The organism is Streptomyces colwelliae (assembly GCF_048158785.1).
Taxonomy (GTDB): Bacteria; Actinomycetota; Actinomycetes; order Streptomycetales; family Streptomycetaceae; genus Streptomyces.
In genome coordinates this window covers 1-57,149 of sequence record NZ_JBLTJC010000020.1, presented here as the reverse complement: position 1 = coordinate 57,149, position 57,149 = coordinate 1, and the positions used below count along the sequence as shown (strand labels likewise).

Sequence of the window (57,149 nt, the reverse complement as noted above, 5' to 3'; positions counted from 1 at the left end):
CCGCGTGACGGGGTTGCGCCGAGGGGCGTCCCGATCGATGGGCTCGACTTTATCACTCGCTCAAGTCGAGCGACCCAGTCGTTCAACCGTGATGCACGTCTCCCCTGGAATAACCGCAGCTCAGAGCCACAGTTCAAGCGACAAAACCATTCGACCTTGTCGACCGACAATGTCATGTGTAGGTTGTGCGGCAACCCCTTCAACGCCGTGAGCCAAGGAGTGACCATGCCCAGTACGCACAGCACGCGGGTCGACGTCGTCGTGATCGGCGCCGGGCTGGCCGGACTCACCGCGGCGCGCGAACTCGTCGCCGCGGGCAGGTCCGTGGCCGTCCTGGAGGCCCGTGACCGGGTCGGCGGCCGGCTGCTCAACCACGACCTCGGCGACGGCCAAGTGACCGAGATCGGCGGGCAGTTCGTGGGCCCGACGCAGGACCACATCCTGGCGCTGGCCAAGGAGGTCGGCGTGGCCACGTACGAGGCCGCCGTACCCGGCGAGCGGGTCTACGTCCGCGACGGCAGGGCCAGGCGGTTCGCGGGGCACACTCCCCCGGACCTCCTCGCCCTCCCGGACATGGGCATCGCCCTGGCCCGCATCGGCCAGGCGGCGGGCAAGGTGCCCCCGGCGGCTCCGTGGCGGGCGCCCAACGCCCGTGACCTGGACGGAATGACGTACGAGACCTGGCTGCGCAAGGCCGAAGTCACCGGCGACGCCGTCGACTTGATCAACATCTTCCTCAACTCCGCGTACGGCGGCGAGGCGCGCGACGCGTCGGCGCTGTTCAGCCTCTGGTACGTCTCCACGTTCGGCGACGAGCTCCACCCGGGCACCATGGAGCACGGCACCGGCACCTCCGGCGGTGCGCAGGACAGTCGGTTCGTCGGCGGCTCGCAGCTGGTCACGACCCGGCTGGCCGAGGAACTCGACGGCCGCGTCCGGCTGTTGGCGCCGGTCCGGCGGATCAGCCAGGACACCGACGGAGTCACGGTGGTCTCCGACGCCGGCGACTGGCGGGCCGACCGCGTGATCGTCGCCGTACCGCCGCACCTCGCCTCGCGCATCGTCTGGGACCCGCTGTTGCCGCCGCAGCAGGACCAGCTGTTCCAGCGGCTGCCGTTCGGCACGCTCATGAAGTGCGTGGCCGTCTACGACACCCCGTTCTGGCGGGCCGAGGGCCTGTCCGGGATGGGCCTGCTGCGGGGCGGTTCGCCGATCCGCGAGATGTTCGACAACTCCCCGCCCGACGGCGGACCGGGCGTGCTCATGGGGTTCCTCGGCGGCAAGGAGTGGCGCAAGTGGGCCCACCGCCCGGCGGGCGAGCGCCGGGGCGCGGTGCTGCGCTCCTTCGCCCAGGTCGTCGGGGAACGGGCCTACGACACCGTCGACTACGTCGAGCAGGACTGGACCGCCGAGCAGTGGACGCGGGGCGGCCCGACGTCCGTCGCCGCCCCCGGCGTGCTGACCGAGTACGGGGAGTGGCTGGGCCGGTCGTTCGGGCGCGTGCACTGGGCGGGGTCCGAGTTCTCCCCCTACTGGAACGGCTTCATGGACGGCGCCGTCCGCTCCGGCCGGCACACCGCCACCGAACTCCTGCACCGGAGCTGACCGGGATCAGAAGCCAGAACAACGAGAACAGCGAGAACCGCGAGAAGGAGAACCGCTCATGACCACGTTCCACGTCACCGAATGCGCCGTCGTCGACGCTCCCGTAGAGCGCGTGTGGGACGTCGTCGCCCGCACCGACCGGTACGCCGAGTGGGTCGCCGGCGTCATCGAGGTCACCGACCACCACGGCATCGCCACCCTCGGCAGGACGTACGCCGAACGCAACCGCACGCTCGGCCCATTGCGCACCGACTCGGTGTGGACGGTGGTGGAGATCGATCCCCTGAGGCGCCGTGTCGACACCGGGGTCGGGTTCACCCCGCTGAAGGACGTGACCAGCGTCTTCGAGTTCGAGCCGACCCGGGGTCCGGACGGGAGGGAGGCCACGCGGATGACCTACCGGGTGGAGTACGTCATCGGTCTCGGCCCGATCGGGCTCCTGCTCGACCGGATACAACAGCCGGGCATGCGCGCGAACATGCGTGCCTCGATGGCCGACCTGAACACCTTGATCCGCTCCGAGGCCCTCAACACGCGCGCCTAGCCCTTCAGTACGTCCGAGGTGCGCTCGACGCCCCCTGGGAAGGGGGCGTCGGCATCCGCTGTCCGCATCGGTCGGTCCGGGGTCCGAGGTCAGGTCCCCCAGGTGATGAGCTTCAGCGTGGAGCTCGCCGTCCGGACGGCGGTGAGAAGGTTCTGTCCCTGTGGGTCGACCAGGGCGGGCAGGGCGGCGGCGCCTGCGAGGTCGTCGCTGTCTCCCCACCTGGTCACCGTTCCGGAAGCGTTCACCTGCCAGAGAATGACCTTGAGATTTCCCGTCTCGGTGACGACGGGGGTCGCCAGCCGTCCGCCGGGCGCCGCACCGATGTCGTGGCCGTTGGTGATCCCGGCCAGTTCGCCGCTGTCTCCGAGCCGCTGGATCACGCCGCTGGGCTGGACCCGCCAGGTGATCAGCTTCAGGGTGTCGGACGCGGTCTTGACCGCGGTCACCGCGACTCCGGACGGGTCCATGAAGACCTTGACCAGCCTGCTGTTCCCTGCCTGGTTCCCGCTGTCTCCCAGCCGTTGCACGGACTGGTCGGTGACGCGCCAGAGAATCAGCTTGAGATTGTCGGATCCGTCCCGCACGGCGGTGAGGACCAGCCGAGTGTCGACGACGGCCATGTCCACGTCGCGGACCTCGCCGGCCTGGGTTCCGCTGTCCGCGAGCCGGGTGAAGGAACCGTCGGGCTTCAGGCTCCAGACGATGACCGAAAGGTTGCCGCTGCCGTTGCGACAGGCTGTCGTCCAGAGCAGTGGACTCGCCGGGACGACCCGGATCAGCGTGGCCACGCCCGCCTGGTTCCCGCTCTCCCCGCGCCGCTGTATCGAGGTTCCGTCATCGCTGACGGACCAGCTGATCAGCTTGAGATTCCCCGCACCGGTCCGGCAGGCCGTCACGAACCGGTCGCCGGTGGTGGAGCGGGCGAGGTCGATCGACGTGGCCGCACCGGCCTGCTCGGCACTGTCCGCCGTGCGGCTGACGGAGCCGTTCGCGTCGAGGCGCCATCCGATGAGTTTCAACGTGCCGGCCTGGGTGCGGACGGCTGTCAGGGCGTGGGTGTCGTTGATGCGCGCGGCACTGATCTCACCGACGAATCCCGCCTGTTCGGCACTGTCGCCCCGGCGCTCCAGGGCGGGGTAGAGGCGCCTGATCCCGTCGATGTCGTCCTGGGTCAGGCCGCGGCGGACTCCGCCGTAGCTGGCGAACATGACAGCGCCTGTGACGGCCGAGTGATCGAGGCCGAGCAAGTGGCCGATCTCGTGGAGTGCGACGGTCTCCGCGTCGAAGGTCTGCGCGGTGCCGGTGAGACTCCATGTCTCCGCGTCGTCGTAGTGCAGCGAGCCTGCGTTCGCTCCGCCGCACGGCGGCGGATAGAAGGCGTGCGCCAGCGTGTTGCCGACGCCGTCGAACGCGGAGCCGTCCCCGTGGTCTCCGGCGTGCCAGCCGATCGCGAAGTCCGAGATCGCCGTGCTGACCTGTTGGAAGCGCACGCCACGCAGTACGGCGGCCCAGGTGGCGAAGGCGCGCTGGACGGCCGCGCGTTCATCGTTGCCGTTGATGTCGCCGGTGCCGTTGGTGAACCTGTAGGTGAAGTTCAGTTTGGCGTAACTGCATCCGCGCAGAACGAATTCCGCGCTCGTCCCCCGACGTGCGGCATTGACGGTGGGCAGGTCGGGAACTCCGCAGCGCGGTTGCTCGAGTGCGTCGACGGTGCGTGGATCCAGTTCACCTGTCTCGCTGATTCCGCCGATGTTCTGGAACATCCGAAGTGCGTCACTCGTGGCGTCGTCCAGTACTCCGGGCGTCACGGTGGTGGTCAAGTACCCGTATTTCGTCAGGTACTTCTGTAACTTTCCGACTTCTTGGTGCTCATCGCCGTGGTGCAGTTCTTTCACGTCCAGTGTGAATCGCTGAGCCGTCATGTGACTCATCCCTTTCGTTGCGTGAAGACTCCTCTCATCGATGACGGCGGCATAGAGCCGGGAACGCGTAGAAAAGCCGGACCCCGCAGTGCGGAACGGGGCCCTCGGCACCACGGCCGCTGTAGTGCGCTGTGAACTCGGGTGCCCCACCCTGTCGTCAGCTCACCGGTACCGCCACCAGCTCCAGCCGCCCCCCGGCCATGGCCACCACGGCGGACACGAAGGCCTGGAGACAGGTGCGCTCGGCCTCCTCGTCGGGCAGCGCGAGGTGTTGCAGTGTGAGCCCGTCGAAGCCGGCGAGGAAGAACCGCGCGATCGCCTCGACGGGCTGGGCGAGGGGTTGGCCCGTGCGTTCGGCCGCCTCGGTGATCAGCTTCGCCGTCACCTCGGTCACTCCTCGGTAGTGCGTTTCGAGGGCCTCGCTCAGCGCGGGCGAGCGGAGCGCGAACATGGTGAGTTCCGTGAGGAGTTGATGGCTCGCGGGCTGTTCCCGCACCGTCCGCCACAGCGCGGCCACCAGCGCGCTCGCGGTCTCCTCGAAGCCTCCGTCGGCCGGCGCCGCCTGCTCGACCTGAGCCACCAGATCCTGCGTGAGCTGCTCCATGACCGCGAGGTACAGCCCTTCCTTCGTACCGAAGGTGTAGTGCACCGTGGCCTGGGCGACCCCCAGCTCGGCGGCGATGGCACGCGTGCTGCCGGCCGCGACCCCCTCCCTCGTCATGAAGTCGATGGCCGCTTTGATGAGCTGGGGGCGGCGCTCGGCCGCGGAAACGTGAGCCATACCCCCATCATACCGACTGAGTCTCATGAACAAGTCGTCCGAACAAGTCGGGATGCTCTCAGCCTGACGCCCGTGACCGCGCCACGGCCGCTGAGGTCCGGTCCCTGGCCGCGCGGGTCAGTTCGCGCCGGACGGCGGGTGCATACGTTTCCTGCAACGCCCGTGGGACGGGACGACAGAGGAGGCAGGCTCGTGACGGAAAGCCAGTTGGACACGTGTGTGATCGGGGCGGGGCCTGCCGGGCTGGCCATGGCCAGGGCGCTGGCGGAGCGGAAGCTGCCGTACACGCATCTGGAGCGGCACTCCGGGCTCGGCGGTATCTGGGACATCGAGAACCCGGGCGGCCCGATGTACGAGTCGGCCCACTTCATCTCCAGCAGGACCCTGTCGGGCTTCGGCGGTTTCCCGATGCCCGACCACTTCGCGGACTACCCGCCGCACCGGCAGATCCTGTCGTATCTGCGATCCTTCGCCGACGCCTACGGACTGACCGACCGGATCGAGTTCGGTGTCGGGGTGCGGAGCGTCGAGAAGAACGCGGACGGCACGTGGACGGTCGTCAGGGCCGACGGGCGGGAGAGCCTGCACGGGCAGGTCGTGGTCTGCACCGGCTCGCAGTGGCACCCCAACATCCCTGAGATTCCAGGTGAGTTCAGTGGCGAGATCCGGCACACCGCCGGCTATCGCAGCGCCGAGGAGCTGCGCGGCAAGCGGGTGCTCGTCGTGGGTGCGGGGAACTCCGGCTGCGACATCGCGTGCGACGCGGCCCGGACGGCGGACCACGCGGTGATCAGCATGCGGCGCGGGTACTGGTTCATCCCGAAGCATCTCTTCGGGCGGCCGGTGGACACCATCGCCAACAGCGGGCCGCATCTGCCGATGTGGCTGGCGCAGCGCGTCTTCGGCGGACTGCTGCGGATCGTCAACGGCGACCCGACGCGCCTGGGACTACAGAAGCCGGACCACAAGCTCTTCGAGACGCACCCCGCCATCAACTCGATGCTGATCCACCACCTCCAGCACGGCGACATCACCGCCAGGCCCGGCATCACCCGCGCCGAGGGCAGCACCGTGCACTTCACGGACGGCACGAGCGACGACTTCGATCTCGTCCTGCTGGCGACGGGCTACGTCCACAAAGTGCCGGTCGCGCAGCGGTACTTCGGGGACGAACAGCATCCCGACCTGTATCTGTCGTCGTTCTCGCGCGAGCACCAGGGCCTGTTCGGGATCGGGTTCGTCGAGACCAACTCCGGTGCTTACCAACTCTTCGACAGCCAGGCCCAGTTGATCGCCGGGTATCTGAACGACACGCGTCACGGACTGCCCAACGCCGAGCGGTTCGCGCAGCTGATCCGCGCCGACCGTCCCGACCTGTCCAGCGGGCTGAAGTTCGTCGCCTCGCCCCGCCACACCGGCTACGTCGACAGCGGGGCGTTCGTGAAGTACCTCGGCAAGGTCGCCCGCCGGATGGGCTGGCGCACCGAGGGCCAGGCACCGCCGGCGCGGTCCGCCGCCCGGCGCGTGGAGGCGACGGCATGAGCGGGAGGTTCGACTTCACCGACAAGGTCATGCTGGTCACCGGCGGCGCGGGCGGCATCGGCAGCGCACTGTGCCACCGCTTCGCCGCGGGCGGCGCGCGCTGTGTCGTCGTCGACATCGACGGGGCCCGTGCCGAGAAGGTGGCCGCCGGACTCCCCGGCGCCGGCCACACCGGTATCGGCTGCGATCTGCTCCAACGCCCCGAGCTGGAGCGGCTGTTCGAGCGGGTCGCCGATGACTACGGCCGTCTCGACGTGCTGGTGAACAACGTGGGGATGACCAGCTCGGAGCGCTTCGACGTCCGCAGCGTCGAGAGCATCGAGCAAGAGATCACCCTCAACCTGACCTCCCCGCTGGTCGCGACCCGGATCGCGATCCCCCTACTGAAGGCCTCGCGCGACGCCCGCGTGGTCACCACGGTCTCCCTCGGCGGGATCTTCCCGCTGGGCGAGACCCCGATCTACACGGCGTCCAAGTTCGGGCTGCGCGGCGCGATGCTCGCCATCGGGCTCGACCTGCGGAGCAAGGGGATTCTCGCCGGGTCGGTGCTCCCGTCGGCGACCGACACCAGGATGCTGCGCCAGGAGGCCGTGGACGGCGGCAACTCCATGCAGTTCCAGGACCCGCCGCAACAGCCCGCGCATGTCGTGACGGCCGTCGTGAGCCTCCTCGACAGGCCCCGCCTGGAGGCCTACCCGCGCTCCGGCGAGTCCCGTCTGGTGCGGTTCGCGATGCTCGTACCGAACCTGCTGCCCAGGGTCTTCCCGCTGTTCCGCAGGCGCGGCGACCGCGGCATGGCCCGCTATCTGGAGGAACTCCGCCGCCGCGGACTGGCCCGACAGACCGACGGACGCTGGGAGTTGGTGGAGGAAGCATGACCAGGAACGACACGCTGCACATCGTCGACCCCGCCACCGGCGAACCGATCACCACCCTCCCCGCCGCGAGCGCCGACGACGTCACCAAGGCCGCCGAACAGGCCCGGCGTGTCCACGACTCCGGGGTGTGGTCCCGGCTTCCGGTCCGGGAACGCGGCGCCGTACTGCTGCGCCTGGCCGACCTGATGGAACGCGACGCCGAGCTCCTCGCCCGGCTCGACAGCGAGGACGCGGGCAAGCCCATCACGGAGTGCCGTACGGGGGACGTACCGGGGGCGATCGAGGCGATCCGCTGGTTCGCCGAGGCGGCGGACAAGGTCTTCGGCCGGGTCGCGCCGGGCGGACCCGACGCCCTCGGACTCGTCACCCGCGAACCGGTCGGCGTGGGCGCGGCGATCCTCCCGTGGAACTACCCCCTGGCGATGGCCAGTTGGAAGATCGGCTCCGCCCTCGCCGCGGGCAACTGCCTGCTGGTCAAACCGGCCGAGGCGACCCCGCGTTCGGCCCTGCACCTGGCCGCACTCGCCACCGGAGCCGGCCTGCCCGAGGGCGTGCTCACGGTCCTCCCCGGCTACGGCGAGGAAGCCGGAGCGGCCCTCGCCCGCGACCCCCTCGTCCAGGCCCTCTCCTTCACCGGCTCCACCACGACCGGCCGCCACATCCTCAGGGCCTCCGCCGACAGCAACTTCAAGCGCGTCTCCCTGGAGATGGGCGGCAAGAGCCCACAGGTGCTGATGGCCGACGCGCTCTCCTACGGCGACGAGCTGATCGGCGACATGATCGAGGCCGCGTTCCTGACGATGGGGCAGAACTGCACCGCCGGTTCAAGGGTGTTGGTGCACCACAGCATCGCCGAGGAGGTCGTGGAGCGGTTCACGGCCGCGGCGAGGGCCCTTGTCATCGGCGATCCGGCCGACCCGCGCACGCAGCAGGGGCCGCTCATCAACCGCGCCGCCTTCGACCGGGTCGCCGGTGCCGTGGATGCCGCCCGGGCGGCCGGCGCCCAGATCCACACCGCGGGACTCCCCCACGGGCTGCCCGCGCGCGGCGCCTACTACCCGCCCACCGTGATCACCCGCGCGCCCGCCGAAAGCGCCGTACTCACAAGGGAGTTGTTCGGTCCCGTGGTCACCGTCGAGACCTTCGCCTCGGAGGACGAGGCGGTGCGGATGGCCAACGCCACCGAGTACGGGCTCGCCGCCTCGGTCTGGACCCGCGACCTCGACAGCGCGCTGCGGCTGGCCCGGGGCATCGAGGCGGGCGTGGTCTCCGTGAACGCGTACAGCGAGGGGGACATCACCACTCCCTTCGGCGGCTGGAAGCAGTCCGGGTTCGGCGGCGCGGAGAAGTCGACGAACGCCTTCGACCAGTGGACGCGGGAGAAGACGGTCTGGATCCGCACCCGTTGAGCGAGTCATCCCTACCCGTTGAGCGAGCCAGGGCGTAAAGCGCCCTGGATCCCGACCGGTTGACGGCGTCACGCGCGGTGCGTCGCCGCCCGGAGCAGCTGCTCCCGCAGCTGGACCGGAGAGGTGCCGTGCCAGCGGCGTACCGCGCGGCGCAGGGCGCGTTCGTCGGAGAATCCCGCGCGGCGGGCGATCTCACGGAGCGTCAACTCCGGGCGCAGCAGCAGCTGTTCGACGCGTTCCCGGCGTACGCCCTCGGCCAGTGCCTCGTACGTCGTGCCGCAGTCGGCGAGTCTGCGGCGCAGTGTCCGTTCGCTCGTCGCGTGCCGTCGTGCCTGTTCGCCGAAGGACGGGATCACCGGGAGGCTCTGCGCGACGGACACCTCCAGGACTTCGAGGAGGTCCTGCTGGTCGGTGCGGGAGGCGAGTTGGGCGTCGAGGGTCTCCAGGGTCGAGGCGTAGGTCACCGGGTCACGGCCGGGCATCCGGGCGCCGGCCCAGGCCGGGTCGATGACGATGCGGTCGGCCGGGGCGCGGAAGCGGACCGGACAGCCGAACAGGGCGCCGTAGAGCTCGCGTTGGCGGGGTGGCGGCGAGGAGAACTCGACCACGCGCGGGGCGAAGTCCGGGCCGACGGCGAGCCGGGAGAGGGTGACCACGGAGGCGAAGCCCTCCTCGATGAGGAAGGTCGCCACGCTCGGGTCGATGGCGGGGTCGGGGAGTTGGGCGCGCAGGACGAAGGCGCCGTCCTCGCCGAGTCCCGTGGACCACACGGTCATCGCGCCGGAGAGGTTCTGGTAGTTCACGCCGGTCTCGATGGCGTGCCGCAGGGTGTCGGCGGCCAGCAGCGCGAAGCCGAGCAGGCCCCATGCGGTCAGGTGCTGTGCCGCGCCGACCTTGAGGCCCAGCCGTTCGTCCCCGGTGAGTTCCACCGCGTGCCGGATCACCGCGCTGCCCTGCCGGTACGACACCCGCAGCGCGGCCGAGCGCATGAGGGTGTCGTCCAGGCCGACCTCGCTCAGCAGGGGCCGCAGGTCGACTCCGCGTGCGTCGGCGACGATGACGAGATAGCGCAGGATGTTCGGCTGGATCGTCGCCGACGTGCTGCGGCTGGTCCCGTGCGGGTCCTCCGGGGCCGGGACAGGGAACATCGCACTCACCTCCTCGTGGGCGACCACCGTAAGCATCCGGACATCATCGGTCGTATCCCCTGGCCGCCGAAGTCCCCTCAACGGCCCCCGGCGTCCTCCGTCCGTCCCGCCACGGCTGACTACGGTCTGTGCATGTCAGTCAGCACTCCGGGCCGGGCGCGGGTCGAGCGCCCCGCCGACAGGGCAGGTGCCCGAAGGGCGACGACCCTCGCGTTCGCCGCGCAGGGCATGTCCGTCGCCGCCGTGTACACGACCGTCCCCGCCGTCACCGAACATCTGAGGCTGTCCCCGCTCCTGACCACCGCCACGCTGGTCGGGGTGGCCCTGACGGCGGGGGTCGGCAGCTTCCTCGGACTGGCCGCGGTCCGCGTCGCCGGGCCCGTCGCCACGATGCGCGGGGCGCTGCTCACGGCCGCCGTCGCGCTCACCCTGATCGGCTGGGCTCCCGGCCCGCAGACCGTCATCTGCGCGTACGTCCTGTTCGGCCTCGCGGTGGGCGGCCTCGACGTCGGCATCAACACCCGGGCCGCCGCGATCGAGCGCGCCTACGGCCGTAGCGTCTTCGGGTCGTTCTACACGGCGTGGAGCGTGGGCGGTGTGCTCGCGGCCCTGCTCACCGCCGGGGCGGCCCGGCTGGACCGGCCGGTGGGCGACGGCCTGGCCCTACAGGCGGGCATCCTGTTGGCCGTCGCCGTCTGCCTGCGGACGCACACCCTCCCCTCCGTCCAAGTGCCTTCCGCACAAAGGCCGTTGGGACGCCGTCTGTGGCTGCGGCTCCTCCCCTTCGGGCTGGTCCTCCTCGTCGTCTACGTCGTGGACTCGACCGTCTCCGCCTGGTCGGCGGTGTATCTGCGACAGACTCTCGGCGCGTCCCTCGCGGTGGCTCCGATGGCGTACGCGGCGTACCAGGCCGGCACGGTCGTCGGGCGGGCGACCGTGGACCGGCTGGTGCAGCGGGTCGGTACGGTCGCCGTCGTGCGCACGGCCGCGCTGGTGGTGGCGGGCGCCCTGGTGGGCGTGGCCACGGCCCCGAGCTGGCCGTTCGCCGTGCTCGCGGCGGGAGTTGTGGGGCTGGGGGCGTCAGTGCTGGCCCCGCTGTGCCTGGCCTCCGCCGCGCGGCTGCGGCCCGGCGCCGCGGAGACGGTGCTGGCCCGGCTGAACCTCTTCAACTACGCGGGCGTCGTCACCGGCGGCGCGGTGAGCGGACTCCTCGGTTCCACCGGCGAGTTCCGGCTCGCGTACGCGGCACCGGCCGCGCTGGCGGTGCTCGTGCTGACCGGTGCCCGCCACTTCACTCAGCCGCCGGGGACATCCGGGGCATAGGAAACGAGCCAGGCAATGGGCGGGAAATGGCCAACCCATGGGCAGGCGGCAATCGGTAGTTCAACCGGCGCTGCCAGCGTCGCGCCCATGAACACTCCTCGCATGGGCCTTCCCGACCGGCTCGCCGACACCCTGAGCATGCCCGAGCAACACGAATACCTCCGCCGCGCCTTCTCCCGCCGCGGTCTGCTGCGCGGTGGCGCGGTCGCCGCGGCCGGGGTCACCCTCGCGGGCGGCTCCGCCGGTGTCGCGTCGGCGACGCCCACGCTCGTGCCGGGTTCCACCACGGCCACCGTGCACGGTTCGCTGGTCGCGCCGTTCGGCCGGCACATCGCCTACGGCGCCGATCCGCGGACGCAGATGAGGGTGTCGTGGCAGGTGCCGCTCCCGGTGCGGAAACCCTTCCTCCGGATCGGCAGAAGCCCCCTCGACCTGAGCCACCGCATACCGGCGGAGGTGCGTGACCTGTTCACTCCGGCCGGGATCGGCAAGAGCGCCGACACCGACCAGTACTACGTGCACGCCGCGCTGGACAACCTGAGCCCCGACACCACGTACTACTACGGCGTCGGCCACGACGGCTTCGACCCGGCCGACGCGGGCGCCGCGCACACCATTTACTCCTTCACCACCGCGCCCCGCACGCACAGCACCCGGCCCTTCACGTTCACCGCCTTCGGTGACCAGAACCCGAGTTACACCTCGATCGGCCTCAACGCCCTTGTCCAGGCGCAGAATCCGGCGTTCCATCTGCACGCGGGCGACATCTGCTACGCGGAGGAGACCGGGCACGGGCTGCCCGGGGACGCGAGCAACTACGATGCCCGCCAATGGGATTCGTTCCTCGCGCAGATAGAACCGCTGTCGAGCCGGGTGCCGTGGATGGTGGCGTTCGGCAACCACGACATGGAGTCCTGGTACTCCCCCAACGGCTACGGCGGCAACGAGGCCCGGTTCACCCTCCCCGGCAACGGTTTTGACGCCACGTCAGCTCCCGGCGTCTACTCCTTCGTCCACGGCAACGTGGGGGTGGTCTCGGTCGACGCGAACGACGTGTCGTACGAGATCCCCGCCAACAAGGGCTACACCGGCGGCAAGCAGACCGCCTGGCTCGACAAGCGGCTCACCGAGCTCCGGGCCCGTACGGACGTCGACTTCGTCGTCGTGTTCCACCACCACTGCGCCTTCTCGACCACCAGCTCGCACGCGTCCGAGGGCGGGGTGCGCGAGCAGTGGGTGCCGCTGTACGAGAAGCACCAGGTGGACCTGGTGGTCAACGGCCACAACCACGTCTACGAGCGCACCGACCCGGTCGTCCAGGACAAGGCCGTACGGACCCTGCCGATCGGCGGAACCCACGAGCCGGCCCGTGGCGGTGTGGTGTACGTGACGGCGGGCGCGGGCGGCGAGAGCGTGTACAACTTCCCGGTCGCCGACAGCTACGAGGGTCACGAGGACGCGATCGACTCGGTGCCGACGTACTGGACGGGCAAGGACGGCCAGGTCACCGAGAACGTCGACTGGTCCCGGGTCCGCTACACCGGCTACTCGTTCATCCGCGTCGACGTCGAACCCGCCACGCCTGGCCGCACGACGACCCTCACGGTACGGGCGCTGGCCGCGACCGGCGCCGAGGTCGACCGCTTCACGGTCTCCCGCAAGGTCAAGAAGGCCGGGCACGGCTACTAGCGGAACGTGGAGCGGTGGCCACCGACGCCGTGTCACGGTCCGCACCGAACGGTGACCGGACCAGCCCAGGATCAAGCGCGGGTCGCACCCCGGACCAAGCACCTCGTCGACGCCACCGGTCCGCAACACCCGTCCCGCCCCGTCGAGTTGGTACTTCGGCAACGGAATGCGGGCCGCTTCATCGACCTCCGCGAGAGCGTCTTTCACGGCCCACGAGCCCCGCCTCGCCGATCCAGCGCCGCAGGTCGTCCGGGGTGCCCAGCAGTTCCGTTCCGAAAAAGCGCACTCAAGGACCATCCTCCGCTGGTCACAGGCTCGCGGACCCCGCCGCCCGTCACCCCACTGACAGGTGCCCCCAAGAACTCGGCTCCAGCCCCGGGAAAAGGGAAAATACCGGTTCCGAACCGTTGGTATGCCATTCCCGAAGCGGTCTTCCCCAGCATGGGAAAGGTCAGCGGATCTCGCTGACATCACCCGAAACCACTGAAACGGGAGACCGTCATGGCCAAGAACATCGAGTCCGCCGACGCGGAGTTCGTCCTGTCCCTCCAGGGCATGGAGATCGAGACCCCCACCAGCTCCATCGTCTTCAGCTGCAGCTCCTGCGCCATCACCAGCTGCTGACCCGTACGCACACACGGCGGTCCCGGGCGGCCTCGCCCGGGACCGCCGACACGGTCGAAGACACGGACGCGGGACACAGACGGACGCGGGACACAAGGGGAGCGGGTCGACATGCAACTGCCATGGGAGAACGTGCTGTCGTACATGAACCACGATCCGCGGTGGTTCGAGGACTTCAGCCGGCGCGCGCCGAGCGGTGAGCATCTGCGCGAGTACCAGGCGGTCGTGCCCGACGCCTGGCGCACCTGGCGCCGCGGCTACTGGGTCATCGCCGAACCGCCGGGCGCGGCCGTCGTCGGCGAGGGCTGGAAGCTGCACGTCTCGGCGACCTCGCGCACCAGCGCCGAGACACTCCGCCGGTCCTTGCCGGTGCTGCGCGACGCGGGGGTGCGCTTCAAGTTCCTGATGGATCCGATGGCGGTGCGCGAGGCCAACGGGAAGTCGTTCCCGCGTGCTTCGAGCGGGAAGTTCATCACCGTCTACCCCGACGACGACACGCAGTTCCATGCCATCACGTCCGAACTCACCGACGTACTAAAGGAGTTGGACGGGCCGTACATCCTCTCCGACCGGCGCTGTCCGGGTTCGAAGGTCGTGTCCTACCGCTACGGCGGGTTCATCAGCCGCTTCGAACTCAAACCGCTGGGACTGCGGGACCTGATGATCCAGGCACCGGACGGCTCACTCGTCCCGGATGTGCGTACCCCCTTCTGGTTCGCCCCGAGTTGGGCACGGGACCCGTACGCCGACACGGAGGGTGCGGCGGCCAAGACCAAGGCCACCACCAAAGGCAGCACCTCGGGCGGAGGCCAGGGCCTGCTCCACGGCCGCTTCAAGGTCGAGAGCGCACTGGCGTTCAGCAACCGCGGCGGCATCTACCGGGGCGTGGACACCGAGACGGGCGCGGACGTCGTCCTGCGCGAGGCCAGGCCCGGTGTCGAGGTGGGCCCCGAGGGCATCGACGCCGTCGAACTCCTGCGCCACGAGTACGAGTTGCTGACCGAACTGGCCGACACCGGCCTCTTCGTACGCCCGGTCACGTTCTTCGAGCAGTGGGAGCACGCGTTCATCGCCGAGGACCACATCGACGGCAGTCACCTCGGCCACCTCAGCGTCGCCAACAACCCGCTCTACGGCCTGGACCTCACGCCGGCCGCACTCACCGACTACTACGACCGGTTCAGGCTGCTGTGGCTCCAGGTCGCGGACGCCATCGCCGCCTGCCACGAACGCGGCATCGTCCTGGGCGACTTGTCGCCGACGAACATCATGGTCACCGCCGACGACCGCATCCGTGTCATCGACCTGGAGTCCGCCTTCCACGAGGACCGCGCCGGCGGTGCGGGCCTGGGCACCCCGGGGACGGTCACCCGGCGCGCGGTGGCCGCCGGCCGCGGTGACCGGCGCTCCGACTACTACGCGCTCGGCGGCATCATGCTGTGCTGCGTGCTGACCTGCCAGCAGAACGACCTGGTCGACCACGCCGTACCCCTGCGACTCCTCGACGCGGTGGCCGCCGATCTCGCCCTGCCCGGCGAACTGGTCACGCTGATCAGGGATCTCTACGACGAGGACGCACGCCTGCCCGACCCGGCGGCCCTGCGCAGGCGCCTGGCCGACCTGCCGTTCACCACCGCCTGGCAGCAACTCCCGCCGCTGGCACACCGCGTGACACCCGACCCGAAGTCGTCGGCCGACCTGCACCGGCGGATCGCGACCACGCTCGACGGCGTCGCGACGTACCTGCGCGACACCGCCGACCCGCAACGCGAGGACCGGCTGTTCCCGGCGGACATGCTGGTCTTCGAGACCAACCCGCTATCCGTCGCGCACGGCGCCTACGGCTGCCTCTACGCGCTGCACACCACGGGCGACGCGGTGCCCGACACCTTCCTGGCCTGGGCGCTGCGCAAGCCGACCGGCCACAAGTCCCTGCCGCCCGGCCTGTATTACGGCTCCGCGGGTGTCGCCTGGGTGCTGTCGGCGCTCGGCCATCGCGACATCGCCGCCCGCGTCCTGCGCGACGCCTCCGAACACCCCCTGCTGTACACCGAGCCGGGCGTGCTGACCGGCGCCGCCGGACACGGCATGGCCTGCCTGCGGCTGTGGCGCGACACCGGTCTCACCGAGTTCCTCGACCGCGCCCGCGAGATCGGCGCACACCTCGCGCGCGACGCCCGGCACGACGACGGCCGCGCCCACTGGCCCGGTTCCGGCAAGCACATCCCCGTCGGCTACGGCGAGGGCGCGTCCGGTGTCGCCATGTTCCTCCTCGCGCTGCACGCGGCGACCGGTGACCCGGCCGTGCTCGAACTGGGCCGCGCGGGGCTGGAGTTCGACCTCTCCTGCGGTACGTACTCACCCACCGGCCTGCTCTCCTTCCCGGCCGTCGCGGCCACCGACGAACCGACCGCCGTGCTGCGCCACTACTGGGACGAGGGCACCGCGGGCGTCCTGACGACCCTGCTGCGCTACCACCACGTGACCGGCGACGAGTCCCTCGGCAAGCACATCGAGGAACTGCTGCCGGACGTACGGCGCAAGTACACGACGTTCCCGCAGCTGTTCCACGGGATCAGCGGCCTCGGCAACGTCCTGCTGGACGCGTACGAGTTCCTGGGCGACCCGGAGTTGCTGGGCGACGCGGAGCGGGCGGCCGAGGCGGTGCTGTGCAGCGCGGTGCGGCGGCCGGAGGGCGTGGTGTTCCCGGGTGAGCAGACGGTGCGGGAGAGCTGCGACCTGGCCACCGGTTCGGCCGGTGTCGCGCTCTTCCTGGACCGGTTCCGCAGGACCGGCCCCGGCGCGCGCACCAACACCAACTTCCTTCTGGACGACCTGCTCACGCCGCCCGGGACCGACACATGACCGCCACCGCACCCCTCGACACGGTCGACACGCCCCGGCTGAGCCGTAATCGCGAGTTCCGGCTGCTGTGGATCGGCCAGGCGCTGTCGGACTTCGGGTCGTCGATGACGTTCATCGTGCTGCCGCTGGTGCTGCTCGCGGCGGGCTACTCCGCCACGGTCGCCGCGACCATCGGCACGGCCTCCCTGGTCGTCGCCCTGGTGACCCGCCTGCCGGCGGGCTACCTCAGCGACCGCTACGACCAGCGCACGCTGATGCTCCTCTGCGACCTGATCCGGATGGTCGCCGTGGGGTCGGTGGCGCTCTATGTGCTGCTACGTCCCGTGCCGATCGCGCTGGCCCTGGCGACGGTGATCGTGTCGGACGCGGCCCTTGAGGTGTTCCGCCCGGCCCAGAACAAGGTGGTCCGGCGGATCGTCCCGACCGAACAGCTGGGCGCGGCACTGTCGTTGAACCAGGCGCGGGCCTACGGCGCCGACATCGCCGCACCGGCGGCGGCCGGGCTGCTGCTGTCGCTCTCCCCCTCCGTACCGTTCACGGTGGACGCGCTGACCTTCGGGGCCTCCGCGCTGTGCGTGGCCGCGGCGGTCCGGTCGAGGCGCTCGCCCGAACCGCACGTGAGCACGACGGGCCCACGACCCGAGCGCGCCCGTTTCCGGACCGAATTCACCGCGGGCTGGCGGTACTTGATCAGGGACCGGTTCATGCGCTGCTCCGCCGCGTACTTCGCCGGTCTCAACGTGGCGTTCTCCGCCCTGGCGTTCGCCCTGATCCTCGGCGTGGGCCGGCTGCCCGACGGCGCGGTCATGGTGGGAACGGCCATGAGCGCGGCGGCAGTTGTCGGCCTCGCGGGCTCCCTCCTCACGCCTCTCTTCCAGCGGCACGTCTCCCTCAAGGTGACCCTGGCGTCCGCGCCCGCGATCGCCGCCGCGCTGCTGGCCCTCGCCTGGTCCAGTGGCAGCACCGTCGCGTTCGTCGCCGGCTTCTGCGCGCTGTGCCTGCTGACCCCGGTGAGTGCGGCGACGTTCGCCACGATCATGGCGGTCGCGGTACCCGAGGAGATCTACGGCCGGGTCAGCACCACCAGCAGTCTGCTCGCCCAACTCCTCCAGCCCTTCGGGCCGTTGGCGGCCGGGCTGCTGCTGGCCCACCTCTCGCTGCCCTCGACCGCCGCGCTCTTCGCGGTGGCACTCGCCCTGCTGGCCGGTGTCCCCCTCGTCCTGCCCGCGCCGTCCCAGCCCAACGCCCCAGCACAGGACAGGAGTTCCTCGTGAGCACACCACAGCTCCACCTCCACGCCGACAGCGCAAGCCCCTCCGTCCTCCTCTCCGTGCTGGAAGTGGGCGCGACGGACGGCCGGCTGCCGCCCACTCAGGTCGTCCAGGAGATCGCCGACGTCGCCCGGGCCGGCGATGAGTGCGGCTTCCACCGCTTCTGGGTCGCCGAGCACCACGGCTCGCCCGATGTCGTCAGCAGCGCACCGGCGGTCCTCATCGCCCACATCGCCGCCGTCACCCGCCGCATCCGGGTCGGCTCGGGCGGGGTGATGCTCCCCAACCACGCCCCCTACGTCGTCGCCGAACAGTTCGCCACCCTGGCCGCCCTGCACCCAGGCCGCATCGACCTGGGCGTAGGCCGCTCCTCGAACACGGCAGGAACCGCGGCCTATCGCGCCGCGCTGGAGACAGCACTACGACGCGACGCCAGGGCGACGATCGAGTTCCCCGCCCTGATCGACGAACTCACCGGCTTCATCGACCCGTTGAGGCAGAACCCACCGGACGACCCGGCCCTGTTCCTGTCCCCACGGGTCACCACACCCGCCGAGGTCTACGTCCTGGGAGCCGGCGAGGGTTCGGCCCGCACCGCCGCCGAGCGTTCACTGCCGTTCGTCTACGGCCATCACCTGGGGCGCTCCAAGTGCCGCCCGGCGGCGGTGGACCGCTACCGGTCGGCCTTCGTCCCCGGCCCGCGCCAGGCCCGCCCGTACGTCATCGCCTCGCTCAACGTGCTGTGCGCGGGCAGCGACGACGAGGCCGGGCGACTGGCGGTGCGGGCCGCGCGTCAGGCCGTACGGCAGCGCACGGGGGCCGCACCGGAGGCGTCCTTGCCGCCGGCGCGGGAGGAGTTCCTCGCGCACAGGTTCCTGGAGGACCAGCAGGTGGTGCACGGCGGCCGGGAGACGGTGGCCAAGGCCATCGACCATGTGGCGGGCGCGCTGGACGCCGACGAGATCATGCTCGTCCCCTTCGACCTCACGGGCACGGAACGCGCCCGGACCCTGCGGACGCTCACGGGGCGACGGGCGCCGGCCTCGCCGCCCGCCCGGGTCGGCTGATCAGGCCCTCGCCACCGGTCAGCATCGACCGGTACAGGGCTTCCAGCACCGGGCTGGGATCCAGGCCGAACTCCCCTGCCAGGAGCTGCCGGTACTCGTCGTAGACCGCGAACGCCTCGGTCTGCCGCCCCAGTTGGAACAGCGTGTTCATGTGCGCGGCCCGCAGGCGCTCGCGGTGCGGATGCAGCACCGTCAGCCCGCCGATGGTGGCGACGACCGCCCGGGCGTTGCCCAGCGACAACTCCGCCTCCGCCCAGTCCTCGTAGACCTGGAGGTACTGCTTGTCGAGGTGGCCGGCCTCGTCGGACAGGGGCCGCGAACATCGGAGTTCCGGCAGCGCGGGCCCGCTCCACAGGTGCAGCGCACGGTTCAACAGCCGGGCCGCGAGGGCGAGTTCGCCTCTGTCCGCCGCCTCGCGTCCGGCGGCGGCGAGGCTCCGGAACCGTAGCGAGTCCAGCTCACCGTCACCCACCGACAGCAGATAGCCGCCCGCGCCACGGACCAGCCGTCCGCCCGCGCCGCTGTCGTCGAGGAGTCTTCGCAGCGCCCATACGTACACCTGGACGTTCTTCCGCGCCGTCCTGGGCGGTCCGCCGTCCCACAGGGCATCCGTCAACACGTCCACGGAGACCAGGGTGTTGGGACGGCACAGCAGCATGGCGAGAAGCATGCGCTGCTTGAGCGGCCCGAGCGGCAGCGGCCCGTCGTCCTCGCCGCCGTCGGTGACGGACAGCGGACCCAATACGGAGAACCGAACCTGGCCGGGCCGCTGATCGGCCGCCCCTGCACGCATCTGTACCCCCAGCTGTCGGACCACAGGACGAAAGAGTGATCCCCGGAACCGCACCTGTCGCGTCCGGTTCCGTTGAACGGAACCGGACGACCGGTCTGCCGCCCCGCTCCTTCCTTGCCAGGCATCCGCCCACCCCGGCTACAGTGCACACCGTGTGGGCGGACAACCAGGAGCGCGAGCCGCGCGTCGACCGGACGCCGCGAGCCGACGGGATCCGGCGGCGAGCCACGATCCACGACGTCGCGCAGCTGGCCGGGGTGTCCCGGCAGACGGTGTCCAGAGCGGTCAACGACAAGGGCGAGATCGACCCCGCCACCAAGGAGCGCGTCCTGGAGGTCGCGCGGCTGCTGGACTACCGGCCGAGCCGGTTCGCGCGGGGACTCGTCCGCAAGGGCGCGGTGACGGCGGGTCTGGTGATACCGGATCTGATGAACCCGTTCTTCCCCGAGGTGGCCGCCGGTGTGCTGGAGGCGGCCGAGGAGCGGGGCTGGCAGGTCGTGGTGTGGGACTCGCGCACCGACGAGAACCGGGAGCTCCAGGCGCTGGACAAGTTCTCCCACCAGGCGGACGCGGTCGTCGGCTACTTCAAGAACCCGGACGACGTACTCGCCCGGCACCTGGGCGGTGTGCCGACCGTGGTGCTCGAACGCGGGCCGCACCAGACCCGGTTCGGAGCCGTCGGCATCGACGCCGCCGCCGGTGTCGCGCAGGGCATCACCCATCTGGTGCGTGCGGGGCACCGCAGGATCGGCATGCTCGACGGCGACCGGAGCGACGCCCCCGGCCCTCGCAGAGAGGCCTTTCTGTCCGCCGTACGGCAGCACGGTCTGCCCGTCGACGAGAGTTGGGTCGTGCCGAGCCGTGAGCACAGCGTCGCCGGCGGTGAGGCGGCCATGGTTCAACTGCTCGGCGCGCGGCCCGAGTTGACCGCAGTCTTCGGGTTCAACGACCTGATCGCCGTCGGCGCGATGCGTGCGGCCCGGCGCCGTGGGTTGCGGGTGCCCGACGACCTGGCCGTACTGGGCTTCGACGGGCTGTCCCTGGGTGAGCTGGTGGAGCCGGCGCTCAGCACCCTGCACATCGACAAGCGGCGCCTGGGCCGGCTGGCCATCGAGCAGGTCGCCCGACTGAGCGCGGGGCAGGAGCCGTTGAGCGGCGCCGACGCCTGGGTGATTCCCCAACTGGTGGTGCGGGCCTCGGCGTAGCGCCGCCGCGGGTGTGCTGCCGCCTGCTTCGGCCGCCGTCTCCCGCCATCCGTAGAAAGCGCCAACACAACTACCGTGCACGTCCCTTGACACTGGTTTTCGGCCGCCTCGATACTCGACGGCAACGTTCACGTGAACGTTCACGTCCCCCACGTAACCGCCCGGTTTCGCGCCGCCCGATGTCGGACCACCCCCACCTCACCGACCGTCGTCGACGTCCTCGCCCCTCCCCCCTGCTCCCCGGCCGTGGCATGTCCGGAAAGTGAGTGCGCGCCCATGGAAATCCGAACGATGTCCCGCAGACGACTACTCGGGGCCTCCCTCGGTGGCGCGGGTGCCGCCCTGTTGGGCCTGTCGGGGTGCGGGAGCTCCGACGGCTCCGTCTCCGCGGGCACCGACCACCTGAGCATCTGGTACTGGAACGGCGCGCTGAGCGACAAGCTCCTCGCCGTCTCCGCGCGCGGCGTGCCCGGCGTACCGGGGCTGAAGGTGAAGGGTTCGCCGATCGCCGGCGACTACAAGTCGAAGCTGCGGACCAGCATGGCGGCGCGGGCGTACGTGCCGGACCTGGCCTGCGCGAACTCCGACGTCTCGGTGTTCTTCCCCGACGAGGAGGAGTTCCTCGACCTGAGGAAGCTCGGCGCCGACGCCCTGGAGGACCAGTACCTGGACTGGAAGTGGAAGAGCGGCATCAGCCCGACCGGGCGGATGGTCGGCTTCCCGCTCGACGCCGGTCCGACCGCGCTCTACTACCGCCGGGACCTGTTCGAGAAGGCGGGGCTGCCCACCGAACCGGCGGACGTCGCCGCGGAGTCCGCCACCTGGGACAAGTACCTCGCGCTCGGCCGGACGCTCAAGTCCAGGGCGCCCGGCAAGCCGTTCCTGGTCTCCCAGATCAGCTACGTCTTCCGGATGGCCCTGTACCAGAGCCCGAAGCAGTTCGTGGACGCCGACAACCGCTTCATCGGCGACCGGCAACACGTCAGGCGTGCCTGGGACTTGGCGGTGGAGACCTACCGACAGGGGCTCAGCGCCCGGGTGTTGGACAGCACGCCCGACTACAACGCGGCCATGGGCCGCGGCAGGGTCGCCTCGATGATCACGGCGGTGTGGGCCATCGGCGGACTCAAGGACGTGGCACCGAAGACCTCCGGGGCCTGGCGGCTGACGGCGCTGCCCGGCGGTCCGACGAACTACGGCGGGTCGTACGTGACCATCACCCGCTACTGCCGTGACCCCGAGGGCGCCTTCGCCTATCTGAAGTGGCTGCTCGGGCCGGAGAACCAGCTGAAGGCCTATCAGGAGATGGCCCTGTTCCCCACCACCCCGGCCGCGTACAGCAAGCCGGCGATGCGCAGGCCCGACCCCTTCTTCGGCGGTCAGATACCCGTCGACGTCTTCGGCCCGGCCGCGGAGAAGGCCCCGGTCATCTTCTTCAGCCCCTACGAGGACATCTGTAGCACCCCCGTCTTCCAGGAGCTGACCAACGTGGAGACCCTCGGCAAGAACCCCGACAAGGCCTGGCGGGACGCCATGAACGCCTGTGAGCGGACGCTGTCCCAGCAGGGGGTGAGCTGAGTTGGCGACCGTCGCCGGAGCGGACCGGGCGCCCGCGGCCGGAAGCGACGCCGGGACGGCCCGTGGCGCCAACACCGGTGCCCCGCGCGGCCGTTGGCGGCGGCATGTGCCGCCGTATCTCGCCATCTCGCCGTACTACGTGCTGTTCGCGGTCTTCGGCGCGTTCCCGGTGGGGTTCTCGCTGTATCTGTCCTTCCAGGACTGGGACGGCATCGGTGACATGCGGTTCGTCGGACTCCAGCAGTACCGCTGGCTGCTGCACGACACGGTGTTCTGGCACTCGATCCTGAACACCTTCGAGATCTGGTTCATGTCGACGGTGCCGATGCTCTTCCTGGCCCTGGTCATCGCGTTCCTGCTGAACGCGCAGGTGCGCCACGCCACCGCCTACCGGGTCGCGTACTTCATCCCGAACGTGACCTCGATGGTCGCCATGACCATCGTCTTCGGCTCGGTCTTCGCCCAAGCAGGCCTGGCCAACTCGCTGTTGAAGGCGATCGGGGTGGACGGGATCAACTGGCTGACGTCCTCCCTCGGCATCAAGTCGGCGATCTCCATCATGATCATCTGGCGCTGGGTCGGCTACAACGCGCTGATCTTCCTGGCGGGCCTCCAGGCCATCCCCACCGAGCTGTTCGAGGCGGCGCGGGTGGACGGGGCGAGCAGCCGGCAGACCCTCTTCCGGGTCCTGGTACCGCAGTTGAGGCCGGTGATCCTCTTCGCGGTCATCACGTCCACCATCAACGGCCTACAGATCTTCACCGAGTCGCAGGTGCTCTTCTACTCGGACGACCCCGGCACCACCGGCGGACCGGGCCAGGAAGGTCTGACCATCGTGCTCTATCTCTGGCAGAAGGCGTTCAACGACCACCAGTTCGGCTACGGCGCGGCGATCGGCTGGTCCCTGTTCGCTCTGATCGCGCTGTTCGCGATCATCAACTGGCGGCTGGTGTCCGGCTCCGAGCGCGACGACCGTCCCCGTATCGCCTGGCGCAAGGGAGCCCGCAATGGCCGCTGACCGGACGACCGCCGTCGGCGCGGGACTCGCCATCGGTTCCGGCAGCAGACGCTCCCGAGTCGGTGTCCGGGTGCTGCTGCTGTTCGGTGTACTGGTCTCACTGTTCCCCTTCTACTGGCTCGTGGTGATGGCCTCGATCACCACCCAGGAGATCCTCCGGTTCCCGCCCCGGCTGGTGCCGGGCACCCATCTCCTGGAGAACATGCGGGAGGTGATCCACCGGATCGATTTCTTCGGTTCGCTGTTCAACACCGTCGTCGTCTCGGTGGCGGGCACGGTGCTGGTGCTGTTCTTCGACTCCCTTGCCGCGTTCGCCTTCGCCAAGTACGAGTTCCCGGCGCGGAAGCTGCTGTTCGGCATCCTGTTGGCGACGTACATGATTCCCGGCCAACTCTCGCTCGTGCCCCAGTTCGTCACCATGGCCGACTTCGGCTGGGCCGGTTCCCTCAAGGCCCTCGTGATACCCGGTGCGGCCAACGCGTTCGGAATCTTCTGGATGCGGCAGTATGCCCAGAACTCACTGCCCGACGAACTCCTGGACGCCGGCCGGATCGACGGGGCCGGTTTCTTCCGCCTGTACCGGCAGGTGGCCCTGCCGCTGTTCCGGCCGGCGCTCGCCTTCCTCGGAATCTTCACGTTCATCCAGCTCTGGAACGACTACATCTGGCCCCTGGTCGTGCTGGTCAACCCCGACCGGCTCACCCTCCAGGTCGCCCTGGCCAACCTCAACGTGGCCTACAACACCGACTACGCGGTGGTGATGGCCGGCGCCCTGATGAGCGTGATCCCGCTGATCGTGGTGTTCCTCGTCGGCGCCCGGCACTTCCTGCGGGACCTCGCGGCGGGCGCCACGAAGATGTGACCCGAAGGCGCGATCCGAAGAGGTGACGGGAAATGCCGTGATTGCTCGCCTCCCCGTGCCCTATTTGCGACAAAGCGGCTTTCTTTCCGCCTTCTGCCTTCCAGGTACGGGGAGGTGCGGCGTACGCCCTGAGGGGATGTCCGCACCGGATATGCCAAATCTCAATTGACTGCGCTATATTTCACGCCTCAACTCCCCTTGCCCATAGGGGCTTTCCCCCTCTCCCCGCCTCCTGCGAATTCTTTTCGCCCCTGGTCGGTACCAACCGTTTCCCCCTCCGTGATACGCCTCACCGAAAGCTTTCCATTCCGTGGCCATCACTCTGCACGAGGACCGGCCGCCGGCCGGTCGCCATGCAGCCGTTCCGTCCGGCAGCCTGTTCCGACGGATCTACGCACCGCGCACCAGCGACGCCCTGGCGTTCTCCATGTCGACGTACGCCATGCCGCTGCTGGTCCTGGCGATCACCCGGTCCTCGTCACTGACGGGCCTGGCGTTCGCCCTGGAGTGGACGCCGCGGATCGCCGCGTTCGTGCTGGCGGGCAATGTGGTGGACCGGCGCGGCGCGGCGATCGTGTGTTTCCTCGCCTCGTTCCTGCGGGCCCTGGTGCTGGCGGGGGCGGCCGTGGCGCTGGTGATGCTGCCGCGCGGCACCGCGGAGACGGTGACCGTGCTGGTGCTGGCCGCGGTGACCGGCACCCTCACCCAGTTCAGCTTCGTCGCGAACGAGGCCGTGGGCGCGATCGTCACCCGGCGGGCGGAGAACCGGCCCCACGGAGTGCAGTCGGTCCTCATCGGCATCGACCAGACCGCGATGCTCGTCGGCCCCCTGCTCGCGGGCTTCCTGCTGCTGGTCGGTCCCGGCTGGATGCTCGGCTGCCTGACCGGGCTGTCCCTGCTGGCGGCCGTGCTCGGACTCCAGACCCCGCCCACCCCGCTGCGTTCCGCACGGCCGGACGGCGAACGCACACCCGGCGGTCTGCGGACCGGGCTGCGCCAGCTGCACCGACTGCCCGCGCTGCGCTGGCTGGTGGCGGGCCTGGCCTGTTCCAATCTCGCCCTCGGCCTGCTCCAGTCGGCCAGCCCCATCATCGTGGTGGAGAACTTCGGCCGCTCCTCCGCCGACGTCGGCACCCTGTGGTCCGTCGCCGCTGCCGCGACCCTGTTGGCGATCACGTGCTGCCGGCTCGCGCTGAGCCGCATCGACCTGTGGGGTGTGGGGGTGGTGTGCGCGACGTTCGCCTCCGCGGCCTGCCTCGCCCTCCCCCAGGCCCCGTCCTACGCCGCCTACGTGGTCCTCATCGCGCTGTTCATGGCGGGCGACGGCGGCCTCACCGTCGTCCTGCGCACCCTCCGTTCGCTGGTCATCCCCGCGACGGCCTTCGGCACCACGCTCTCCCTGACCATGCTGCTCCTGCTGCTGCCCTTCCCGGTGGCCGGCATCCTCGTAGCCGTCACCCCGCCGACCCACCTCGACACGGTCGTCCTGTGCTGCGCCGCCGTACAGGCGGTCGCCCTGCTCATCACGTTCATCCACCTGCGCACCGAGCCGACGCTGCGCGCGTCCGCCAACCCTCCGCCGCACGCCATGCTCCCCAACGAGCCGTCGACCAGGCCGCGTTGAGGGGAGGCGCGGCGCGCTGGGTGGCCGTCAGATGCCGTGGGCGGCGAAGGCGACGATCTGGGTCACCTGGCGGGCGGCGAAGTTGTTGTCGGAGACCAGGACGACGGTTCGGCGGCCGTCGGGGAGGCGCGGGCCGAGGGTGATGCCCTCGACGTTGTCGACCCGGGACAGCCCGGGGACGTCGGACAGGTCCGTCACGAGCGTCTTGCGGACGGGCTTGATCGCGCGCCCCGACGCGGCGGCGAGCGAGTCACGGCCGAGCACGTCGGTCGCGCCATGGAGGTCGACCAGGTAGATGCGGTCCTTCCAGTTGTTGTCGCTGTAGATCGAGGCGCGCTCCAGGACCAGGAAGCGGTCGTGGCCGAGGGACACGATGTCGCTGACGCCGTTGGTGTCGGTGCTGCCCGCCGTCGGTGTGGCGAACAGCGGTTCCAGGGGGTAGGCGTACTGCGCCAGGGGCAGCCCGGTGTCCGCGTCGTGGACGGTGATGCGGGTCAGGGCACCATGCTCCGGGGTGGGGTCGGCGCCGTCCTGGTAGAGGGGGTCCTCCATGGCGGTGACGATCCGCCGGCCGTCCGGGGTGAAGGTGACTCCTTCCAGGGTCTGGTTCTGGCGGGGGCCGAACTCCTGGGAGTTCATGTGCAGTTGCGGGGGCAGGGGGAGCTGCCCGGTGTAGGCGCCCGTGGTGGTGGCACGGCGGATCCATGGATCGCCGAGGAGAGCCGGCCCGTCGGACGGGACGATCCGCTCGCCCTCACTCGTCCAGACCAGGCCGCCCCTGCGCGGGTCCACGGCGATGCCCTCCGGGTCGGGCGCCACGGTGGAGGTGGCGGTCGAGGTGGGCGGAAAGGTACCGCCGTCCGGGCGCAACCACGGGTGGGTGCCGGTGAGTTCGACCCTCGTGAGGGCGCCCTGGGCAAAGTCGACGCGTGCGGTGTAGAAGCGGGCGGGCCCGGTCTGTGACCGGTCGTCACTGATCAGGTAGTACGTGCCCGTCTTCGCGTCGTAGCTGATGGCGGACAGCCCGCCGACGGTCGTTCCCTGGAAGGACATCGCGTACGGCAGCTCCCGCTCACCGAGGAAGTCCAGCCGTACGCGGCTGTCCTGGGCGGCGGCCGGGGTGCCGACGAGGGCGGGCAGGGAGGCGAGGGCAACGGCGGTGGCGATGATCCGGGCGCGGGCGGTGCGAGCGGACATGGAGGCTCCGTGAGGTGTTGAGTGGGCCGGGAGGGCCGGGTGTGTGTTGTGCGGTTCCGTGGGCAACTCGGGTGCGACGGACTGGTGTTGGGCTCTGCGTCGCCCGTCTCGGTCACGCTCGGGTGGGCGGGCGCGCATCGGCATGGAGGCCGCGCGAGGTGCCGGATGGTCCGGGAGGACCGGGTGTGTGTTGTGCGGTTCCGTCGGCAACTCGGATGCGGCAGACGGGTGTTGGGCGCCGCATCGCCCACCTCGGACACACTCGGGTGGGCGGGCGCGCATCGGCATGGAGGCCCCGCAAGGTGCCTGGTGGCGCAGGAGGCCGGACGCGGGATCAGGGGTTCCGTGAGCAACTCCGGGGCGGCGGACGGGTGTTACGTCCCGCGCCGACCGCCTCGGTCACGTTCGCGCGGGCGGCCGTACTTCGTCATGGGGACTCCAGGACGGGCGGGCCGGTGAGTGGTGCGGGAGCGGCGTCGGTGCGTGACGCGCGGCGGCGGCGCCAGGCGAAGAACGCGAGGGCCAGCAGGGTGAAGACGTAGGGAATCGCGGACACCAGCTGACCCGGGACATCGAGGTTGCCGAGTTGGACGGCGAGGGCCTCGGCGGTACCGAAGCCGAGGGCGGCCAGGAAGACGCCCCAGGGGCGGAGCGCGCCGAGGAACACGGCAGCCAGGGCGATGTAACCGCGGCCCGCTGTCATGCCGGTGACGAAGAAGGAAACGGCGCCCATGCTCAGGAACACACCGGCCGCCCCGGCCAGCGCACCGCTCAGCGCGAGGGCGCGGAACTGGACCCGGTGGACGTGGATGCCGACCGAGCGGGCCGCCTCCGGGTGCTCCCCGACCGCGCGCAGATGGAAGCCGAACCGGGTCCGGTACAGCAGCCAGGCGACCACCGGGGTGGCGGCGAGGGCTGCCCAAGTGAGCACGTTCTGCCCGCTGAGCACCGCGCCGACTCCCGGGATGTCCTCGATCAGCGGCAGTCGGACGGAGGGCAGCGCGCCGCTGTGCAGTCTGCTGGTGCCGCCCTTGTCACCGAGGAGCGCGAACACGGTGTACGAAGTCGCCCCCGCCGCAAGGAGGTTGAGGCCGATGCCCGCGATGATGGCGTCGGCGCCGAGGTACAGGTGCAGCACGCCGAGCAGCAGCGCGAGCAGCGCGCCGGCCGCGATCCCGCAGACGGCTCCGGCCCACACCGAGCCGCTGTACCCGGCGACCAGCGCGCCCGCGCAGGCGGCGCTCAGCATCGAGCCCTCCAGCGCGATGTTGGGCACCCCGGCCCGCTCGGCGAGCAGCCCGCCGAGGGCGGCGAGGACGTACGGCGTGGACACCCCGAGGATCGCCGCGAGGAATGCCGTGCTGAGCACGACGTCGAGGACGGAGCCCATCAGCGGGCCTCCCTTCGGACACGACCCAGGTACCGCTTGACGAGTTCGGGCAGCGCCCGCGCGGTCACGAGCAGCACGATGACCGCCTGGATGATGGTCACGGCGTCGGAGCCGACGTCGGTCTGCTGCTCCATGACGTCACCGCCGACCCGCAGATACGAGTAGAGGAGCGCGGCGGCGACCACGCCGACCGGATTGTTGCGGCCCAGCAGGGCGACGACGATGCCCTCGAAGGCCAGGCCGCCGGCCATGTCGGGCTGGAGGCCGCCGTAGATCCCGAGCGCGAGGTGGGCTCCGGCGAGGCCGGCCAGCGCGCCGCCGATGACGAAGCTCCACTCGATGGTGCGGGGCACGTCGAGACCGCCGTAGCGGGCGAAGTCCGGGTTGGAGCCGGTGACGCGGATGCGGTAGCCGAGCGGGGTTCTGGCGAGCAGGAACCAGACGGCCGCGGCGACCGCGAGCATGCCGAACAGGCCGATGTTCGCCTGGTCCAGGGGGACTTCGAAGAAGTTCGAGAGGAGGGGCAGCGCCGAGTCGGGGCGCACCGGGGCGGACTGTACGGCGCTGCTGCCGGGGGCCTTGAGGTGGTCGGTGAGGAGGTAGTCGAAGACGCGCACCACGACGGCGTTCAGCATCAGCGTGGCGACGATCTCGTTGGCGCCGAGGCGGGCCTTCATCACTCCGGGTACGGCGCCCAGCGCTCCCCCGGCGAGGGCGGCGGCGCCGAGCGGCACCAACACGGCGGCTACGGGCGGGAGATGGAGGTTGATCGCCACCAGGGCGCTCGCCAGGGCACCGGCGTACACCTGGCCCTCCGCGCCGAGGCTGATCTGCCGGGCCCGGAAGGGGATGGCGACGGACAGGCCGAGCAGCGAGAGCGTGGTGGCGTCGGCGAGCCAGCGGCCGATCCTCGGGGTGCGCTCCAACGGGCCGGTGAGCAGGGCGTCCAGCGCTCCGTCGGCGTCCTTGCCGGTGGCCAGGACCACCAGGAAGGCGATGAGGACGGCAACGGCGACGGTCAGTACGGTCATCGTCAACTCGACGGCCACCGTACGGCGTCGGGTGGCCAGGAACTCCCGGCGCTCCCGCGTCTCGGGCAACTCCTGCTGTTCCGCCGCCGGTTCCATGGTCGAGGTCATCGGACACCTGCCGTGATCCGCTCGTCCGGATGCCGTTCGACACCGAGCATGTACAAACCGGTGGTCTCCTCGGTGAGTTCGGCCGGGTCGTCGAAGCGGGCGACGAGACGGCCGTCCTTGATGACCAGCAACCGGTCGGAGAGCGCGAGGAGTTCACCGAGGTCGGCGGAGACCAGCAGCACCGCCGCGCCCGCGTCACGGGCCTCGACGAGCCGCTCGTACATGAAGTGCATGGCGCCGATGTCGACGCCGCGGGTCAGCTGTGCGGCGAGCAACAGGCGTGGCTCGGCGGAGAGTTCGCGGGCGACGACGACTTTTTGCAGGTTGCCGCCGGACAGGGCGCCGGCCGCCGCGTCGGGGTGCGGGGCGCGGATCGCGTAGCGGCTGATGAGGTCCTCGGCGAGTTCTCGTATGCGGCGGGTGCGCAGAATGCCTCGGCGGGCGGCGGGGGGCCGGTCGTGGCGGTCGACGATCAGGTTGTCGGCGATGGAGCGGTCCAGGGCGGCCCCGTTGGTCAGCCGGTCCTCGGGTACGTGGGCGACGCCGGCCCTGCGGTGGCCTGCCGCGTCGAGGTGGGTGACGTCGGTGTCGTCCACGGTGACTGTTCCGCCGGTGGGGCGGCGGAGTCCGGCGAGGAGTTCGACGAGTTCGGTCTGGCCGTTCCCTTCGACACCCGCGAGGCCGACGACCTCCCCGGCCGCGATGTCGAGGGAGACGCCGTGCACGGCGGGACCCGAAAGTCCGCGCACCCGGAGGGTGTTGGCCCCGGGGCGGGCCGGGTGCTTCGACACGTCGAGGGACATCTCCCGGCCGACCATCATGGACGCGAGTTGCGCGGGCGTCGCCTCCTCTGTGCGTACGGTGCCGATCACCGAACCGGCGCGCATGACGGTGACCCGGTCACTGATCTCCCGTACCTCCTTGAGCTTGTGCGAGATGAACAGCACGGTCATGCCCGCGTCGCGCAGTCGGCGGATCGCCGTGAAGAGGTCGGTGGTCTCCTGGGGCGTGAGGACGGCGGTGGGCTCGTCGAGGATCAGGATGCGGGCGCCGCGGTGCAGGGCCTTGAGGATCTCGGTGCGTTGGCGCATCCCGACGGACACCGTGTCGACCCTGGCCTCCGGGTCGACGGCGAGTCCCGACTCCTCGGCCAGCGCCGCGGTGCGTTCGACGGCTGCCGCGCGGTCGACGCGGCCCGCCCGGCCCGGTTCCACGCCCAGGACGACGTTCTCGGCGACGGTGAACGACGGGACCAGCATGAGGTTCTGGTGGACCATGCCCACGCCGAGGGCGATGGCGTCCTGCGGCCCGGCGAACCTGACCCGCCGCCCGTGCACGCTCAGTTGGCCGGCCGAGGGCTGTTCGAGTCCGTACAGCAGCTTCATCAGCGTGGACTTGCCGGCGCCGTTCTGGCCGACGATCGCCCTGATCTCACCTCGGGGTACGGACAGGTCGACGCCGCTGACGGCGCGGGTGCCGTTGGGGTAGGTCTTGCCCAGGCCCACGGCCTCCAGGGCGGGAGGGGCTCCGGCGAGGGTTTCGTCGGCTTCCTGAATGGGTTCCACCAGTGTTCCTCGGAGGTCAGAAGGCCGAAGGGACCTTGACGGCACCGGACTTGACCTTCGCGGCCTGCGCTTCGAGCTCGGTGCGCACGGCGGCGGGGACGAGCTTGTCGAAGTTGGCGTTGTCGACGTAACCGACGCCGTTGTCGGCCAGACCCACGGCGGCCGGCTTGCCGTAGGCGAGCGTGCCGGCCTTGTTCGCCTCGGCCGCCAGGTAGAGGGCGTTGCCGGCGTTCTTCAGGATGGAGGTGACGACGGTCTGCCGCTGGGACGCGTCGGTGAGCGTCTTGAACTGGTCGGAGTCGACGCCGAAGGTGTACCGCTTGGCGGCGACGGCCGATTCGAAGGCTCCGAGGCCGGAGGATCCGGCGACGGGCCACACCAGTTCGGCGCCCTGCCCGTACATCGCCGAGGCGATCTGCTTGCCCTTGGCCGGGTCGCCGAACGGGTTGTCGCCGCCGACGTACTGCACGAGAACCCCGGAGGACGGATTTCCGCCCGCCGCCTTGAAGCCTGCCTTGAAACCGATGACGAAGTCCTCGATGACCGGTATCTGAACTCCGCCGATCACTCCCACCTTCCCGTTTCCGCCACTTCCGGGAAGGGCCTTGGCGGCGACGAGTTTGTCGGCGAGGAATCCGGCCAGATAGGCGGCCTCATTCTGTTTGAAGGTGACGGAGTAGACGTTCGCGCACTTGTTGGAACAGCCGCTCTTGCCCGTGTAGTCGACGGATCCGTCGAAGAGCCAGAACTTCTTGTCCGGGTACTCGGGGGCCAGCTTGGAGATGAAGCCGACGGTGTCGACCGTGCCCGCGGCGAGTACGTCGTAGTCGTCACCGGAGGCCGCGTCCTCGAAGCCGGAGGACCACTTGGTGCGGTCGCTGCCCAGCTCGACGACCTTCAGGCTGTACCCGAGGTCCTTCTCCGTCTTCTTCAGGCCCGCGTACGCCGAGTCGAAGAAGGAACGGTCGCCGAGGTTTCCGTTGATGACGAACTTGATGCGCAGCTTTCCGGATTTCCCGGCCTGAGAGGATTCCGAGTCCGTCGAGGCGCCGCATGCGGCGAGGGTGAGCGAGAGCGCCGCCACAGCCCCCAGAATTCTGATCTTGTTCATCGCTTGGATTCTCTTTCTCTAGCGGCGGCAGTCCTTCGCCATTGGTCGAAAGGTATGCAAGGCAAAACGTTTTGGCTACGGGTCTTTTTGGTCTCTCGTGTTAGGAGATTGTTTCCGTGATCAGTGCGCCGGCCGCGATGGTGACGGCTCGGTCGAAGTCGCTCTCGCGCTCGGCCGGTGTGAGCGCCTCCGCGTGGCGCACGTGATCGCTGACCGTCAGGACGGCGAGCGCGTGACCGCCCTCGGCGGCGGCTGTCGCGTACAGACCCGCTGCCTCCATCTCCACGGCGAGGGTGCCGTGCGCCTCCAACTGCTCGAACAGCAAAGGCCGTTCGAGATAGAAGTGGTCGGTGGTGAACACGGGCCCGACGTGGATGTGCGGTCCGGTCCCGGCAGCCTGTACGGCGGCCGCGGCCAGCCCGAAGGAGGCGGAATGGCTCAGGTGCACTCCGTCGATACGACGGCTGCTCATCGCCGAGTCGGTGTGCGCGGCGGTGGCCACGACGACGTCACGGAGACCCACCGAGGCGGGGATGCCGCCTGCGGTGCCCACCCGCACGATGCGGCGCACGCCGTAGAAACGGAACAGTTCGGTGGCGTAGATCGTGACCGACGGCATCCCCATCCCGGAGGCCAGCACGGACAGCGGCGCGCCTTTGTACGTTCCGGTGTATCCCTCGATGCCGCGCACGTCGGTGACCAGCCGGGCGTCCTGAAGGACCGTTTCGGCGATCCGGCGTGCCCGGCGTGGGTCGCCGGGCATCAGCACGTCCGGCGCGAAGTCGCCGGCAGCGGCGGAGATGTGGGGCGTGACCATCAGGCCTCCTCCCCCACCGGAGTTCGGGCGAGCCAGCGGACCAGGCGGTCCCACAGCTCGGGGTAGCCCTTCCAGTCAAGAAAGGCAGGCGGGGCCCAGTGCGGCGCGAGGTCGGAGGTGAAGGCCGCGGATCTTCCCGCGCCGTAGCCGCCCACGGCCAGGAGTGGATGGCCCGCGCACTCGACGAGGAGGTCCGAACCGTCCTTTACCGTCACCTCGTTGAGGCCGAGCAGGTCCGGCCAGGTCGCGTCCAGCCCGTCGACCACCGGGTGCCGGGCGACGACTCGCGGCGCGGCCCCGGCGGGCAACTCCACCCGGTCGTCCCGGTCGTGCAGGGCGACCGGCAGCGCAGGGGCCAGCGGTGTGCGGCCCCAGCGGGCCTTGGCGTCGATGCCGGTGAAGGTGAGATAGCCGCCCACCATCAGCAGGCCGCCGCCCAACTCGACGTAGGCGCGCAGCAGTTCGGTTCGGTCCGGTGAGGGCACGGAGCGGGTGAAGGTCTCCGGCGTGAGCTGGAAACTGTTGGCCCCGACGTCGCTGATCACGACGACGTCGTACGGCTGAAGGCCCTCGGCCGTGGTGGGCAGTCTGCTCGGGATCTCGTGGGCCGGGACGTACGTCACCGTGTGGCCGCGTTCGCGGAGCGCGTCGAGGAAGACGTGTGCGCCCTCGACGTACTCGGAGGTGAAGAAGGAGTCGAAGCCCTTCTGGTGGACGGAGTGGGTGAACCAGGACTCACCCACGACGAGGACATGGGGCATCGCGGCACGGCCTTCCTGTGATGTGTGCGGTGGTCTGTGTGCGAGGTGGTCAGCGGGCCGGGCGCACGGGAGCTGTGCTGGCGCGCACCTTCAGCCGGACCGGCAGGATGTGCCGGGAGGCGGGGGGCACCTCGTCCCGGTGGACGTAGCTGAGGAGTTGGGCGCCGGCCGTGCGGCCGACGTCGTAGGCGGGCTGGTGGACGGTGGTGAGGCGGGGGTGGACGCGGGAGGCGAGCATGATGTCGTCGAAGCCCGCCACCGAGACGTCGTCGGGGACGCGCAGGCCGGCGTCCTCCAGGGCGGCGATCGCGCCGAGTGCCATCAGGTCGTTGGCGGCGAACACCACGGTGAAGCGGCGCCGGCCGCCCTGCTCCAGGGCTGTGGCGACCAGGTCGTAGCCGGACCGTTCGACGAAGGCGCCCTCGACCTCGGTGACTCCGGTGTCGCCGAACGCCTCCCGGAAACCGGCGATCCGCTCCAGGCTGCTGACCAGGTCCACCGGGCCGCTGATCGCGAGGACCCGGCGGTGGCCCAGCTCCCGCAGGTGCTGCCCGATCAGGCGGCCGCCCGCGCGGTGGTCGGCGGTGACCAGGATGGTCTGCTCAAGCAGTCCGGGAACGACCTCGTCCGCGAGGGCGATGGGGAACCGGCCCAGCAGCGACGCCAGTCGGCCGCGCGAGGGCGGCGAACCGGAGGCGTACACCATGCCGTCGATGAAACGGCCGCGCAGCATCTCCAGATAGCGGTCCTCGCGGTCGGGGTCGAACTCGGTGTTGCACAGGATGACCCCGTAGCCCAGGTCGTGGGCGGCGTCGTCGACGCCCTTGGCGAGTTCGGCGAAGAACTGGTTGGTGATGTCGGGCACCAGCAGACCGATGACGTTGGTCGAACCTGCCTGGAGATTGCGGGCAGTTGAGGCCGGGACGTAGCCGAGTCGACTGACGACGGCGCGGACGCGTTCGGCGGTCTCCTCGGCGACCGGCCGGTTGCCGCTCAGCACGTGCGACACCGTGGTCGGACTGACCCGGGCGGCGGCCGCCACGTCCTTGATCGACGCGGGCCGCCGCACCCGGCGGCTGCGCTCGTCCGGCTCACGGGTCATAGTGCTGCACCGCTCTGCCGTGCGAGGTGTCCAGGAGCGCGGGCACGCGTGCCTCGATCTCGGCCAGCAGTTCCGGCAGGTCCAGGGTCAGCAGCCGACCGTCCCGGACCACGACCCGGCCGTCCACCACGACCGTGCGCACATCGCTCGCCCGGACGCTGTAGACCAGGGCCGCCACCGGGTCGTGCAGCGGTCGGCAGTGCGCTCCGCCCAGGTCGACCAGGACGATGTCACCGGCCCGGCCCGGTTCGAGCGCGCCGATCCGGTCGCCGAGTCCGAGCGCCCGGGCCCCACCGCGCGTGGCCAGCCGGACCGTGTCGGAGACCGTCATCCAGGTGGCGTCCCGCTCCGCCTGTTTCTGGGTCAGCGCGACCAGCCGCATCGCCTCCCACACGTCCAGCGTGTTGTGCCCGGCCGCCCCGTCCGTCCCCGCCCCGACGGCAACTCCCGCGCCCAGCAAGCTCCTTACCGGAGTGAGCGGGGACAGGGCGTGCTTCAGATAGACCTTCGGACAGCAGGCCACGCCGGTACGGTCCCGGTGCGCCGCCAGTGTCGGCAGGTCTTCGGGGACGATGCCGCAGCCGTGCGCGATCAGCGCGCCCGCGTCCAGCACACCGGTCCGCTCCAGCACGGTGATGGGGGTGATGCCGCGCCGGGCGAGGCTCGACTCGGTCTGCTCCAGGTGCTCGGCGGCGTGGATGTGGATGCGCAGGCCCGTCTCCTTGGCCAGTTCCGCGAGCCGGACCAGGTCCGCGTCCTCGACGGTGTAAGGCGCGTGCGGGCCCAGCGACGCGGTGATCCGTCCGTCGCCGGTGCCGTGCAGGGCGGCGGCGGTCTCGGCGCTCTCCTCCAGCGCGGCCCGGCCCCGGCTGCTGAAGTACGTCGGCGCGATGTCGGCCCGGATTCCGGTGCGTACGACGGCCTCGGCGATCCGCTCGGCGTGGAAGTAGTGGTCGGCGAAGGTGGTCACCCCGCTGAGCAGCATCTCCGCGCAGGCCAGCGCCGCGCCGAGGCCGATGTCGGCGGGGGTGAGGTTGACCTCCATGGGCCACACCCGCTCGTTGAACCATGCCTCCACGCTCACGTCCTCGGCGGCCCCGCGCATCAGCGTCATCGGGCCGTGCGTGTGGGCGTTCACCAGCCCCGGTACGGCGACCAGTCCCGTACCGTCCACGCTCTCCGCGCCGGCGTGGTCCGGCCCGGAGCCCGCCGGACCGAGCCAGGCGATGATGCCGTCCTCGACCAGGATGTCCTGGTCCGTCTCCACTCGGCAGGGGCCCCGCTCGGGCACGACGAGCACCGAGCAGGAGGTCACCATGAGTCGGCGCATGATGCGGATCCTTCCGTTCGAACCGGACGTTAAGGATCCAAAACGTTTTGCACAACCCCTGTGGTGACCTGCTCCCTGGTCGGAGCCGGTCCCGTCACCAGCGCGGGAGTCTCAGTTCGTAGTCGGGTTGGACGCGCCGCATGTAGGCGGTGTCGTCCCGGCCGCGCACACCCGAGTCGAGGTAGAGCCGGTGCAGCCGGTCGAGGGCGTCGTGGTCGAGTTCCACGCCGAGGCCGGGGCCGGTGGGCACCTTGACCGCGCCGTCGCGCAGTTCCAGCACCCCGGGGACGATGACGTCGTCGGCCGAGTTCCACGGGTAGTGCGTGTCGCAGGAGTGGTCGAGGTTGGGGATGGCGGCGGCGACATGGGTCATGGCGGCGAGGCTGATGCCCAGGTGCGAGTTGGAGTGCATGGACAGCCCGAGCCCGAACACCTCGCAGACGACGGCCAGTTCACGGGTCCGGCGCAGCCCGCCCCAGTAGTGGTGGTCGGTGAGGAGGACCTGGATCGCGCGCTGCTCGATCGCGGGCCGCAGATGCTCCCAGGCGACCACGCACATGTTGGTGGCGAGCGGGAGCGGCGACTCCTTCGCGACCCGCGCCATGCCGTCGATGGTGGCGGTCGGGTCCTCCAAGTACTCCAGTACGCCGTCCAGTTGGCGGGCCACGTAGGTCGAGGTCTCCGCCGTCCAGGCCGTGTTGGGGTCCAGCCGCAGCGGCTGCCCCGGGAAGGCCTCGGCCAGCGCCCTGATCGCGGCGATCTCCTCGTCGGGCGGGAAGACACCGCCCTTGAGCTTGAACGACCGGAAGCCGTACCGCTGTTGCATGAGCCGGGCCTGCGCGACGATCCCGGCGGGGTCCAGCGCCTCGCCCCAGTCGTCGCCGACCGCGGGCCCGCCGTCGAGGGCGGGATGCTCGGCCCACTTGTAGAAGAGGTACGCGGCGAAGGGCACGGCGTCGCGGACCTTGCCGCCGAGCAGGTCGCTGACCGGGCGTCCGAGCAGCTTGCCCTGTGCGTCGAGGCAGGCCACCTCCACCGCCGAGGAGGTCCAGCCGCGTTCGTGGGAGCTGGGGACGGTCGGCAGCAGGGCGGTGTCGATCGCGGCGACGAGTGCCGTCGTGTCGAAGACGTCCAGCCCCACGACGACCTTCGCGGCCGCCTCAAGTCGCTCCAGCCGGACCGCGCCGCCGGTGGACTCGCCGAGGCCCACGGTGCCGTCCTCCAGCACGAGTTGGAGGACGCATCGCAGGGCGAGTGGTTCGTGGACGCCGTTCGAGTTGAGGAGGGGCGGGTCGCGGAAGGCGATCGGGGTGACGATCAGTTCGCGGATCCGTGTTCCTGCCGTGCTGCTCATGCGCCCAGCGCCTCCAGGCCATGGTCGATCACTTTCGCAGGCATCCTGCCCCGTTCCGGCGAACCCCAGTCACGGCTCAGGCCCAGGCCGTCACGGGCACGAACGAACTGTCCGTCCGGAAGAGGGCCGTACCGTCCGTCGGGTCCACCCGCAGTTGGTAGTTGTAGTGGCGCAGGTAGTGGCCGGGGTAGTTGTACGACTCGAAGCGCAGCGCGCCGGTGGTGGCGCCCGTGCGGGCGTAGAACGTGGCGTCCCCGGCGAAGGTCGCGGTGCCGTCGTTGGCGTCGAACCGGCCCCGGAAGTCGTAGTGGCGCAGGTAGTTGCCGGCCGAGTCCCGGAAGGAGAAGCCGGTCGCGTCGGCGAGGCCGGCGACGACGGTGAACGTGGACGCCTGCTTCAGCGCGGTGGTGCTGGAGCTGGTCACCACCGGCAGGTTGAGCAGGGAGGACACCTCCTGCCAGTAGCGGGTGGTGTAGTTGGCGGACTGGAAGGAGCGGGTGACACCGGTCGCGAGGCTCGGGCCGCCGGACACCGTCTCCTTGATGACCGTGAAGTGCCGTGCCGTACCGGAGAGCGTGGTGAGCGCGGTCGGCGCGGACCAGGTGGCGAAGGTGTCGTAGCTGTCGCTGTAATAGTAGGTGCCGTCGCCGTAGCCGTCGAAGAAGATCCGCCAGCCGCCGTTGTCGAGCCGCACCACCGAGGGGCCCTCGCGGTAGCTGCCCCAGCCGGCCCAGTCGCCGGTCTTCGAGATCGTGTAGGGGCCGGTGAGGCTGGTCGCGGTGCCGTACTCGATGTACTTCGCCGTCTCGTTCTTGGTGAACGCGTGGTAGGTCGAGCCGATCCGCACGATGTACGTGTCGATGTGGTTCGAGCCGATGCCGGACAGGGCGACCGGTGAACTCCACGCCGTCAGCGCGGAGTTGGACGCCTTCAGCCGGTACGGCGTGAAGATCCACTCGTCGTCGGTGGTCGAGCAGGACACGATGACGTTGACACTGCCGTCGCTGTCCACGAACCACTCGGGCGCCCAGGCACGCGACAGGTTGGTGATCGGGACCGTGTAGTCGTACAGGAACGTCCAGTTGACCCGGTCGGCGCTGCGCGCGAAGCCGATGGTGGTGCTGACGTCCTCCCAGGTGTGGGTGGTGTACGTCAGGTAGTAGGAGCCGTCGGTGTGCTTGAACACGCTCGCGTCGCGGATGCGGTTGCTCGGCGGGGTGTAGGCCGAGGCCTGGACGAGACGGAAGTCGGTGGCGTCGTCGGACTGGTAGACGTTGACGGTGCCGTCGTCGCTGTTGAGGAACGGGACGATCGTGTAGCGGGTGGCGTAGCCGCTCGCCGGGGCGGCGGCCAGCGCCGTGCCGAGCAGTCCGGGCGCCTCACCCAGGACGAGTGCCGAGGCGGGCAGGACGGCCAGCGCGCGCAGCAGGGTACGGCGGGACGGCGTGGGGGGACGTGTGGTCACGGGCGGCTCTCCCGGAGACTCGGTGTTCGTCATATCGAACCCAGTTCGTGAATTCGGTCAGAAGGTAGGGGTGGGTCAGGGGCACGTCAATGGTTTGCGCAATGCTGGACGATCTCTGTGGGACGCCTGTGGTCAGGGCCGAACCACCCATGCCCGGGCGGAAGTTGCCGCATCCGCGGCACACCGGGCGCCCGGACGTTACCGTTCGGTAGACCAAGCGCTTCCGGAGGTGCCGCATGACGCCCGACCGTTCCGCAGGCCTGGCCGAGTCCGCCCGTGCGCTGGCCGCCGGGGAGGTGACCGCACGGGCACTGACCGAGGAGGCCCTGGCCCGGATCGAGGCAACTCAGCCTTCCCTGAACGCCTTTCGGGTCGTACGAAGGGAAGCGGCGCTCGCCGAGGCCGAAGCCGCGGACAAGGAACTGGCCGCCGGGGTGCGCAAGCCGCTGCTCGGGGTGCCGGTCGCCGTCAAGGACGACACCGACGTGGCGGGCGAACCGACCGCGTTCGGCTGCCGGGGCGAGTTCCCTCCGGTGGCCGAGGACGGGGAGGCGGTACGGCGGCTGCGGGCGGCCGGGGCCGTCATCGTCGGGAAGACGAACACCTGCGAGTTCGGGCAGTGGCCGTTCACCGAGGGGCCCGCGTTCGGGGAGACCCGCAATCCGTGGAACTCCCGTCATACGCCCGGGGGTTCGTCGGGTGGTTCGGCGGCCGCGGTCGCCGCGGGGCTGGTCCCGGCCGCGCTCGGTTCGGACGGCGCCGGTTCGGTGCGCATTCCCGCGTCCTGGACCCACCTCATCGGCGTCAAGCCGCAGCGCGGCCGCATCTCGACCTGGCCGCGCGGCGAGTCGTTCCAGGGCATCACGGTCAACGGCACCCTCGCCCGTACGGTCGCCGACGCGGCCCTGCTCCTGGACGCGGCGAGCGGCAACCACGCACGGGACCCGCACCAGCCGCCCGCGCTCACCCTGTCGGAGGCGGTGGGCCGCGACCCCGGCCGCCTGCGCATCGCCCTCTCCCTGAAACCGCCGTTCACCGCGCTGCCCGCCCGGCTGCGACCGGACGTACGGGCTCGGGTCCTCGAACTCGCCGAGAAACTGGCCCAGTTGGGCCACACGGTCGTGGAGGACGATCCGCCGTACGGGCAGATCGGGTTGACCTTCCTCCCCCGCGCCACCGTCGGCCTCGCCGAGCGGGTCCGCGAGGCGCCGCATCCCGAACTCCTCGACCGCCGCACTCTGGAGGCCGCCCGGCTCGGCCGCCTGCTCGGCGGGGCCCCGCTGCGGGCGGCGCGGCGCGCGGAGGCGACCCTGCACGACCGGTTCGGCGCGTTCTTCGGGATGTACGACCTGGTCCTCGCGCCGACAACTGCCGCTCCCCCGCCCCCTGTCGGCGCGATGCTCGACCTCGACGGCCTGGCCACCGACCGCGCGATGGTCGCCGCCTGTCCCTATGCCTGGCCGTGGAATATCCTCGGCTGGCCCGGCGTCAACATCCCCGCGGGCTTCGTGGGCGACGGACTCCCGGTCGGCGCCCAGCTGTTGGGCCCGTCGAACAGCGAGCCCCTGTTGCTGTCGCTCGCCGCGCAGGTGGAGGCGGACCTGCGCTGGCACGAGAAGTGGCCGGCGGCGGTCGCCGCGGATTCCCCGGCGGCGTAGTCCTGTTCGGCCCGTACTCTGTGACCATGGACGATGCGCCGATGGTCGGGCTGATGGGGCGGGTCACCGGAACGGTCGGGCCCGGGCTCGTCGGTGAGGTGATCGTCCGGGTGCGCGGGGGCGCCGAGCACTTCCTCGCGTACGCCGCCACCGGCACGGGCCGGATCGAACAGGGGACCGTGGTGATGGTGGTGGAATACCTACCTCCACGCACCGTCTACGTAACAGAGGCGTACGACAGTTGAGCTTGCTTACCAGCAGGTGAGTGCCGTTTCAAGGCTGATCGCGTCAACCTTGCAACAAGGATCCGTCAACGTCTGTACCCCGGTGTCGCGCAGGCGCACACTCCCTTCGTTCGGTGCCGTAAGGGCACCATCACAAGGGGGCGAATGCCGATGGTTGTCGGCGTCGTAGCGGGACTGGCGGTTGCCGCCGTTCTCGTACTGATCGGTCTGTTCAAGTCGATGTGGCGGGTCGCGGAGCCGAACGAGGCCCTCATCATCTCGGGCTCCAAACACCGTACCGAAGGCCTTGAGCCGGGCATGGGATTCCGTATCGTCACGGGGCGCGGCACGCTGGTGCTGCCCGGCGTGCAGGCGGTGCGCAAGCTCTCCCTCGACCTGAACGAGACCGAACTGCATGTGGACTGCGTGACCACCCAGGGCATTCCGCTCAAGGTGCGGGGCGTGGTCATCTTCAAGGTCGGCGACGACTTCGTGTCGATCGCCAACGCGGGCCGTCGTTTCCTCGACCAGCAGAAGTTGATGTCGGAGCGGGTGCACAACGTCTTCGCCGGTCATGTCCGGTCCATTGTGGGCGGGTTGACGGTCGAGGACATGATCCGCGACCGGGACAAGCTCACGGGCCAGACCCGGGCCGCCTGCGGCTCGGAGATGGAGAAGCTGGGCCTGATCGTGGACTCGCTGCAGATCCACGAGATCGAGGACCCGACGGGGTACATCAAGAACCTGGCGATGCCGCACGCGGCGGCAGTGCAGCGCGATGCGCGGATCGCGCAGGCGGAGGCGAACCGGCACGCCACCGAGGCGGAGCAGGCCTCGTTCGCGCGGATGGCGGAGGCCACCCGGGACAGCGAGATCCTCCAGGCCGGCTACCAGGCCGAGCGGGACAAGGCGGCGGCGGAGGCGCAGCAGGCCGGTCCGCTCGCGGACGCGGCGGCCCGGCAGGAGGTCGTGGTCCAGGAGACCCGGGTCGCCGAACTGGAGGCGCAGCGGCGGGAACAGCAACTCCAGGTGGACGTCCGCAAGCCGGCGGACGCGCAGGCCTACGAGAAGCGCACCCTCGCGGAGGGCGAGCGCGACGCTCTGATCTCCGGAGCGCAGGCCAGGGCCAGGGAGACCGAGTTGGCGGCCGCCGCCGAGGCGACCCGGGTCAGGGCGACCGGTGAGGCCGAGGCCGCCGCCGTACAGGCGAAGGGTCTCGCGGCGGCCGAGGCGACCAGGGCCAAGGGGCTCGCGGAGGCGGAGGCCATCAAGGCGAGGGCCGCGGCGCTCGCCGAGAACCAGGAGGCCGTGGTCGCGCAGCAACTCGCCGAGAACTGGCCGGAGATCGTCAAGGCCGGCGCGTCCGCGTTCGGCAGCGTCGACAACATGGTGGTCCTCAACGGCGCCGACGGCATGGCGGAGATGCTGGCCAAGGCGCTCACGATGGGCGGCGCGGGTCTCGGTCTGGCCCGCCAGCTGCTCTCCTCGATGAACGAGAACGGCCAGGCCCCGAACGGGACTTCGGCCCTCAACGGAAGTGTGCCACCGCCGTCACAGAAGGTGCCGGTGGAGACGGACGAGAAGTGACCGCACAGGGAGGCTGACGTACGGCTCACGGGGGACACCGTTTAGGGTGCCCCCCGTGACCGCCTTTACCGATGAGAACGTCCCGGGCCGCTTCGGCCCCACCGCCACGACCGAGGCCGACGCCCGTGAGGTCGGCAAGGTCCGTACCGAGTACTCCCCCGCGCACGACGGCGATCCGGACCCCGGTGAGATCGTCTGGACCTGGGTGCCCTTTGAGGAGAACGACGGCCGGGGCAAGGACCGCCCGGTACTCGTCGTGGCCCGTGAGCACGGCGGGACCCTGCTCGCCGTCCAGCTGTCCAGCAAGCGCCACGACGGCGACCGCGAGTGGGTGGCGATCGGCAGCGGCCCGTGGGACAAGTCCGGGCGCGACTCGTGGGTCGACGTGGACCGCGTCCTGCGCCTGCACGAGGACGGCATGCGCCGGGAGGCGTGCGCGATCGACCAGATGCGCTTCAACCTCGTCCGGCACCGGCTGCACGAACGCTACGGCTGGACCTGAGCGGCCGGCGCTGCTCGACCTGAGGGGCTAGCTCTGGAGCTGACGCTCCGGAAACGCCCGTACGAAGGCGTCCAGGACCGTGGCACCCGGCGTGCGGTCCAGGACACCGAACACCACCTGCTCGAAGGCTGCGGCGAACCGTCCGCCCGGCCCTAGCAGCGTGCGGAAGGCCCCCGCGACCTGCGCCGGGTCGTTCTGGAACACCCCGCAGCCCCAGGCGCCCAGGACCAGCCGCCGGTAGCCGTGCGCCACGGCCGTCTCCAGCACCCGCTCCGCCCGTACGGCGATGGCGTGCGGCAGTTCGGCCGCGCGCTCCGGTGCCGTGCGCAGCACGACACCGGCGTTCGGCGCGGCGGCGGTCAGGAATCCGGCGGTGTACGGCTCGTCCAGGAGCCGGCCCTTGTCGTCGCGGAAGACGGGGACGGCCGGTGAGTGGATGACCCGGTCCGTGTAGAACGGGTCGCGGTGGGCGCGGTGATGGTCGTAGAAACCGCGGGCTTCGAGCAGGCACGTGTACAGCGCGGAGGCGCGGCACAGGGCCTCTTCCTGGGCCTGCGCGCCCTTGAGGAAACCGCCGCCCGGGTTGCGGGCCGAGGCGAAGTTCAGGACGGCGACCGGGCCGGTGAGCCGGCGCGCGGCCTCCAGGCTGCTCTCGCCGGTGACCTCGAAGAGCGTCTCCGCGGGCGAGAACGGTGGTGTCCGCACCGGTTCCGGCCCGTGCAGGCGTGTACCTGCGCGGGCCGCCTCGGTCTGCGCGGCGATGGACACCTCGCGCCCGTCCGCCGCGCGGTACCCCCCGGCCGCCACGATCTGCTCGGTCTGCTGCGCGATGCCGCGCAGGCGCGCGCTCATGGCATAACCCCCGTGTACGCCATGACCGCGCGCCCCGCGATCTCCCCCGCGTTCTCCCCCGTCGTGCTCATACCTGCATCCTGAGCGATGCTGGTCGTGCGGTGCAACGGAGTTTCCGGGCTCCGCGAACAGCCGGAGAACCGGAGATTACCGATCCCGAACGTGCCGATACGCACCCTTGTGCGACGCGGCACGAGGGTCTTGGGTGGTACGAGTGTGCCGACCCGGGCCCAACCGAAACCGGGCCGGTGGCATGGTGGAATCTCAGGAGGATCCCGACATGTCCGATACGGCAAGTGACTGTAGCGACTGTACGGAGCCCCGTACCGCGGTCACCGAACCCGAGGTGGAAGCCCTGGTCAGGGGCATCTGCTTCAAGACCGGTCCGCCCCGAACGCTCGGGGTCGAAGTGGAATGGCTCGTCCACGAGCTGCGCATGCCGCAGCTCCCCGTGACACCCGAACGACTCGAAGCGGCCTACGCCGCGTTGAGGACCGTGCCTCTGAGGTCGGCGCTCACCGTCGAGCCCGGCGGCCAGCTGGAACTCAGCTCGTCGCCCGCCGCCTCCCTGATGGAGTGCATCGGTTCCGTCTCCCAGGATCTCGACACCGTCCGCGCCGTCCTGCGCCGCGACAACCTGGGGCTGGTCGGCGTAGGCCACGATCCCTGGCACCCGCCGCGCCGGTTCCTGCACGAGCCGCGCTACGACGCCATGGAGCGCTGCCTCGACCGCACCGGCGGCGCGGGCCGCCGCATGATGTGCTCCTCGGCGTCCGTGCAGGTGTGCCTGGACGCCGGCTACGAGGAGCCGGGCCCGCTCGGCCTCGGGCGGCGCTGGTGGCTGGCGCACCAGCTGGGCGCGGTCCTGGTGGCCGCGTTCGCCAACTCCCCGCTGGTCGGCCGCAGCCCCACCGGCTGGCGCTCCACCCGGCAGCTGATCTGGATGGAGATCGGCCCCGGCCGAGCGGGCGGTCCGACCCTGGACGCGCAGCCGCGTGACGCCTGGACCGATCACGTCCTGGACTCGCCGGTGATGTGCATACGGCAGGACAGCGGCCCGTGGGAGGTCCCGGAGGAGCTGACGTTCCGGGAGTGGATCAGGTCGGGGGCGCCCAGGCCGCCGACCCGTGAGGATCTCGACTACCACGTCTCGACGCTGTTCCCGCCGGTCAGACCGCGCGGCCATCTCGAACTGCGCATGATCGACGCGCAGCCCGGCGACGACGGCTGGATCGTGCCGCTGGCCGTCACGACGGCGCTGTTCGACGACCCGGAGGCCGCCGAGACCGCCTACCGGGCCGTGAAGCCGCTGGCCGAAAGGTCCCAGGGGCTTCCCGCGCCGCACAATCCGCTGTGGATCGACGCGGCCCGCTACGGGCTGTCCGACCCGGAGCTGCACGAGGTCGCCCTCGTCTGTTTCGCGGCGGCCCTGGAGGCCCTGCCCCGCCTCGGCGCGACCGCCGAGGTCACGGACGCCGTCCGCGCGTACTTCGACCGCTATGTCGTCCGGGGCCGCTGCCCCGCCGACGATCTGCTCGACCGCGTGCGCGGCACGGACAGCCGCCCGCACGGGAAGGACATCCGCACATGACCGACGCCTACATCGCCGCCGACACCGGCGCCGACACCACTGCTGACATCGATATCGAGGCGCTCAGGCAACGGGCGTTGACCACCCTGACCACGGCCCGTGACCGCACCACGCTCCTCACGAGCTGCGTGGACGAGCCCGAACTCACCGCCCAGGTCTCGCCGTTGATGTCCCCGCTGGTCTGGGACCTCGCGCACATCGGCAACCAGGAAGAGCTGTGGCTGCTGCGGGCCGTCGGCGGCCGGGACGCGATGCGGCCCGACATCGACGGCCTCTACGACGCGTTCGAGCACCCGCGTTCCGAACGCCCCTCGCTGCCCCTGCTGCCGCCCGCGGAGGCCCGGCAGTACGCGGCCGAGGTGCGCGGCCGGGTGACGGACGTACTGGAGAGCCACGCCTTCCGCGGGACGCGGCTCACCGAGCTGGGCTTCGCCTTCGGGATGGTCGCCCAGCACGAACAGCAGCACGACGAAACGATGTTGATCACCCATCAACTCCGCACGGGCCCACAGGCGTTGACTGCCCCGGACCCGGAACCGGTCCCGCTGTTCACCGGTCCGGCCGAAGTCCTGGTCCCCGGCGGCCCGTTCACGATGGGCACCTCCACCGAGCCATGGGCGCTGGACAACGAACGGCCCGCGCACCGGCGGGAGGTGGCCCCGTTCTACATCGACACGACCCCGGTGACGAACGGCGCGTATCTGGCGTTCATCGAGGACGGCGGCTACGACGACCCGCGCTGGTGGACGAAGGAGGGCTGGGCGCACGTCCGCCGCAGCTCCCTCACGGCGCCGGAGTTCTGGCGTCGGGAGGCGGGCCAGTGGCTGCGGCGCCGGTTCGGCGTCACGGAGGCCGTACCGCTGAACGAGCCGGTGGTGCACGTCTGTTGGTACGAGGCGGACGCCTACGCCCGCTGGGCCGGGCGCCGGCTGCCCACCGAGGCCGAGTGGGAGAAGGCGGCCCGCCACGACCCGACGTCCGACCGCTCGATGCGCTACCCGTGGGGCGACGCCGACCCGGCACCCGAGCACGCCAACCTCGGCCAACGCCACCTGCGCCCGGCACCCGCGGGCAGCTATCCGGCGGGCGAATCACCGCTCGGCGTACGCCAGTTGATAGGTGACGTGTGGGAATGGACGTCGAGCGACTTCCTGCCCTACCCCGGCTTCAAGGCGTTCCCGTACAAGGAGTACTCGGAGGTGTTCTTCGGCCCGGAGTACAAGGTGCTGCGGGGCGGTTCGTTCGCGGTGGACGAGGTGGCCTGCCGGGGTACGTTCCGCAACTGGGACTATCCGATCCGGCGGCAGATCTTCTCCGGCTTCCGCACCGCCCGCTCGGGGGCCGTCTGATGTGCCGTCATCTGGCGTACCTGGGACCCGAGGAGCCGCTGGGCCGGCTCCTCGTGGACCCGGAGCACAGCCTCTACCGGCAGTCCTGGGAGCCCCGGCGCCAGCGGCACGGGACGGTCAACGCCGATGGTTTCGGGGTCGGTTGGTACGCCGAGGGCGATCCGGTGCCGGGCCGCTACCGGCGGGCCGTGCCCATCTGGGGCGACCAGTCCTTCGCCGACCTGGCCCGCGTGGTCCGCTCGGGGGCGCTGCTGGCCGCCGTACGGGACGCGACATTCGCGGGTGCGGACGGGGAGGCCGCGGCGGCGCCGTTCGCCACCGGACCCTGGCTGTTCAGCCACAACGGCGCGGTCACCGGCTGGCCGCGGACGATGGCGGCCCTGGCCCAACGCCTGCCGCCGGTGGACCTGTTGTCCCTGGAGGCCCGCTGCGACTCGGCGTTCATCTGGGCGCTGGTCCTGAGCCGGCTGCGGGCCGGAGACGAGGAGGGCCAGGCACTGGCCGACACGGTGACGGAGGTCGCTCACGCGGCCCCCGGCTCCCGCCTCAACCTCCTTCTCACCAACGGCGAGACGATCGCCGCCACCGCCTGGGGCGACACCCTCTGGTACCTCTCGGAGCCCGGCCGCCGCACGGTCGTGGCCTCCGAGCCCTACGACGACGACCCGCACTGGCAGGAGGCCCCCGACCGCACTCTGCTCACCGCGACCCGCACCGAGGTCCTCCTCACCCCCCTCAAAGATCTGGCACCCGCACCGTCGAAGGAGCCCCGCACGTGAGCCCGTTCCTTCTCACCCGCACCCTCCCCGAGGACGCCACCGACGCGGCCCTGCGCACAGACGTCCTGCAAGGCCTCACCAGCACCCCGAAGACACTCCCACCGAAGTGGTTCTACGACGCCCACGGCAGCGAACTCTTCGAGCAGATCACCGAGTTGCCCGAGTACTACCCCACGCGCGCCGAGCGGGAGATCCTCGTCGACCGCGCGGCCGAGATCGCCGCCGCGACCGGCGCCCGCACGCTCGTCGAGCTGGGCTCCGGCTCCTCGGACAAGACGCGGCACCTCCTCGACGCGCTCACCGGCCTGGCCGTGTACGTCCCCGTCGACGTCAGCGAGAGCGCGCTCACGCAGGCCGGGCACGCCCTCATCGAGGAGCGGCCGGGTCTCGACGTGCACGCCCTGATCGCCGACTTCACCGGCGACCTCACCCTGCCGGAGACACCGGGCCCGCGCCTGCTGGCGTTCCTCGGCGGCACGATCGGCAACCTGCTCCCGGCGGAGCGCGCCACGTTCTTCGCCGGCCTCCGCTCGCTCCTCTCCCCCGGTGACGCGCTGCTGCTCGGCACGGACCTGGTCAAGGACGAAGAGGTCCTGGTCAGGGCGTACGACGACGCGGCCGGGGTGACGGCCGCGTTCAACAAGAACGTCCTGACCGTCGTCGACCGCGAGCTGGGCGCCGACTTCGACGCCGACGCCTTCGACCACGTGGCCCTCTGGGACAGCGACAACGAGTGGATCGAGATGCGGCTGCGGTCCCGCACGGACCAGACCGTGAAGATCCCGGCGCTCGATCTCGCCGTCGACTTCACGGCCGGCGAGGAACTCCGCACCGAGATCTCGGCGAAGTTCCGCAAGGAGGGCGTGCGCGGCGAACTGGCGGCGACCGGGCTGGAGTTGGCCCACTGGTGGACCGACCGGGAAGGACGCTTCGCGCTCTCACTGAGCGTGGTGCGCTGACGACGGGTGACGGGCCGTCTCGCGCGCCGCCGCGCTGTGGGGCACGGTGGAGTGACGCGTGACGCGCCCGTCACGGCCGAGAGGAGTACCCGCATGTCCAACCACACGTACCGGGTCACCGAGATCGTCGGGACCTCTCACGAGGGCATCGACCAGGCCATCCGCAACGGCGTCGCCCGCGCCGCGCAGACCCTGCGCAGCCTGGACTGGTTCGAGGTGACCCAGGTCAGGGGCCAGATCGAGAACGGGCAGATCGAACACTTCCAGGTCGGCCTGAAGGTCGGCTTCCGCATCGAGGACGAGGACTGACGGCCGTAGCGGCCACAGCTCTCAGGTCCGGCCCTCCCCCTCCTGTGCCGCCTCCAGCGCGGCGGAGGGGGCGGTCCAGCGGGCCCGTACGACCCTGAACCCGGCCCGTTCGGCGTCGTCGCAGACCAGCTCGTCATCGTCCACGAGGATCCGGATGTCGCGGTCGCGTGCGAGCCGCTTGAGGATCTCCAGCTTGGTGCGCCGGGCGGGCCTGCGGTCGTCGTTGCGCCGCATGAGGACCCGCCCCTCGGGCAGCCCCTGCGCGGCGAGCCAGGCGAGCGTGTCGCGCCGGCAGCGTTCGGGCCGCCCGGTCAGATAGACGACCTCGCACTCCTCGGCGCACTCAAGGGCGAGCGCGATGCCTTCCGCGAGCGGCGGGTCCTGCGGCGCGGCGCCGAAGAAGCCGTCCCAGTCGCGCGGCTTGTTCTCCAGGAACCGCTGCCGGTGCGCCGTGTCGGCGAGGGTGTTGTCGAGGTCGAACACGGCAAGCGGGCGCTTGTTGTCGGCAGTCACCCGCCCACCCTAGACAGCCGGACCCTTCACCCCGGCAACGGCCCGCGGGAGGCCTGGCCTCATGCTTCTTGCATGTCTGCCGCCACTCCCGCTCCCCGTACGTTCCTGATCGGCGCCGCCCGAGACCGGCCCTGCACCCTGGTCGTCTGCCGGGGCTGCTGCTGCGGCGACCCGCACAAACACCCGGGCACGGACCATGCCTGGCAGCTGGAACGGCTGCGGTCCGGCGCCGCCGAGCACGGTTTCGCCGTCCGTACGACGGACTGTCTGGGCCCCTGCGACCAGGCCAACGTGATCGTGGTCCAGCCGTCGGCCGCGGGGCGGCGGGCCGGTGGGCGGCCGACCTGGGTCGGGTTCGCGATGGACGACGACTGCACGGAGGAAGTGCTGGAGTGGGCGGCCGCGGGCGGGCCGGGGATCGCCGAGCCGCCCGTCACGCTGGAGCTTCAGTTCATCGCCCCGCCCCGGGACGCACGCGTCCGGTCCCGGCGGTGAGGGCCGCACCCGGAACCTCCAATTGCTAATGGGATCCATTTTCATATAGCGTCCTCGGTGCCCGCCAGCCCACCGAGGAGGAATCCCCATGGCCGTCCCCAAACGGAAGATGTCCCGCAGCAACACCCGCCACCGCCGCGCCCAGTGGAAGGCCACGACGCCCACTCTCGTACCCGTCACGATCGACGGCGTACGCCACCTCGTCCCGCAGCGGCTGGCGAAGGCGTACGAGCGCGGGCTGCTGCGCCCCGGGGACTGACCTGGGCGACCGCGGGAATGCCGTAGCCTCCCCGGCGTTGAACCTGACGTGAGCTCCGTGATCGCCTCGACCCCCTTCTCCGTCCTCGACCGGTCCCGCACCCGCGAGGGGCACCCGCCCGCCGAGGCGCTGCGCGACACCGTGCGGCTGGCGCGGGAGGTCGAGGAGCTGGGCTATCACCGGTTCTGGGTGTCGGAGCACCACGGCGTGCCCGGGGTCGCCGGTTCCGCGCCGACCGTGCTGGCCGCCGCCGTCGCCTCGGCCACCCGGAGCATCCGGGTCGGGACGGGCGGGGTGATGCTGCCCAATCACCAACCCCTGGTCGTGGCCGAGCAGTTCGGGGTCCTGGAGTCGCTGTTCCCGGGCCGGATCGACATGGGACTCGGCCGCTCGGTCGGCTTCACCGACGGCGTGCGCAAGGCGCTGGGCCGCGACAAGGACGACGCCGACGACTTCGCCGGACAACTCGACGAACTCCTCGACTGGTTCCGGGGCACGTCACCCACCGGCGCGCACGCACGACCGTCCGAGGGCCTGAGCGTGCCGCCCTTCGTGCTCGCGATGGGCGAGGGCGCCGACATCGCGGCCCGGGCCGGCCTGCCGATGGTCATCGGCGACCTCCGCAACCGCGACAAGATGCGGCGCGGAATCGACCACTACCGCGACAGCTTCCGGCCCTCCCCGTGGGCCCCGGAACCGTACGTCGTCATCTCCGGCACGATCGCCGTGGCCGCCACCCCCGAGGCGGCCCGACGACTCCTCGTCCCGGAGGCCTGGTCGATGGCGTACTCGCGCACCCACGGCACGTTCCCCCCGCTCCCGCCCGCCGAGCGCGTGGAGCAACTGCCCATGACCGACAAGGAGTTCGGCTTCTACGAGGCCGGGCTCACCGGACAGCTCGCGGGCACCGGGGAACAGGTGGCCCACGAGCTGGAGACGGTGCTGAAGGAGACGGCGGCCGACGAGGTCCTCGTCACCACCAGCACCTACGACCGCGAAGCCCTGCTGGACTCCTACCGGCGGCTCGCCTCCCTCATGGCGTGAGCACCATCCGGAAGCGTGCCGCCCCGGACAGCATCCGCTCGTAGGCCTCGCCCGCCTGGTCCAGGGGTACGGTCTCCACCATCGGGCGGATGTTGTGCAGGGCGCTGAAGGCCAGCGTGTCCTGCACATCCTGCGCGGTGCCGGACGGGTGGCCCCGAACGACCTTGGCACTCATGAGGAGTTGGAGCGGGCTGATCCCCAACGGCGCGGTGTCCGCCCCGATGACGACCAGCTCGCCGCGGTGCCGCAGCCCCTCCACGGTCGCCGTGGCGGCATCGGCGTTGCCCGCCGTGGCCAGGACGACCTTGGCGCCGCCGAGTGCCTTCAGCGCGTCCGCGACATCGGTGTCCGCCGTGCTGTCGACGTAGTGGTGCGCGCCCAACTGCTTGGCGAAGTCGGCCTTTTCGGGACCTCGCGCGATCGCCACGGTCTCGAATCCCATGGCGGCCGCGTACTGCACGCCCAGGTGGCCGAGGCCGCCGAGTCCGAGCACGGCGACCAGGTCGCCCGGCTTCGCGGAGCTGCGCCGCAGCCCGTTGAACGTGGTCACGCCCGCGCACCCCATGGGCGCGGCGGCACTGGCCGACAGGCCGTCGGGGATCCGGGCGAGCGCGTCGACCGGCGCCACGGTCATCTCCGCGAAGCCTCCGTCGTAGGCCCAGCCGGGTACCTTCAGGTTCTCGCAGACGATGAAGTCGCCCTGCCTGCACGGGGTGCAGTGGCCGCAGCTGCCGCCGAACCAGCCGACGGCCACCCGGTCGCCGATCCGCCAGCCGCTGTCCGAGGATCCCTCGCCGAGCGCGTCGATGTGCCCGGCGATCTCGTGCCCGGTGACCAGCGGGAACTGCACGCCCGGCACTCCGGCGTTCACGAAGAAGGTGTCGCTGTGGCAGATCCCGCAGGCTTCCACGGCGATCCGCACATGACCGGGACCGGGCTGCGGCACGGCCCGCTCGACGATCGTGAACTCGCCGCCGGCCGCGCCCACTTGCGCGACTCGATATCTGCTCATACCTGTCTCCCAGAGGGGTGCGAATGCGGACCGGCTAGTGCGCGGCCGCCTGGCGTGCCTTGATCTCGATCGTGCCGTCGCTCGCGTCGACCAACGCCTGGTCGCCCGCGTCGAGTTCACCGGTGAGCAGCATGTCGGCGAGCCGGTCGTCGACCTCGCGCTGGATGGTGCGGCGCAACGGACGGGCGCCGAAGTCGGGTTGATAGCCGAGGTTCGCGAGCAAGTCGGCCGCCGCGTCGCTGACCTCCAGGGTGACGTCCTGGGCGTGCAGCCTGCGCCGGGTGTGTTCCAGCAACAGGTCGACGATGTCCCGGAGTTGGGCGCGTTCCAGACCGCGGAAGACGATGATCTCGTCGATGCGGTTGAGGAACTCGGGGCGGAAGTGCTGGTTCAGGACCGGCATCACCGTCTCGCGGACCTTGGCGTAGTCGTCGACGCCCGCCGCGAGGATGCGGTCGGCGCCGATGTTCGACGTCATGATCACGACGGTGTTCTTGAAGTCGACCGTGCGGCCCTGCGAGTCGGTGAGCCGTCCGTCGTCGAGGAGTTGCAGCAGGGTGTTGAAGACGTCGGGGTGCGCCTTCTCCACCTCGTCGAGCAGCAGCACGGCGTAAGGCTGCCTGCGGACGGCCTCGGTGAGCTGGCCGGCCTCGTCGTGACCGACGTATCCGGGAGGCGCGCCGACCAGACGGGAGACGGTGTGCCGCTCCTGGAACTCGCTCATGTCGAGGCGGATCATGCGGCTCTCGTCGCCGAAGAGGGCGGCGGCGAGCGCGCGGGCCAGTTCCGTCTTGCCGACGCCGGTGGGGCCGAGGAAGAGGAAACTGCCGATGGGCCGGTTCGGGTCGCTCATGCCGGCGCGGGCGCGGCGTACGGCCCGGGAGACAGCGGTGATGGCCTCGTCCTGGCCGACGACCCGCTCGTGGAGGTGCTCCTCCAGCTTCATCAGCCGGGCGCGTTCCTCCTCGGTGAGCTGGGCGACGGGGATGCCGGTGGTGCGGGAGACGACCTCGGCGATGTCCTCGGCGGTGACCTTGGGCACCTGCTCCTCGGCGGAGCCACCCGCTGTCAGTTCGGCCTCGGTGTCCTTGATCCGGTCGCGGAGTTCCTTGGCCCGCTCGTACTCCTCGTCGGCGACGGCCTGGTCCTTCTCCCGGTTGAGGGCGGCGAGCCGGTCCTCGGCCTCGCGCGTGTCGGAGAGCGGGGTCCTGGCGCGCAGCCGGACCCGTGCCGCCGCCTGGTCCATCAGGTCGATGGCCTTGTCGGGCAGGAAGCGAGCGGTGATGTAGCGGTCGGAGAGTTCGGCGGCCGCGACGACGGCCTCGTCGGTGATACGGACCTGGTGGTGGGCCTCGTAGCGGTCGCGCAGGCCGCGCAGGATCTCGATGGTGTCGTCGACGGTCGGTTCGCCGACCAGGATGGGCGCGAAGCGGCGCTCCAGCGCGGAGTCCTTCTCGATGTACTTGCGGTACTCGTCGACGGTGGTGGCACCGATGAGGTGCAACTGCCCACGAGCCAGGGCGGGTTTGAGCATGTTCCCGGCGTCGAGAGCACCGTCCCCGCCGCCGCCCGCGCCGACGACGGTGTGCAACTCGTCGAGGAACAGCACCAGTTCGTCGCCGTGCTCGCTCACCTCGTCGAGGAGGTTCTTCAACCGCTCCTCGAACTCGCCCCGGTACTTGGTGCCGGCGACCATCCCGGCCAGATCCAGCGTGACGAGCCGCTTGTCCGCCAGGGTCTTCGGCACGTCACCGGCGACGATGCGCTGGGCGATGCCCTCGACGACGGCGGTCTTGCCGACGCCGGGGTCGCCGATGAGGACGGGGTTGTTCTTGCTGCGCCGGGACAGCACCTCGATGGTCTGCTCGACCTCGTCGTCCCGCCCGATCACCGGGTCGAGCCGCCCGGCCCGGGCGTCCTCCGTGAGGTCACGGCCGTACTCGTCGACGGTGGGTGTGCTGCTGGGCCGCGTGCGCTCGGGCTCGGCACCGGTGGGCACCCGGCCGCTCTCCCAGCCGCTGCCCGTGAGGGCCTGTCCGGCGGCCGACTCGGGGTGGGCGGCGAGCGCCCGCAGCAGGTGTTCGGGGCCGATGTACGAGGAGTCCTCGGCGCGGGAGATCCGATAGGCGTCGAGCAGGGCCCGCTTGGCGGCCGGGGTGAGCGTGGCGGGTTCGGTCTTCGGGCCGCCGTCCGCGCCGGCGGCCAGCCGCTCCCGGATCCGGTCGGGGTCCGCGCCCGCCTCGGCGAGCAGCCGCCGGGTCGACTCCTGTTCGGTGGCGGCGGCGAGCAGATGCCGGGCGTCGAGTTCCTCGCTGCCCTCGACGGCGGCGATGTCCCGGGCCTGGGCCACCAGCTCACGGGCCCGTTCGGAGAGCAGGCCGCCGATGTCGACGCGCTGCGCCCGGCGCGCCGGCGCCGCCGGGCCCGAGCTGCCGAAATACCGGGACATCAGCTCGTCGAATTCCTCGAAGGGGCTGCGTCCGAAACCGAATCCGGGAGTGCTCATGACCACGGACCTTCCGTGCGGCGACTGGGCGGCGACTGGCATCCGTGTCTTCCAACCTGGCACAGCGCAGGCACCCGCGCACCCCCGCAGGTCACCGGGCGGCACAGGGCGTGGTCGCCTAGACTCGCGGGGTCATGCGCAGCCCCCACACTCCCCACGTCCCCGACTCCTACGTCCATGTCCGCGGCGCCCGCGAGCACAACCTCCAGGGCGTCGACGTCGACATCCCACGGGACGTGTTGACCGTGTTCACAGGCGTCTCCGGCTCCGGAAAGTCGTCCCTCGCCTTCGGCACGATCTACGCGGAGGCCCAGCGCCGCTACTTCGAGTCGGTCGCGCCGTACGCCCGCAGACTGATCCACCAGGTAGGAGCCCCGAAGGTCGGCGAGATCACCGGCCTCCCCCCGGCCGTCTCCCTCCAGCAACGCCGCTCGACCCCCACCTCCCGCTCCTCGGTGGGCACGGTCACCAACCTGTCGAACTCCCTCCGGATGCTGTTCTCCCGCGCCGGCGACTACCCGCCCGGCGCGGAACACCTCGACTCCGACGCCTTCTCCCCCAACACGGCGGCGGGCGCGTGCCCGGAGTGCCACGGCCTGGGTCGGGTCCACCGCACAACCGAGGCGTCCCTCGTCCCCGACCCCTCCCTGTCGATCCGCGAGGGCGCGATCGCCGCGTGGCCGGGCGCCTGGCAGGGCAAGAACCTGCGCGACATCCTCGACACACTCGGCTACGACGTGGACGTGCCGTGGCGCGAACTCCCCGCCGAACAGCGGGAGTGGATCCTGTTCACGGACGAGCAACCGGTGGTGACGGTCCACCCGGTCCGGGACGCGGACCGCATCCAACGCCCGTACCAGGGCACGTACATGAGCGCCCGCCGCTACGTCATGAAGACATTCTCGGACACGAAGAGCCCCACCCTCCGCACCAAGGCGGAACGCTTCCTGATCAGCACCCCCTGCCCGGTCTGTGGAGGCAGCAGGTTGCGCGCCGAGTCCCTGGCGGTGACCGTCGCGGGCCGCACGATCGCCGACCTGGCAGCGCTGCCGTTGGCGGAACTGGCGGGCACGCTCACCGGAACGTCGGAGGCGGCCCGCGTCCTGACCGCGGACCTGGACTCCCGCATCGCCCCGATCCTCGAACTGGGCCTCGGCTACCTAAGCCTGGGCCGCGCGACCCCCACCCTCTCGGCGGGCGAACTCCAACGGCTGCGCCTGGCAACCCAGTTGAGGTCCGGCCTCTTCGGTGTCGTCTACGTCCTGGACGAACCGTCCGCCGGACTGCACCCCGCGGACACGAAGGCCCTCCTCACCGTGTTGGACCGGCTCAAGTCGGCGGGCAACTCGGTGTTCGTGGTGGAGCACCACCTGGACGTGATGCGCGGCGCCGACTGGCTGGTGGACGTGGGCCCCCAGGCCGGCGAGCACGGTGGACGGGTGCTGTACAGCGGACCGGTGACCGGGCTCGCGGCGGTCACGGAATCGGCGACGGCACGCTTCCTCTTCGACCACTCCCCCACGCCGGCCCGCGAAGTCCGTTCACCGCGGGGCGAGTTGAAGGTGGGCCCGGTGACGCGGCACAACCTGCGGGACGTGACGGCGGAGTTCCCCCTGGGCGTGTTCACAGCGGTCACCGGTGTCTCCGGCTCAGGCAAGTCCACGCTGATCGGCGAGATCACGGAGGAACTGCCGGGCGTGGGACGCCTGGTGTCGGTGGACCAGAAGCCGATCGGCCGCACCCCACGCTCGAACCTGGCGACGTACACCGGGCTCTTCGACGTGGTGCGCAAGGTCTTCGCGGCAACGGACGAGGCACGCCAACGGGGTTACGGCGTGGGCCGGTTCTCCTTCAACGTGGCGGGGGGTCCCCCCTCTGGGGGAGGCCGCTGCGAGACCTGCCAGGGCGAGGGCTTCGTCAGCGTGGAACTGCTCTTCCTCCCCAGTACCTACGCGCCGTGCCCGGACTGCGGCGGGGCCCGCTACAACCCCGAGACGCTCCAAGTGACGTACCGGGGACGGAACATCGCGCAGGTCCTCGACCTGACGGTGGAGAGCGCGGCGGAGTTCTTCGCGGACACGGACACTCCGGCCGTGACCCGCAGCCTGACCGCACTGCTGGACGTAGGCCTGGGCTACCTGCACCTGGGCCAACCCGCCACCGAGCTGTCCGGCGGCGAGGCCCAACGCATCAAACTGGCCACCGAGTTGCAGCGCGGCCGCCGCAGCCACACCCTCTACCTCCTCGACGAACCGACGACCGGCCTCCACCCGGCCGACGTCGAGGTCCTCCTCCGCCAACTCCACGGCCTGGTCGACGCCGGCCACACCGTAGTGGTGGTCGAACACGACATGGCGGTGGTGGCGGGCGCGGACTGGGTGATCGACTTGGGGCCGGGCGGAGGAGCCAGGATCATCCGCGAGACGCTGCACGGCATCCTCGCCGGCCACCAACCGCCCCGTACGAGGACGGAACTCTTCCGGCTTGCATCACAGGCCTCGGGACTTCTCGGATACATGGCCGTCAACGCC

The 57,149-nt window shown here is 70.7% G+C and carries 48 protein-coding genes; 29 read left to right on the top strand and 19 right to left on the bottom strand.

From position 1 onward, the window contains the following. Positions 1–225 precede the first annotated feature (225 nt). Positions 226–1,605, top strand: a complete 1,380-nt coding sequence (locus ACNFOC_RS06850) for a flavin monoamine oxidase family protein (RefSeq protein ID WP_416957673.1) — start codon at positions 226–228, stop codon at positions 1,603–1,605. 58 nt (positions 1,606–1,663) lie between these two features. Next, positions 1,664–2,149, top strand: coding sequence for an SRPBCC family protein (locus tag ACNFOC_RS06845; protein WP_416957671.1), 486 nt, complete (start codon positions 1,664–1,666; stop codon positions 2,147–2,149). Positions 2,150–2,238: 89 nt separating this feature from the next. Here the strand turns inward: ACNFOC_RS06845 and ACNFOC_RS06840 are convergent, their stop codons facing one another. Together ACNFOC_RS06840 and ACNFOC_RS06835 are read right to left on the bottom strand one after the other, a co-directional pair. Further along, complete coding sequence (locus ACNFOC_RS06840) at positions 2,239–4,071, bottom strand: matrixin family metalloprotease (RefSeq protein WP_416957669.1); 1,833 nt, start codon at positions 4,069–4,071, stop codon at positions 2,239–2,241. A 157-nt stretch (positions 4,072–4,228) separates the two neighbouring features. Beyond that, positions 4,229–4,852, bottom strand: coding sequence for a TetR/AcrR family transcriptional regulator (locus tag ACNFOC_RS06835; protein WP_416957667.1), 624 nt, complete (start codon positions 4,850–4,852; stop codon positions 4,229–4,231). Between the two features lie 192 nt (positions 4,853–5,044). On the opposite strand from ACNFOC_RS06835, the gene ACNFOC_RS06830 reads away from it, so the two are divergent. From ACNFOC_RS06830 to ACNFOC_RS06820, 3 genes are read left to right on the top strand one after another with little or no spacing between them, the layout of a single operon-like run. Continuing rightward, the gene (locus ACNFOC_RS06830; protein WP_416957665.1) at positions 5,045–6,394 is read left to right on the top strand and encodes a flavin-containing monooxygenase; all 1,350 of its coding nucleotides are present in this window, start codon (positions 5,045–5,047) and stop codon (positions 6,392–6,394) included. Further along, the gene (locus ACNFOC_RS06825) at positions 6,391–7,272 is read left to right on the top strand and encodes an SDR family NAD(P)-dependent oxidoreductase (protein WP_416957663.1); all 882 of its coding nucleotides are present in this window, start codon (positions 6,391–6,393) and stop codon (positions 7,270–7,272) included. The genes ACNFOC_RS06830 and ACNFOC_RS06825 overlap by 4 nt, the downstream gene beginning before the upstream one ends. Further along, complete coding sequence (locus ACNFOC_RS06820) at positions 7,269–8,681, top strand: aldehyde dehydrogenase family protein (protein WP_416957661.1); 1,413 nt, start codon at positions 7,269–7,271, stop codon at positions 8,679–8,681. Before ACNFOC_RS06825 ends, ACNFOC_RS06820 begins: the two co-directional genes overlap by 4 nt. A gap of 68 nt (positions 8,682–8,749) precedes the next feature. Here ACNFOC_RS06820 and ACNFOC_RS06815 read toward each other — a convergent pair whose 3' ends face one another. Next, entirely contained in the window at positions 8,750–9,829 is a 1,080-nt protein-coding gene (locus tag ACNFOC_RS06815) for an AraC family transcriptional regulator (protein ID WP_416957658.1), read from the bottom strand. A gap of 132 nt (positions 9,830–9,961) precedes the next feature. Between ACNFOC_RS06815 and ACNFOC_RS06810 the strand changes: the two genes are divergently transcribed. From ACNFOC_RS06810 to ACNFOC_RS06785, 6 genes are all read left to right on the top strand, one after another. Then, positions 9,962–11,152, top strand: a complete 1,191-nt coding sequence (locus tag ACNFOC_RS06810) for an MFS transporter (RefSeq protein ID WP_416957656.1) — start codon at positions 9,962–9,964, stop codon at positions 11,150–11,152. A gap of 87 nt (positions 11,153–11,239) precedes the next feature. Further along, positions 11,240–12,841: a purple acid phosphatase family protein gene (locus tag ACNFOC_RS06805; protein WP_416957654.1), complete on the top strand. Its 1,602-nt coding sequence runs from the start codon at positions 11,240–11,242 to the stop codon at positions 12,839–12,841. A 501-nt stretch (positions 12,842–13,342) separates the two neighbouring features. Beyond that, on the top strand, positions 13,343–13,465 hold the full coding sequence (locus ACNFOC_RS06800) for a hypothetical protein (protein WP_416957652.1): 123 nt from the start codon (positions 13,343–13,345) through the stop codon (positions 13,463–13,465). Positions 13,466–13,576: 111 nt separating this feature from the next. Beyond that, positions 13,577–16,330 (top strand): class III lanthionine synthetase LanKC, encoded by a 2,754-nt coding sequence (lanKC, locus tag ACNFOC_RS06795; protein ID WP_416957650.1) that lies wholly within the window; start codon positions 13,577–13,579, stop codon positions 16,328–16,330. Next, entirely contained in the window at positions 16,327–17,604 is a 1,278-nt protein-coding gene (locus tag ACNFOC_RS06790; protein ID WP_416957648.1) for an MFS transporter, read from the top strand. The genes lanKC and ACNFOC_RS06790 overlap by 4 nt, the downstream gene beginning before the upstream one ends. Next, complete coding sequence (locus tag ACNFOC_RS06785) at positions 17,601–18,668, top strand: MsnO8 family LLM class oxidoreductase (protein WP_416957646.1); 1,068 nt, start codon at positions 17,601–17,603, stop codon at positions 18,666–18,668. The genes ACNFOC_RS06790 and ACNFOC_RS06785 overlap by 4 nt, the downstream gene beginning before the upstream one ends. Here ACNFOC_RS06785 and ACNFOC_RS06780 read toward each other — a convergent pair. Next, positions 18,622–19,461 (bottom strand): AfsR/SARP family transcriptional regulator, encoded by an 840-nt coding sequence (locus ACNFOC_RS06780; RefSeq protein ID WP_416957644.1) that lies wholly within the window; start codon positions 19,459–19,461, stop codon positions 18,622–18,624. The genes ACNFOC_RS06785 and ACNFOC_RS06780 overlap by 47 nt on opposite strands. 152 nt (positions 19,462–19,613) lie before the next feature. Between ACNFOC_RS06780 and ACNFOC_RS06775 the strand changes: the two genes are divergently transcribed. From ACNFOC_RS06775 to ACNFOC_RS06755, 5 genes are all read left to right on the top strand, one after another. After that, complete coding sequence (locus ACNFOC_RS06775; RefSeq protein WP_416957642.1) at positions 19,614–20,666, top strand: LacI family DNA-binding transcriptional regulator; 1,053 nt, start codon at positions 19,614–19,616, stop codon at positions 20,664–20,666. Between the two features lie 291 nt (positions 20,667–20,957). Then, positions 20,958–22,244: an ABC transporter substrate-binding protein gene (locus tag ACNFOC_RS06770; RefSeq protein WP_416957640.1), complete on the top strand. Its 1,287-nt coding sequence runs from the start codon at positions 20,958–20,960 to the stop codon at positions 22,242–22,244. A 1-nt stretch (position 22,245) separates the two neighbouring features. After that, complete coding sequence (locus ACNFOC_RS06765; RefSeq protein WP_416957638.1) at positions 22,246–23,262, top strand: carbohydrate ABC transporter permease; 1,017 nt, start codon at positions 22,246–22,248, stop codon at positions 23,260–23,262. Next, positions 23,252–24,124, top strand: coding sequence for a carbohydrate ABC transporter permease (locus ACNFOC_RS06760; protein ID WP_416957636.1), 873 nt, complete (start codon positions 23,252–23,254; stop codon positions 24,122–24,124). Before ACNFOC_RS06765 ends, ACNFOC_RS06760 begins: the two co-directional genes overlap by 11 nt. Positions 24,125–24,434: 310 nt before the next feature. Continuing rightward, entirely contained in the window at positions 24,435–25,748 is a 1,314-nt protein-coding gene (locus tag ACNFOC_RS06755) for an MFS transporter (protein ID WP_416957634.1), read from the top strand. 27 nt (positions 25,749–25,775) lie between these two features. Here the strand turns inward: ACNFOC_RS06755 and ACNFOC_RS06750 are convergent, their stop codons facing one another. From ACNFOC_RS06750 to ACNFOC_RS06700, 11 genes are all read right to left on the bottom strand, one after another. Continuing rightward, positions 25,776–26,945, bottom strand: a complete 1,170-nt coding sequence (locus ACNFOC_RS06750) for an esterase-like activity of phytase family protein (protein WP_416957632.1) — start codon at positions 26,943–26,945, stop codon at positions 25,776–25,778. Between the two features lie 427 nt (positions 26,946–27,372). Further along, entirely contained in the window at positions 27,373–28,335 is a 963-nt protein-coding gene (locus ACNFOC_RS06745) for an ABC transporter permease (protein ID WP_416957630.1), read from the bottom strand. Further along, on the bottom strand, positions 28,335–29,474 hold the full coding sequence (locus tag ACNFOC_RS06740; RefSeq protein WP_416957628.1) for an ABC transporter permease: 1,140 nt from the start codon (positions 29,472–29,474) through the stop codon (positions 28,335–28,337). The genes ACNFOC_RS06745 and ACNFOC_RS06740 overlap by 1 nt, the downstream gene beginning before the upstream one ends. Further along, complete coding sequence (locus tag ACNFOC_RS06735; RefSeq protein ID WP_416957626.1) at positions 29,471–31,039, bottom strand: ABC transporter ATP-binding protein; 1,569 nt, start codon at positions 31,037–31,039, stop codon at positions 29,471–29,473. Before ACNFOC_RS06735 ends, ACNFOC_RS06740 begins: the two co-directional genes overlap by 4 nt. Before the next feature lie 16 nt (positions 31,040–31,055). Further along, positions 31,056–32,150 (bottom strand): BMP family lipoprotein, encoded by a 1,095-nt coding sequence (locus tag ACNFOC_RS06730; RefSeq protein ID WP_416957624.1) that lies wholly within the window; start codon positions 32,148–32,150, stop codon positions 31,056–31,058. 100 nt (positions 32,151–32,250) lie between these two features. Continuing rightward, on the bottom strand, positions 32,251–32,967 hold the full coding sequence (gene deoD, locus ACNFOC_RS06725) for a purine-nucleoside phosphorylase (RefSeq protein ID WP_416957622.1): 717 nt from the start codon (positions 32,965–32,967) through the stop codon (positions 32,251–32,253). After that, the gene (locus tag ACNFOC_RS06720; protein WP_416957620.1) at positions 32,967–33,728 is read right to left on the bottom strand and encodes a glutamine amidotransferase; all 762 of its coding nucleotides are present in this window, start codon (positions 33,726–33,728) and stop codon (positions 32,967–32,969) included. The genes deoD and ACNFOC_RS06720 overlap by 1 nt, the downstream gene beginning before the upstream one ends. A 49-nt stretch (positions 33,729–33,777) precedes the next feature. Next, positions 33,778–34,830: a LacI family DNA-binding transcriptional regulator gene (locus ACNFOC_RS06715; protein WP_416957618.1), complete on the bottom strand. Its 1,053-nt coding sequence runs from the start codon at positions 34,828–34,830 to the stop codon at positions 33,778–33,780. After that, positions 34,820–36,160, bottom strand: a complete 1,341-nt coding sequence (locus tag ACNFOC_RS06710; protein WP_416957615.1) for an amidohydrolase — start codon at positions 36,158–36,160, stop codon at positions 34,820–34,822. The genes ACNFOC_RS06715 and ACNFOC_RS06710 overlap by 11 nt, the downstream gene beginning before the upstream one ends. 94 nt (positions 36,161–36,254) lie before the next feature. Continuing rightward, entirely contained in the window at positions 36,255–37,514 is a 1,260-nt protein-coding gene (locus ACNFOC_RS06705) for a glucarate dehydratase family protein (protein WP_416957613.1), read from the bottom strand. A 76-nt stretch (positions 37,515–37,590) separates the two neighbouring features. Further along, positions 37,591–38,979 carry a glycoside hydrolase family 43 protein gene (locus tag ACNFOC_RS06700; RefSeq protein WP_416957611.1) on the bottom strand — a complete coding sequence of 463 codons (1,389 nt, stop codon included), beginning with the start codon at positions 38,977–38,979 and terminating at the stop codon, positions 37,591–37,593. 236 nt (positions 38,980–39,215) lie between these two features. Between ACNFOC_RS06700 and ACNFOC_RS06695 the strand changes: the two genes are divergently transcribed. From ACNFOC_RS06695 to ACNFOC_RS06680, 4 genes are all read left to right on the top strand, one after another. Beyond that, entirely contained in the window at positions 39,216–40,637 is a 1,422-nt protein-coding gene (locus tag ACNFOC_RS06695; protein WP_416957609.1) for an amidase, read from the top strand. A 26-nt stretch (positions 40,638–40,663) separates the two neighbouring features. Then, a complete protein-coding gene (locus ACNFOC_RS06690; RefSeq protein ID WP_416957607.1) occupies positions 40,664–40,882 on the top strand; it encodes an NfeD C-terminal domain-containing protein in 219 nt (72 codons plus the stop codon). A 144-nt stretch (positions 40,883–41,026) separates the two neighbouring features. Further along, positions 41,027–42,448, top strand: a complete 1,422-nt coding sequence (locus ACNFOC_RS06685; RefSeq protein WP_416957605.1) for a flotillin family protein — start codon at positions 41,027–41,029, stop codon at positions 42,446–42,448. 55 nt (positions 42,449–42,503) lie between these two features. Further along, positions 42,504–42,950: a type II toxin-antitoxin system PemK/MazF family toxin gene (locus ACNFOC_RS06680; protein WP_416957603.1), complete on the top strand. Its 447-nt coding sequence runs from the start codon at positions 42,504–42,506 to the stop codon at positions 42,948–42,950. A gap of 27 nt (positions 42,951–42,977) precedes the next feature. Here ACNFOC_RS06680 and ACNFOC_RS06675 read toward each other — a convergent pair whose 3' ends face one another. Then, entirely contained in the window at positions 42,978–43,802 is an 825-nt protein-coding gene (locus ACNFOC_RS06675) for a TIGR02452 family protein (RefSeq protein ID WP_416957601.1), read from the bottom strand. 280 nt (positions 43,803–44,082) lie between these two features. Between ACNFOC_RS06675 and egtA the strand changes: the two genes are divergently transcribed. The 5 genes from egtA to ACNFOC_RS06650 all read left to right on the top strand — a co-directional run bounded on the left by egtA (position 44,083) and on the right by ACNFOC_RS06650 (position 48,789). Next, positions 44,083–45,393 (top strand): ergothioneine biosynthesis glutamate--cysteine ligase EgtA, encoded by a 1,311-nt coding sequence (egtA, locus tag ACNFOC_RS06670; protein ID WP_416957599.1) that lies wholly within the window; start codon positions 44,083–44,085, stop codon positions 45,391–45,393. Continuing rightward, positions 45,390–46,742: an ergothioneine biosynthesis protein EgtB gene (egtB, locus tag ACNFOC_RS06665; RefSeq protein WP_416957597.1), complete on the top strand. Its 1,353-nt coding sequence runs from the start codon at positions 45,390–45,392 to the stop codon at positions 46,740–46,742. The genes egtA and egtB overlap by 4 nt, the downstream gene beginning before the upstream one ends. Next, positions 46,742–47,521 (top strand): ergothioneine biosynthesis protein EgtC, encoded by a 780-nt coding sequence (gene egtC, locus ACNFOC_RS06660; RefSeq protein WP_416957595.1) that lies wholly within the window; start codon positions 46,742–46,744, stop codon positions 47,519–47,521. The genes egtB and egtC overlap by 1 nt, the downstream gene beginning before the upstream one ends. Continuing rightward, the gene (egtD, locus tag ACNFOC_RS06655; RefSeq protein WP_416957593.1) at positions 47,518–48,480 is read left to right on the top strand and encodes an L-histidine N(alpha)-methyltransferase; all 963 of its coding nucleotides are present in this window, start codon (positions 47,518–47,520) and stop codon (positions 48,478–48,480) included. Before egtC ends, egtD begins: the two co-directional genes overlap by 4 nt. 93 nt (positions 48,481–48,573) lie before the next feature. Further along, the gene (locus ACNFOC_RS06650) at positions 48,574–48,789 is read left to right on the top strand and encodes a dodecin (protein ID WP_033279016.1); all 216 of its coding nucleotides are present in this window, start codon (positions 48,574–48,576) and stop codon (positions 48,787–48,789) included. A 21-nt stretch (positions 48,790–48,810) separates the two neighbouring features. Here the strand turns inward: ACNFOC_RS06650 and ACNFOC_RS06645 are convergent, their stop codons facing one another. Next, positions 48,811–49,302 carry a phosphatase domain-containing protein gene (locus ACNFOC_RS06645; protein WP_416957591.1) on the bottom strand — a complete coding sequence of 164 codons (492 nt, stop codon included), beginning with the start codon at positions 49,300–49,302 and terminating at the stop codon, positions 48,811–48,813. Positions 49,303–49,374: 72 nt separating this feature from the next. Here ACNFOC_RS06645 and ACNFOC_RS06640 point away from each other — a divergent pair, with 72 nt between their 5' ends. The 3 genes from ACNFOC_RS06640 to ACNFOC_RS06630 all read left to right on the top strand — a co-directional run bounded on the left by ACNFOC_RS06640 (position 49,375) and on the right by ACNFOC_RS06630 (position 51,100). Beyond that, positions 49,375–49,797 (top strand): (2Fe-2S) ferredoxin domain-containing protein, encoded by a 423-nt coding sequence (locus ACNFOC_RS06640; protein ID WP_416957589.1) that lies wholly within the window; start codon positions 49,375–49,377, stop codon positions 49,795–49,797. Between the two features lie 88 nt (positions 49,798–49,885). Beyond that, on the top strand, positions 49,886–50,056 hold the full coding sequence (gene rpmF / locus ACNFOC_RS06635) for a 50S ribosomal protein L32 (RefSeq protein ID WP_416957588.1): 171 nt from the start codon (positions 49,886–49,888) through the stop codon (positions 50,054–50,056). Between the two features lie 48 nt (positions 50,057–50,104). Continuing rightward, on the top strand, positions 50,105–51,100 hold the full coding sequence (locus tag ACNFOC_RS06630; RefSeq protein WP_416957586.1) for an LLM class flavin-dependent oxidoreductase: 996 nt from the start codon (positions 50,105–50,107) through the stop codon (positions 51,098–51,100). Here the strand turns inward: ACNFOC_RS06630 and ACNFOC_RS06625 are convergent. Together ACNFOC_RS06625 and ACNFOC_RS06620 are read right to left on the bottom strand one after the other, a co-directional pair. Next, positions 51,090–52,112, bottom strand: coding sequence for an alcohol dehydrogenase (locus ACNFOC_RS06625; RefSeq protein WP_416957584.1), 1,023 nt, complete (start codon positions 52,110–52,112; stop codon positions 51,090–51,092). The genes ACNFOC_RS06630 and ACNFOC_RS06625 overlap by 11 nt on opposite strands. Positions 52,113–52,146: 34 nt before the next feature. After that, entirely contained in the window at positions 52,147–54,618 is a 2,472-nt protein-coding gene (locus ACNFOC_RS06620) for an ATP-dependent Clp protease ATP-binding subunit (RefSeq protein WP_416957582.1), read from the bottom strand. A gap of 134 nt (positions 54,619–54,752) precedes the next feature. Between ACNFOC_RS06620 and ACNFOC_RS06615 the strand changes: the two genes are divergently transcribed. Then, on the top strand, positions 54,753–57,149 hold a 2,397-nt coding region (locus ACNFOC_RS06615; RefSeq protein WP_416957580.1), incomplete at its 3' end, for an ATP-binding cassette domain-containing protein.

What these genes read in the sequence shown, in the direction of transcription:
- ACNFOC_RS06840 (WP_416957669.1), bottom strand. Translation starts at nt 4,071, where the DNA reads ATGACGGCTCAGCGATTCACACTGGACGTGAAAGAACTGCACCACGGC.
- ACNFOC_RS06790 (WP_416957648.1), top strand. Translation starts at nt 16,327, where the DNA reads ATGACCGCCACCGCACCCCTCGACACGGTCGACACGCCCCGGCTGAGC.
- ACNFOC_RS06695 (WP_416957609.1), top strand. Translation starts at nt 39,216, where the DNA reads ATGACGCCCGACCGTTCCGCAGGCCTGGCCGAGTCCGCCCGTGCGCTG.
- ACNFOC_RS06710 (WP_416957615.1), bottom strand. Translation starts at nt 36,160, where the DNA reads ATGCGCCGACTCATGGTGACCTCCTGCTCGGTGCTCGTCGTGCCCGAG.
- ACNFOC_RS06800 (WP_416957652.1), top strand. Translation starts at nt 13,343, where the DNA reads ATGGCCAAGAACATCGAGTCCGCCGACGCGGAGTTCGTCCTGTCCCTC.
- ACNFOC_RS06835 (WP_416957667.1), bottom strand. Translation starts at nt 4,852, where the DNA reads ATGGCTCACGTTTCCGCGGCCGAGCGCCGCCCCCAGCTCATCAAAGCG.
- ACNFOC_RS06770 (WP_416957640.1), top strand. Translation starts at nt 20,958, where the DNA reads ATGTCCCGCAGACGACTACTCGGGGCCTCCCTCGGTGGCGCGGGTGCC.
- ACNFOC_RS06810 (WP_416957656.1), top strand. Translation starts at nt 9,962, where the DNA reads ATGTCAGTCAGCACTCCGGGCCGGGCGCGGGTCGAGCGCCCCGCCGAC.
- ACNFOC_RS06690 (WP_416957607.1), top strand. Translation starts at nt 40,664, where the DNA reads ATGGACGATGCGCCGATGGTCGGGCTGATGGGGCGGGTCACCGGAACG.
- ACNFOC_RS06825 (WP_416957663.1), top strand. Translation starts at nt 6,391, where the DNA reads ATGAGCGGGAGGTTCGACTTCACCGACAAGGTCATGCTGGTCACCGGC.
- ACNFOC_RS06625 (WP_416957584.1), bottom strand. Translation starts at nt 52,112, where the DNA reads ATGAGCAGATATCGAGTCGCGCAAGTGGGCGCGGCCGGCGGCGAGTTC.
- ACNFOC_RS06815 (WP_416957658.1), bottom strand. Translation starts at nt 9,829, where the DNA reads ATGTTCCCTGTCCCGGCCCCGGAGGACCCGCACGGGACCAGCCGCAGC.
- ACNFOC_RS06620 (WP_416957582.1), bottom strand. Translation starts at nt 54,618, where the DNA reads ATGAGCACTCCCGGATTCGGTTTCGGACGCAGCCCCTTCGAGGAATTC.
- ACNFOC_RS06820 (WP_416957661.1), top strand. Translation starts at nt 7,269, where the DNA reads ATGACCAGGAACGACACGCTGCACATCGTCGACCCCGCCACCGGCGAA.
- ACNFOC_RS06845 (WP_416957671.1), top strand. Translation starts at nt 1,664, where the DNA reads ATGACCACGTTCCACGTCACCGAATGCGCCGTCGTCGACGCTCCCGTA.
- ACNFOC_RS06685 (WP_416957605.1), top strand. Translation starts at nt 41,027, where the DNA reads ATGCCGATGGTTGTCGGCGTCGTAGCGGGACTGGCGGTTGCCGCCGTT.
- ACNFOC_RS06675 (WP_416957601.1), bottom strand. Translation starts at nt 43,802, where the DNA reads ATGAGCGCGCGCCTGCGCGGCATCGCGCAGCAGACCGAGCAGATCGTG.
- ACNFOC_RS06780 (WP_416957644.1), bottom strand. Translation starts at nt 19,461, where the DNA reads ATGCGTGCAGGGGCGGCCGATCAGCGGCCCGGCCAGGTTCGGTTCTCC.
- egtC (WP_416957595.1), top strand. Translation starts at nt 46,742, where the DNA reads ATGTGCCGTCATCTGGCGTACCTGGGACCCGAGGAGCCGCTGGGCCGG.
- ACNFOC_RS06740 (WP_416957628.1), bottom strand. Translation starts at nt 29,474, where the DNA reads ATGACCTCGACCATGGAACCGGCGGCGGAACAGCAGGAGTTGCCCGAG.
- ACNFOC_RS06650 (WP_033279016.1), top strand. Translation starts at nt 48,574, where the DNA reads ATGTCCAACCACACGTACCGGGTCACCGAGATCGTCGGGACCTCTCAC.
- ACNFOC_RS06720 (WP_416957620.1), bottom strand. Translation starts at nt 33,728, where the DNA reads ATGCCCCATGTCCTCGTCGTGGGTGAGTCCTGGTTCACCCACTCCGTC.
- ACNFOC_RS06850 (WP_416957673.1), top strand. Translation starts at nt 226, where the DNA reads ATGCCCAGTACGCACAGCACGCGGGTCGACGTCGTCGTGATCGGCGCC.
- ACNFOC_RS06730 (WP_416957624.1), bottom strand. Translation starts at nt 32,150, where the DNA reads ATGAACAAGATCAGAATTCTGGGGGCTGTGGCGGCGCTCTCGCTCACC.
- ACNFOC_RS06750 (WP_416957632.1), bottom strand. Translation starts at nt 26,945, where the DNA reads ATGTCCGCTCGCACCGCCCGCGCCCGGATCATCGCCACCGCCGTTGCC.
- ACNFOC_RS06715 (WP_416957618.1), bottom strand. Translation starts at nt 34,830, where the DNA reads ATGACCCGTGAGCCGGACGAGCGCAGCCGCCGGGTGCGGCGGCCCGCG.
- deoD (WP_416957622.1), bottom strand. Translation starts at nt 32,967, where the DNA reads ATGGTCACGCCCCACATCTCCGCCGCTGCCGGCGACTTCGCGCCGGAC.
- ACNFOC_RS06760 (WP_416957636.1), top strand. Translation starts at nt 23,252, where the DNA reads ATGGCCGCTGACCGGACGACCGCCGTCGGCGCGGGACTCGCCATCGGT.
- ACNFOC_RS06745 (WP_416957630.1), bottom strand. Translation starts at nt 28,335, where the DNA reads ATGGGCTCCGTCCTCGACGTCGTGCTCAGCACGGCATTCCTCGCGGCG.
- egtB (WP_416957597.1), top strand. Translation starts at nt 45,390, where the DNA reads ATGACCGACGCCTACATCGCCGCCGACACCGGCGCCGACACCACTGCT.
- ACNFOC_RS06640 (WP_416957589.1), top strand. Translation starts at nt 49,375, where the DNA reads ATGTCTGCCGCCACTCCCGCTCCCCGTACGTTCCTGATCGGCGCCGCC.
- ACNFOC_RS06805 (WP_416957654.1), top strand. Translation starts at nt 11,240, where the DNA reads ATGAACACTCCTCGCATGGGCCTTCCCGACCGGCTCGCCGACACCCTG.
- lanKC (WP_416957650.1), top strand. Translation starts at nt 13,577, where the DNA reads ATGCAACTGCCATGGGAGAACGTGCTGTCGTACATGAACCACGATCCG.
- ACNFOC_RS06705 (WP_416957613.1), bottom strand. Translation starts at nt 37,514, where the DNA reads ATGAGCAGCACGGCAGGAACACGGATCCGCGAACTGATCGTCACCCCG.
- egtA (WP_416957599.1), top strand. Translation starts at nt 44,083, where the DNA reads ATGTCCGATACGGCAAGTGACTGTAGCGACTGTACGGAGCCCCGTACC.
- rpmF (WP_416957588.1), top strand. Translation starts at nt 49,886, where the DNA reads ATGGCCGTCCCCAAACGGAAGATGTCCCGCAGCAACACCCGCCACCGC.